The sequence below is a fragment of the Peptoclostridium sp. genome (genome assembly GCF_009881055.1).
In the GTDB taxonomy this organism is placed as follows: Bacteria; Bacillota; Clostridia; order Peptostreptococcales; family Peptostreptococcaceae; genus Peptoclostridium_A.
The window spans coordinates 1-57,671 of sequence record NZ_WXFG01000004.1 but is presented as its reverse complement, the minus strand read 5'-3'; the positions used below and the strand labels follow the sequence as shown (position 1 = coordinate 57,671).

The following is a 57,671-nucleotide window of genomic DNA, read 5'->3' as shown; positions in this document are numbered from 1 at the left end:
TCCTTGAATCCCTTTTTAAGTTGCTCGATTTCTAATATGAGCTTATCCTTTTTCTTCTTGTCGATGACAGTGTTGGACGATAGTATTGAATGCAGCTCATCCAGAACAGCTTGTATTTCAGTTGTCGTCATTAATGTCACTCCTTATAAGTGTGTGTGTTGAAGTTGTGCTGTATCAATTATACTATATATTATACAAAAACCTCACCTAAAAGGTGAGGTTTTTTTGGTATTTCAAATTTATTTTTGTGCCTTTTTCATAGCCTCTGCACTTGTAAGCCTTCTGAGGCTGGCAAATATTGTTATGAATACTATGGACCATACTGTTACAAGAAAACCTATTGCTGCTCCTGTCATATCAATCCCTCCTCATTAGTCTACGTATACTGATACTTTGCCTGACTCAAGCTCCTTGCCGTACTTAGTCTTGATAGACCTGTAGGACTGTAGGAATCCTACTATAACAACAGCAAGCATGACTACTCTAGCCGCCTGAACCCAAGGAACCAGTACAGGAGTCTCTGCCACGAAGCTTGGCACTATTTTGAAGTATCCTGCTTCCATATACGTCTTAGTCGAGAAGAATAGCACTATAGCTAGTGTAAGCGGAGTAAGTCCTCTTACAAATAGATTGTAGAACCAGCCAGGCACTCTCCAAAGAGCCCCCTTGTTTATCTCTGTAAGCGCCTTCTCCTTCATGAAGAATGCAACAACAAGCACTTCCACAAGACCAAGAACTATAAGCAGGTATGAACCTACCCAGTTGTCAATCTCAGTAAAGTAAGCAAGGTCTGCAGTCTTAGTAAGTATTGGCTCAAGACCAACTGGAAGACCAACTATTATATAAGCAAAGAAGATGTATAGTGCACCTTTCTTTCTTTCAACTCCAAGGTCTTCTTCAAGAAGAGCAACAAGGTAGTTGTACATCGCTATAGCTGAAGTGAATCCTGCGAAGAACAGAAGGAAGAACCATAGTGATCCAAATACCTGTCCAGCAGGCATTACCCTGAATACGTTAGGTAGTGCTATGAACGAAAGTCCAACACCTGCAGATATTCCATCTGGTCCAAGGAATGAGTAAGCTATAGGTATAACTATCGATCCTCCAAGAACTATCTCTGCAAATTCATTTAGAGATATCATAGCTACCGAAGAAACTACTACGTCATCTTCAGGCTTAAGATACGATGCATAGTTACATACTATACCCATACCAATTGAAAGTGTGAAGAATATCTGTCCTGCAGCAGCAAGCGCTGATGTCCAGTTAAGTGTTGAGAAATCAGGGTTCCAAACAAAGTTAAGACCCTTAAGAGCCGACCAGTCCGGGTTAACAGGGGCTCCAAGTGTAAGCGCTCTTATTGCAAGTATTATACCGAATACGTACAGTACTGGCATCATGAGCTTCGCCCATGCCTCTATACCCTCCTGCACTCCTCTCATAACCGCCCACGCAAGACCCGCTAGAGCTATTACCCAGAAAGTAAATACCTGAGCTGGGTTTTGTATGTAGCCTACGAATATATCTCCAGTAGCTTTCGCTGTGTCCATATATCCGCCAGTCATCGACATCACCGCGTATCCGAGTGTCCAACCTATTAGATGGTTGTAGTACGAGTTAACAAGCAGTGTAACTGCAAATGCAAATGCACCTGCTATAGAACCAATAATTGCTGCAGACTTAGGGTTGATACCCTCTCTAGCCTGTAGGTATATCATCGGTCCAAGAGTACCGTGACCATACTTACCGCCGTAACGTCCAAGTTGCCATTCGCAAAGCATAAGAGGTAAACCTAAAAGAATAAGTGCTCCGAAATAAGGAATCATGAATGCGCCGCCGCCATTTTTAGCAGCCTGATATGGGAATCTCCAGAAGTTACCTAGACCTACTGCGTTACCTGCCATGGCAAGAATAAGTCCAATCTTCGACCCCCACTCTTCTCTTTGTTGCTGTTCTGCCATAATGTGTCCCTCCTTTTTGTGATTGAGTTTTGCTGAATCGATTGTTTTTTTAAAATTCATACTTTGCTATATTGATTATACTATCGATATACCAAAATATCAATTTTTTTTTATACAATTCAGAACTTTTGGAACCTTGTGAAAAATAAGTCAGCTCAAAGTTTTCAGAAAATTCAAAATGTTCATACTTGTTTGACTTATGATTCAAAAAAACAATAATTCCCAAGTGTTACTTTGCTTATTCCACCTCCTCGAGTAATTGTTTACCCAGTTTCATGTTCGTTAAAAACTTTTTTTGCAACTTTTTAAAATTATTATTAATTTAACAATGATTCGAATGTTTTTGAAACACATTCCCATATATTCCTACAAAACCCTTACACTTCCCCTGTATATTATTCCTCTTGGTGTATCAATTGTAACAATTTCGCAGTCATTTATGTTCGCCGTCGCATCTTTCGCAGACACTATTACAGGCTTTCCAAGATTGAGTCCCACTATCGCCGCATGGCTTGTGAGGCCTCCTTCCTCGGTTACTATTGCCGACGCAAGCTCCATGTACTTGTTCATGTCGGCATCTGTAGAAACGCATACAAGCACATCGCCCTCTTTGAATTTGCTGGCGCACTCCTCCGCCGTAGTGGCTACGCAAGCCCTGCCCTCGGCCACGGTTTTTCCAATGCCTATCCCTTTTGCGAGCACTTCTCCAACTACGTGTACCTTCATCAAGTTCGTTCCTCCTGCTATCCCAACCGGAACGCCAGCAGTTATTATCACAAGTTCACCTGATTTGATGTACTCCTTCTCAAGCGATCGGCTAATTGCATCTTCTATAAGTATGTCCGTTGAATCAAATTTTTCTGACAATATGGGGCTGACTCCCCATACCAGCGAAAGGCTTCTCTGCACACTTTCAGACGATGTCACAGCTATTATACGGCATTTCGGCCTGAATCTTGACACCATTCTCGCCGTGAGACCTGAAGATGTCGCAGTTATTATGCCACTTGCCCCGAGCTCCCATGCGCTGGAGCATGTAGCGCGACTCACCGCATTTGTGACCCCGGAATTTCCGCTGTCAGCCACTCTTTTATAGAGCTTTTCGTGGTTGATTGATTTTTCTATTGTCAGGGCTATATTGCTCATTGTCCTTACAGCCTCCAGTGGATATCTCCCGGCAGCCGTCTCACCCGAAAGCATTATAGCGTCAGTGCCATCAAATATCGCATTGGCCACATCAGCAACCTCCGCTCTTGTAGGCCTTGGATTCCTTATCATCGAGTCGAGCATCTGTGTTGCTGTAATTACCGGTTTGCCGGCCAGATTGCATTTTTTTATCAGTCTCTTTTGTACAAGAGGCACTTCCTCTGCCGGTATTTCAACTCCAAGATCCCCTCTAGCCACCATTAATCCATCTGCCACTTTCATAATCTCGTCTGCGTTAGCCACGCCTTCTGCATTTTCAATTTTTGCTATTATCTTGACGCTTTCCCCACCATTTTGTTCAAGCACTCTTCTTATGTCGAGCACATCAGCCGCTTTTCGGGTGAATGATGCAGCAATGAAATCTATCCCATTTTCGATTCCAAAAATTACGTCCTCAACGTCTTTTTGCGTAACGGCTGGCAGATTTATTTTGGCTCCTGGAATATTTACACCTTTTCGGTCGGATATTTCACCTGGATTTTCGACTATGCATGTCAAACTGTCATTATGTACCTGTTCTACGACCAGTGCTATGTTTCCATCGTCTATGAGTATCCTGTCACCAACCGAAACATCCCTTGTTATGCCTTCGTAGCTGACGCTGCACATCGTCTCGTCTCCAAGCACTTCATATGTTGTAATTACAAAGCGGCTGTTTTGCTCCAGCCTGGCCCTGCCATTTTTGAATTTTCCCGTTCTTATTTCAGGACCCTTCGTGTCAAGCATTATAGCCACAGGGATGTCAAGTTTAGTCCTTATTCTTTTTATTGTTTCTATCCTGGTTTTATGCTCCTTGTGGCTTCCATGAGAAAAATTGAGTCTGCAAACATCAAGACCTGATTCTATAAGCTTTTCAAGCACTGACTCCTCTTCGCTTGCAGGACCTATTGTGGCAACAATCTTTGTTTTTTTCAATTGCATAAAAAATTCACCCCTGTCATAATCAGTTTGCAAGTATGTCTATAAGCTCATACGTCTCGCTGTCAAATGTCTTTTCAATACTTAGCGCCTCATCGACATCCATGTCGAAAATCCTGTTGTTCTTTATGCCTATAACTCGTGCTGTCTTCCCCTGCACTAGCAGTTCAACTGCGCTTGCACCCATCTTGGTGGCAAGTATCCTGTCGAATGCCGAAGGCGAGCCGCCTCTTTGTATGTGACCAAGCACCGTCGAGCGCGAATCCATCCTGGTTTTTTCTTTTATCTGCTGTTCGAGTTCGTGCGCCTTTCCTATGCCTTCTGAAAGAATTATAATGCTTTGCTTCTTACCCCTATTCTTGCTCTCGAGGAGTTCTCTGAATATTTTTTCCATGTCCTGCCCCTTTTCAGGTATCACCACTTCTTCTGCTCCGCCGGCGAGGCCTGCATAAAGGGCTATGTCCCCGCAGTTTCTCCCCATTACTTCTATTATGCTTATCCTCTCATGCGACGACGAGGTATCCCTTATCTTTCCTACGGCATCAAGCACGGTGTTTATGGCTGTGTCAAAGCCTATTGTATAGTCGGTATATGGCAGATCATTGTCTATTGTGCCTGGTATTCCCACAACATTCACTCCAAGCTTTGCAAGTTCACTGGCTCCCTTGAACGTACCGTCTCCGCCTATCACAACAAGCCCGTCGACTGCGAATACCTTCAGCACAGTTGCCGCCTGCCTTCTGCCTTCCTCAGTCATGAATTCCTCGCACCTGGCTGTCCTGAGTATTGTGCCCCCCCTGTGTATTATGTCACACGCCGAGCGCAAGTCCACCTCAGCAAGATCGCCTTCTATAAGGCCCTTGTAGCCCCTGCTTATTCCATATACCTTGCATCCCTTGTGAATTCCATATCTTATAACCGCCCTTATGGCGGCATTCATTCCCGGCGCATCTCCACCGCTTGTAAGTACTGCTATAGTCTTCATAAATTCCTCCCGATTATATTTATCCCTTATTTTTGTCTCCATATTAAAATTGACAATCCATACGGATTGCCAATTTTATAGCTCATATGTTATTTTACCCTTACATTGTCAAAACCTATCAACATTCCAAGCTCATTTTGCAGTTTTTCGGTTATATTTACCTTGATTCCGCTTTTGGGCTTGTACAGTCTGTTGTCAGCCTCCGAATATATCACTACAGGAGAGCTGCCTTCGTGATTTTTAAGAAGCCTGTCTATGCCGTATATCGTTTCAGATTCAGATATGCTTCCCACCTTTATATAGACTGATTTTTCAATCTTGTCCTCAGCTTTGCCATTTTCCTCGGAAAGCCTTGTAATTTCATTGAAGCTTTCCGCTATAAGCTTAATATCCTCATCTTCCTTGACGCTTATTCTTCCCTCAACATATACTATCGAGTCTTCCCTTATAAGCTCTGGAAACTTTTCGAGCACTTTCGGAAAAATAATCACCTCTATGCTTGCGAACAAATCCTCAAGCTGCACAAAAGCCATTATATTGTTGTTCTTTGTTGTCTTCACAGTTTTGGAGGCTATCATGCCGCCTATCCTTACCTTCTTGTTGTCCAGCGCATACGCCCTTTCAGAGTCCTCAGCGGCCTCTCGCAGCTCTGCTGTAGAAGTTATTCCATACTGCGAAAGCTCCCGTGAAAATTCTGCGAGCGGATGGCCGCTCACATACATACCAAGGACTTCCTTTTCCATCATGAGCCTGTCCTTGTCCTTGAAGTCAGAGACATCCGGAAGCTTGTAGGTATCCTCGCTCCTCCTGCTTACATTGCTCGTTATCATGTCAAAGAGCGATATCTGACCCGACACATTCTTTTTCCTGTCAGTCACTATGCTCTCGAGTATGGCCTCGTAACCCGCCATAAGCTGTGCCCTGTTGCCGTTTATGGCATCGAATGCCCCGCACTTTACAAGCGATTCAATTACTCTTTTGTTCAGGTCCTTCGAGTCCACCCGCTTGAGGAAATCAACAACATCTGCAAAAGGACCGTTTTTTTGCCTTTCCTCGACAATCGAGCTTATGACTTTTTCTCCTACATTTTTGACAGCAGCAAGTCCGAATCTTATATCTCCGTTTTCGACTCCAAACTTTTCATAACTTGCATTTATGTCTGGTTTAAGCGTCTTTATGCCCATATCAGCACAGTCCCTTATATACTGCACCACCTTGTCGGTGCTGCTCATGACGCTGGTGATTAGTGCAGCCATGAACTCTACAGGATAGTGAGCCTTCAGGTATGCCGTCTGGTATGCGAGCACTCCGTATGCAGCCGCATGGGACTTATTGAATGCGTATTTGGCAAAATCAATCATATCGTCATATATTTTGTTGGCCGCTTCCTCTGGTATTCCGTTTCTGACACAGCCCGGAAGTTCCACGTTGCCGCTTTCATCAGTTTTTCCATATATGAAGTATTGCCTTTCCCGCTCCATCTCCTCCATCTTTTTCTTGCTCATGGCGCGTCTTACAAGGTCGCTTCGCCCATACGAATATCCGGCCAGATCCCTCACCGTCTGCATTACCTGTTCCTGGTAAACAAGGCAGCCGTACGTCACATTAAGTATTGACTCCATACTTTCATGCACATACCTTATTTCATCCGGATTGTTCTTGTTCCTTATATACATTGGGATTGAATCCATCGGTCCCGGCCTGTAGAGCGATATTCCCGCCACTATATCCTCGAAACTGGATGGCCTTAGCTCTTTCATGAACTGCCTCATTCCCTTGCCCTCCAGCTGAAAAACCCCAAGCGTATTTCCCGAGGAGAGCAGCTCGTAGACCTTCGGGTCGTCGTACTCAATGCAGGAGAAATCTATTTTCACTCCCTTGTTTCTTTCGACAAGCTCAATGGCATCCCTTATTACAGTAAGTGTTCTAAGGCCCAAAAAGTCCATTTTGAGGAGCCCCAGCTCTTCAAGAGTTGTCATAGGAAACTGTGTTGTGACGGAGTTTTCATGCATGTAGAGCGGCACATAGCTGTCCACTGATTTTTGGGATATCACAACGCCGGCCGCATGAGTCGAGGCATGCCTTGGCAGGCCCTCCAGCTCCCTTGATACGTCTATTATCCTCTTTGTCACGGCATCCGTGTCATAGCTTTTTTTAAGCTCAGGGTTGACCTCAAGCGCCTTTTCTATGTTCATACCAATGGCGAAAGGCACCTGTTTGGCTATCCTGTCCACATCCGAATATGGTATGTCCATGACCCGTCCGACGTCCCTTATGGCAGCCTTGGCCCCGAGCGTTCCAAAAGTTATTATCTGAGCCACATGGTCTTCGCCGTATTTTTGTTTTACATATTCGATTACTTCTTCTCGCCTTTCATAGCAAAAATCTATATCTATATCGGGCATCGATATTCTCTCGGGATTGAGGAATCTTTCGAATATAAGCCCGTATTTTATAGGATCTATGTCTGTTATGCCCAACACGTACGATACAAGCGAGCCTGCGGCAGATCCCCTTCCGGGTCCTACCATTATGTTCCTGCTCCTTGCATAATTTATGAAATCCCATACAATCAGAAAATACTCAACATAGCCCATCTGATTTATTACGTCGATTTCATATTTTAGTCTTTCGTTATATTCAACCGACTCAAACTTCCTTCGCTCTTTTAGGCCCTCAAGGCACAGTTCCTGGAAATACGCCTGCTTCGTATAGCCCTCTGGCACCTCGTAATTTGGCAGGTGCACTTGATTGAAGTCAAACTCCAGTTCGCACATTTGCGCTATCTTCACCGAGTTTTCAACAGCGCCCTCATACTTTTCAAACAATTCCTGCATCTCGTTGCCTGACTTCAGATAGAATTCATTAGTCATGAACTTCATTCTGGTCTCGTCCTTGAGCGTCTTGCCCGTCTGTATGCAAAGCAGTATATCGTGGTTGTCGGCATCGCCCTTGTTTACGTAGTGTACGTCATTTGTCGCCACAAGCGGTATCCCTGTCTCCCTGGACATTCTAAGAAGCGCCATGTTGACCTGCTTTTCTTCCCTTATTCCATGATCTTGTATCTCAAGATAAAAATTGCCTTGCCCAAATATTGAATTGAGCCTTTCAGCAACTCTTTTTGCCTTGTAGTAGTTACCCTTTAGTATCAGCTGCTGTATGTCTCCGGCAAGACATGCACTCAGGCATATAAGGCCTTCGCTGTATCTTTCGAGCTCGTCAAAATCTATTCTGGGCTTGTAGTAGAACCCTCTCGTATATCCCATGGATACAAGCTTTATGAGATTCTGATATCCCTTCATGTTCTTTGCAAGCAACACCAGGTGGCCAGGAAATCTGTCGTAATATGGTTCCTTGTCATCCATTCCTCTTGAGGCATTATAGACTTCGCAGCCTATTATCGGCTTTATTCCCGCCTTCACTGCCTTCTTGTAAAAATCTATGACTCCGAACATGCAGCCATGGTCTGTTATAGCCAGAGACTTCATGCCCAGTTCCTTCGCCCTGTCCACCATTCTGTCTATCCTTGAAAAGCCGTCCAGCAGGCTGTACTGGCTATGCACATGCAAGTGGACAAAATCTACACTGTCTTTCAAAAAAACTGCTCCTCTCTAATGTCAAGACTGCATGCTCCTCACTTTGGCATATTAATCTGCAGTCCTGCTGCAACAAAAACCTAATCAAAACTTTTACTTTCATTATTATATATTATATCAACACTTCAACCTATTTTGCCATACTTGCTATAAGTTTCAAAAATAATTTTGCAAAAGACTCGCTTAGCCTCTAAAAAAATTAAGGCTGTCTGAATTTCAGGCAGCCCGTTTCATGTTAAATCCATAATTCATTTATCTGTCTATCATTGGTATTTCAGCTTCGTCTACAGCATCAAGATTGTCTTCCCATAGATACTTTCTGGTTTCGGCAACTATTACACCGCTAAGTCCCAGTATCGATATAAGGTTCGGAAGTGCCATCATTCCGTTCATAAGGTCAGCCATGTTCCATACAAGATCCAGAGGGAACACTGAACCGATGTATACTGCAATTACCCAAGCTATTCTGTAAGGCATGTTGGAGGCTTTGCCAAAAAGATATTCCGTAGCTTTTTCACCATAATAAGACCAGCCAAGAATTGTCGAGAATACGAAGGTGAGAAGTCCAACCGTGAGAACCAGCGGTCCTACAACCGGTATTGTTGCAAACGCCTCTCTTGAAAGTTCCGCTCCCTTAAGCCCTTGCTGCCAAACGCCTGTGTTGACAAGCACCAGCCCGGTCATAGCACATATTATGACAGTATCCCAGAATGTTCCTGTTGAAGATACCATTGCCTGCCTTACGGAGTTCCTAGTCTTAGCAGCCGCTGCTACTATAGGAGCCGATCCAAGACCTGATTCGTTCGAGAAAAGTCCTCTTGCCACTCCATAACGCATGGCCATCATTATTGTGGATCCTGCAAATCCTCCGACTGCGGCATGACCGGTGAAAGCTGACTTGAAAATAAGAGCTACTGTAGCCGGAAGTGTCGAAGCTGTCATTGTTAATATTATTATGCATCCCAGTATATAAAATCCAGCCATGAAAGGCACCAGCTTGTCGCACACAGAAGCTATACTCTTTATTCCTCCTATAATAACTACCGCTGTGAGCGCTGCAATTATAAGTCCGGTTATGTGAACTGATACGTTGAAACTGGACTGTACAAGCGTAGAAATCGAATTTGCCTGAACCATGCAACCTATTCCAAATGCTGCTATGGACGTAAATATGGCAAATAAAATTCCAAGCCATTTAGCTTTCATGCCGTATTCAAGAGCGTACATAGGTCCGCCGGCCATCGTGCCGTCTTTAGTCCTTACTCTGTACTTGACTGCAAGAAGACCCTCTGCATATTTGGTGGATATCCCAAAAACACCTGTCAGCCAGGTCCAAAGCACAGCTCCCGGACCCCCTAGGGAAACAGCCGTAGCAACACCTACTATGTTACCCGTTCCTATAGTTGCTGCAAGAGCTGTAGCAAGGGCTGAGAATTGCGAAACGTCGCCCGTTGAATATTCGTCTTTAGTCACCGATAACTTTATCGCCTTTAATATGTGTCTTTGCGGAAACCTGAGCACAATGGTCATCCATAAATGTGTTCCCAAGAGCATAATCAAGAGAGGCCAGCCCCACAATCAACTCGCCGCAGCTGCGACCATATTGCCAAAACTCATAATAATCCCTCCCTTTAAAAGATAATGGATAATCGTCGGTTTAAACAGTGTTTAATTAGTTGATTATTTACCCTTGTCTGCTTATGTATAACAAAAAAATAAAAATCCCCGTTGTTTTGAGGATTTTTATGGTAAAACATCATAATTATTCATATTTTGGATTTAATCTCTACATGTTAATTATTCTTTCTTTTATGAGTTTTTCTATCGCTTCCATAACCTCTTGTTCGTCAGGACCGTCGGCTATGATTTTTATATTTTCACCTTTTCCTATTCCAAGAGACATTACTCCCATTATCGACTTTCCATCCACCTTTTTGTTGCCTTTCTGTATGAATACATCTGAAAGGAATCTATTTGTGCACTGTACAAACAATGCCGCAGGCCTTGCATGCAATCCAAGTTCATTATCTATCTGATACTCAATCTCTATCAATACTTTCCCCTCCTCTTATCCTCTCTGCCACCTGTTCTATTTTTCTGAGCCTGTGATTAACACCCGATTTGCCCAATGGAACTGAAAGCATCTGTCCAAGCTCCTTGAGACTCAGATTTTCATTTTCCAGCCTCAGGTTGGCAATTTCCCGCAGGTTTGGCGGAAGTGCAGAGAGTCCTACTGTGTCCTTTATGAATCTGATATTCTCTATCTGCCTTATTGATGCATCTATTGTCTTGCTCAAATTTGCCGTCTCGCAGTTCACTATCCTGTTTATATCATTTCTCATCTGCTTTACAATCTTCGTGTTTTCAAGGCTAAGCAAAGCCTTGTGCGCCCCCATTATGTTGAGTATATCAGAAATTTGTTCACTTTCCTTTATATAAACCACATAACTGTTCTTGCGCATTGCAATCTTGGAGTTGAGGCCATAGGAGTTGATCAGCTCTTTGAACTGTTCTCCGAATTCGTTGCTGCTTACTACGAATTCTATATGGTACGTCTTTTCCGGATCAGATATAGAACCTGCCCCCAAAAATGCTCCCCTTATATAAGCACGCCTGGCCTCATCATCTTTCAGCAGCTTTTGAGGCACTGAATTTTCAATGAAAAAGCTTCCATCTTCTCTCCTGAGTATCTCAAGCTGCTCGAGGATATCGTTTGCCCCCATCTCGTAGGTGATGAGCATGACGTACATATTATTCTTTTTCAGGTTGTTGCTTTTTTGAACTGTAACTTCGGTGTTTATCCCAAACAGCCCTTTCAGAAGCTTGAAGTGCTTTCTTGCTATAGCGGCATTTTCTGTGGAAATTTTGAAATTCAATTTCTTAAATCCCGCCAGCTGTATGGTACCGCTCATCCTTATTAACGCTGCAAGCTCGGCTAGCTTTGTTCCTTTACTTTCCGGAAAAACTCTGGCCAACTCGTTTTTTGTCTGTGTTGAAAAAGACATATCTATCACCTTTTATTTATATGTTGTCTTCCGTATCGCATTTTTTAAGCTCTGCAAGAGCAACTTTTATTATTTCCTTTTCATCGTCATACTTGGCAAGCTCGAGCACCCGGTCCATATGTATGAATTTTGCGTCTATGAAACCTTCTTCCTTCTGTGGCTGCGTACTCATGTTCTTTGCACTCATCAGATACCAATATACAGTCTTATGCACTATCTTCGTCTCGTCCCAGTTCTTTTTGAAAGTATAGTGAATTTCTCCAAGATATTTGATTATCTCGGCCCTGAGTCCCGCTTCTTCGCGCACTTCTCTAAGCGCTGCGTTTTCTCTGCTTTCCCCCAGCTCAATCTTGCCCTTTGGAAGGACCCAGTCTCCGTTATATTTTCTAAGCAGCAATATTGCATTTCCAAATACTACGACTCCTCCCGAGCTAGATTCCTTTTTCACCTTGATTTCACTCCTTGGAATAAATCTATTATGAGACTTGCAAGCCTGTATGCGTCATGTCTTATATACCCTTTTTTTACTTTTACAAAATCACCAGTAATAACTTGAATGTTTTTATCACCTAAAATCATTTCCTGCCTTTTGTCAATCCGAACAACACTTGCAGCATCATGCTCATATTTTTCAATTAGTTCGGATGGTATGCAGCCGCTGTTAGCTATTACATAATCGAAAAGTCCTGGACATGAGTGCGAGAATATTGCCTCAACATGCTCTAGAACGTCAAATCCGTCTGTCTCTCCCGGCTGCGTCATTATGTTGCATACGTAAACCTTAAGTGCGTTTGACTGTAGTATAGCATTCTTAAGCTGTGGAATCAAAACATTTGGTATGATGCTGGTATAGAGACTCCCTGGACCTATGACTATTATGTCAGCACAGCTTATTGCTTCAACAACCTCATGCAGTGCTTGCGGCTCCTGCGTGTCAAGGAATACTCTTTTTATCCTGCTCTTTTGCTTTATGCTCTCTTGAGGTATACGAGCCTCACCCTTTACAACGTTTCCGTTCTCAAGCTCCGCATAAAGCCTTAGATTGTCAACCGATACAGGCAGCACCCTGCCCTTTACTGCGAGTATCTGCGATATCTTTGTTATGGCTTTTTCGAAGCTTCCGTATACTCCGTTGAGCGCTGCAATAAACAGGTTACCAAAGCTCTGTCCCTTAAATTCTCCTTCCGGGAACCTGTACTGCATAACCCTTTTCATATCAGGCTCTATGTCCGCAAGAGCTATTATGCAATTTCTTATGTCTCCCGGCGGCAGCATCCCAAGATCTTCTCTGAGCTTGCCTGAGCCTCCTCCGTCATCTGTAACCGCGACTACAGCCGTTATGTTTTCAGTGAGCTGCTTTAGACCTCTCAGGAATATGGACTGCCCTGTGCCGCCTCCTATAACTACAACCTTCGGCCCGTTTATTATATCCATAACCGCCTCCTATCTATTTGAGCCTTATGTCTCTGTGCTTTTTTATTGCTCTGTAACCGCCTTCAAGCAGATGGTCATATACCATATTTGTAAAAGTCACTGATCTGTGCTTGCCGCCTGTGCAGCCTATTGCTATTACCAGATGGTGCTTGCCTTCTTCCATATAGTTTGGCACGAGGAAATCTATGAAGTCTTTGAGCCTGCCTAAAAACTCCCAGCTTACGCTTGAATTCATGACATATGACTGTACTTCCTCCTCATCTCCCGTTTTTTCCTTAAGTTCTTCAATATAGTATGGATTCGGAAGGAAGCGAACGTCGAATACCAGGTCCGCATCCAGAGGTATTCCGTGCTTATAACCAAAAGACGTCACCGATATTACAAGGTTGGAACCTTCAGATTCTCCAATATATATGTCTCTTATTTGCTTCCTCAGGTCTTTGGGCTTTAAATTCGATGTATCTATGACAACATTTGCCCTTATTTTCAGCTCCTTGAGCAGCTCCCTTTCCCTTACTATGCCCTCGAGTATGTTGGTGTCGAATGAGAGCGGGTGGTTTCTCCTTGTCATTTTATACCTTTTGACAAGCACCTCGTCTTCACAGTCAAGAAATACTATTTCATATTCATATCCAAGCTTTTTCATTTCGTCAAGGCTTGTGTATACATTTCGGAAAAATTGCCTGCCTCTTATGTCCACTCCAAGGGCTACCTTTTTCATACTTTCGTTTGAGTTGCTGCATAGCTGCGCGAATTTGACTATAAGAGCAGGAGGTATGTTGTCAATGCAATAATAGCCGCTGTCTTCAAGCCCCCTCATGGCTTCACTCTTGCCGGCGCCTGAAAGACCTGTTATTATTATGAACTTCAACCCTCTCATCTCCTTGAATTTATAATTTGCTGCTGGCTTATACCGGCCTTTTCGACTCTTTGCAGCGCATCAGTAAAATCCCCTACATCAGAAGGCCTGTGGGCATCAGAGCCTATGGCGAATTTTACACCGGTATCCTTTATTTGGAGAAGTTCTTCAAGGCTAAGGTGCCCATGGCTTGAATTTATCTCAAGTGCAGTGTCTGTTTCAATTGCCGCCTTCGCCACTCTATCCAAGTCTATGCTTGCCTTTGCTCCAGGATGGGATATTATGAATATTTCGTTTCTTTTCATGGCATTTACAAGCGCCCTGGTATTGTATTCTTTTGATAGGTGATTTAAGGGCTTGATATAGTTAAGAGCGTGGTTCATGCTGCCTCTTACCATGTGCGTTGGCCTGGAACCAAAGTGGTAGCCGGCCATCACGTAATCTACAATATCACGGATATGCTCATCTACATCTATTCTGCCTTCGATATCAAGTATGTTGGCCTCCACTCCAAGGAGAATCTCTATTTCCCTATATTCGGTCTTAAGCCTTTCTATTTCATTTCTCATCAAGTCAAAATTTTCGTATCTTACACCGAAGCCCAGATGCATGTAGCCGTGATCGGCTATTCCTATTTTTTCAAGCCCTGCTTCGATGGCCGCCTCGACATTTTCTCTTATGCTTCCCATGCCGTGGCTGTATACTGTATGTGTATGGTAATCCGCAAACACCCTTATTTCATGCACTCTATTCCTCTCCTATTATCCTAACCTCTTCTTCAAGCCATACCCCGTGTTTTTCGAATACTCTTTCCTTTACGGCTTCTATTAGTTTTATTACATCGTCTGCAGTAGCAGTTCCATCGCTTATCACAAATCCTGCATGCTTTTCCGAAACCCTGGCTCCCCCCACGGAAAAACCCTTGAGGCCGGCTTCATCAATCAGCTGCGCCGCAAAATGCCCGTGCGGTCTTTTGAAGGTGCTCCCAGCACTTGGGAAGCTTAGAGGCTGCTTGTCGACTCTCCTGCCCGTGTAGTCTTGCATGAGCGTCCGTATGTCCTCGCTGTTGGCTTTCTTGAGCTCCAGCTCGGCCTTCAATACTATAAGCCCCTTCTTGCCGGCAATGCTGCTCCTGTATCCAAACTCCATCTGCTCGTTGTCGAGCACAATGCTGTTGCCTTCAAAGTCAAGCAGATGGACTCTTTTGACAACATCCTTCATTTCTCCGCCGTATGCTCCTGCGTTCATGGCTAGAGCTCCACCAAGGGTTCCGGGAATCCCTGATGCAAACTCAAGTCCTGACAGGCCGTTTTCCAGCATCATATTCGAAAGCTTGGAAAGCAATATTCCCGCGTGAGCCTGTACACTGCATCCACTTATGCTTACGGATTCAAAGCCGCCATTAATTTTGACTACTACCCCTCTTATGCCCTTGTCGCTCACAAGCAGATTTGAACCATTCCCTATTATATAGGTCTTGGCACCCGCTTTGCTTGTCAGCTCCAATACCTTTTTTAGAATCTCCTCAGAGTCAATGCTGACTAGTATGTCCGCAGGGCCTCCTATCTTGAAACTCGTATGGCTTTTCATCGGCTCATCTATATATACGCAGTCTCTTCCCGCTATTATGCACATATCGTCGTAAAGCATATTTTTGTCCATGAATTCCTCCAAATTGCTATAAACTCTAACTCTTTCCACATTACAATTTTACATCATAACCGTTCCTTTTGATAGGCTTATTATGGAAAATAAAAAGATAGCCCTGCTGCGGCTACCTTTACTGAGTCTATTCAGATATGACTTTGAGTTCACCCGTATCCGGACACATCAGAAGACCGTACACCCTCACATCCTTTGGCATATATGGAGAGTTCTTTATCTTCTCAACAGCATCCCTGACGTTATCCTCTTCGTCGTCAATTATTCCGGCCCACTTTTTTATGTCTGTATTTTTAACTATTTCAGGATCTATGCCTCTTTGTATCATCATCTTGGCAATTTCTTCGGCCGTTAGCTTTTTCATGCCGCAGTCAAGGTGGCCTACTACATACACCTCTTCTATTCCCATCATCAGGGCTGCTATGGCAATAGATCTTATAACGTCGCCGCAGTCCTCTCTTATGACGTTGCCCGGGTTCTTTATGACCTTGACATCGCCTCTTTTGAATCCCATGGCCTTTTCAAGAAAATTTACAAGCCTCGTGTCTATGCATGTAAATATAAGCGCCTTTCTTTGCGCATTCGAATCGACAATACTTTGAGTCTCTCCGTTTTTTACAGCCTCGACAAATTCCCTGTTTGCCTCAATCACCTTTTCTAGCATCAATACCTCCTAAAACTTCAACCAACTCAACATTCATTGACAATACTTATGATATCACCCTGTTTTATCTCTCCAGATTTTAAAATCCTTGCAAACGCGCACGCCCTTAGCATGACGCAATCATGGGTGAATTTTCTTAGAGGACACCCTTCATGACAGTCCTTGCCTGCCTTTGTTATCTCTATTTCTGCAGAGCCAATCGCAAGCCTTGAGCCTTTTTCAAGCAGACTAAAATCAAGTCCCCTTGTTGTTATGTTTGCCTCGAATTTTTTTGTGCAAAATCCGTCAACTCCGTACTTTACATGTACTTCATCCTTTTCCTTCTGGCACTCGTCCAGGAAAAGGCTCACTTGAAAATCTCCTTGGTGAGAGTGATAATCATTCATTATACCATTTTTACAGCTTAGCTGCAACTGATTTACATATTCTGCCGGTTGTTTTTTATCTGGCCTGATGCACAGCTTTTTTACATAAGGGCTCATATGCCCTCCCTTTCATAATCTCCTGACTTGCCGCCTGTCTTTTTAATGAGCATTATATCGCTTATTACCATTTCCTTGTCAACAGCCTTGCACATGTCGTATATTGTAAGGGCTGCCACTGACACGGCTGTCAGCGCCTCCATCTCGATTCCGGTCTTGCCCCTGGTCTTTGCTAGCGCACAAATTTCTATTTCGTCCTCATGCAGCTTGAAGTCTATGTCGACTCCGCTTATGAATATATTGTGGCACATTGGTATTATATCCGATGTCCTCTTGGCGCCCATTATGCCGCCTACCTGCGCAACAGAAAGCACATCTCCTTTTTTCATCTGGCCGTCTCTTATCATGGCTATTGTTTCCTTCTTCATCTTTATACGCGCAGAGGCTGTTGCCTCTCTGTTTGTGTCATCCTTGCTCCCCACGTCGACCATCCTGGCTCTGCCGCTTTCATTCAAATGTGTAAATTCCATGCTATCCCCCTATCTTGAACATGTCACGTTTTATATACTCGCCGTCCTCGAGGTTGTGCTCCTTGGGCTTATTTTTGATTTCCTTGAGAATTATGCTTTTTATGTCATCGCCACGCCTCTGAGACTCTGCCAAGTCTATTTCTCGGTCCGAATGCAGGCAAAGCTTGAGCTTACCGTCGCTTGTGAGCCTTATCCTGTTGCAGTTTTCACAGAACTTGCAGGTTATCGGATTTATAAGACCTACCTTGCCTAAGGCACCCGGAAGCCTGTAGTATTCCGCAGGTGATGAAATATCCTCGCTTTCAATTCTCTCAAGCCCGGGGATCTTTCTAACTACAGAATTACTCGGTATGAACTTTTCAAGCGACCAGTCCGAAGCCTGCCCTATCGGCATTAGCTCTATGAACCTCACGTCAATTTTATTGTCGACTGTCAGCTCTACGAATTTCTCTATCTCGTCATCGTTGAAGCCGCCTATTAGTACGGTGTTGAGCTTTATCGGCCCAAGCCCCACTCTCTGCGCCTCTTTTATGCCCTCTAGAACGCTTTCAAGGCTTCCGCCCCTTGTTATTTTTTCGTACTTTTCGGGGTTCAGCGTGTCCAGGCTTATGTTGACGCGCTTTAGCCCTGCAGCCTTGAGCTCCTTTGCATACTGACTCAACAAAAGACCGTTTGTTGTCATTGCAATGTCCCTGAGCCCATCGTATTGTGAAAGTTTCTTTACCAGACTTACTATGCCTTTCCTGACAAGAGGCTCTCCGCCTGTTATTCTTATCTTATCTATTCCGAGCTCCACAAGGGCTCCTGCAATATCCTCCAGCTCCTCAAGTGTCATTATGTCATTATGCGCCAACTTTTGTATGCCTTCCTGCGGCATGCAGTACATGCATCTCAGGTTGCACAGGTCAGTCACTGATATCCTCAGGTAGTTTATCCTTCTGCCATAGTCATCAAGCAACAGGCTTTTTTCAATGTCATTTTTTTCGCATATCATAATCACTCAACCCTTATTACCTTTCCAGGCTCGACAAGCCTGTATCCACCCAGTTTGCTGAGCCTGCCCTCAAATTCTTCCGACTTCAGTAAATTTATAAACAGTCTAACCCTATCATCTTCAAGATAGTCGGTATTCACCAAAAAATCGTACTCCTCATATCCAAGAGGTATGAATTCAAGATCTAGAGCCTTTGCAGCTGAAAACACTCCAAGTCCCACGTCCGCAGAGCCTGTCTTCACTGCTATGGCGACAGCCATATGCGTGTTCATCTCCCTTTCATATCCTTTTACAGCATCTGAGTCAATCCCAAGCTTTTTAAGATTGTAGTCGAGAAGTATCCTTGTACCTGCACCTCTTTGCCTGTTTACAAAGACTACATCTTCCCTTGCAAGATCTCCAAAATCATTTATATTCTTGGGATTCCCATTTTGAAGCATAAGACCCTGAAGTCTTTGTACTCCTTTTATTAGAGCCATGCTCCCGGCGCCGAATAACTTTTTTACATACGGCCGGTTGTACTCCCCGCTCTCTTCGTCAAGCAGGTGTATTGGAGCTATATGGCATTCCCTTCTCATCATGGACATTATGCCGCCCATGCTTCCGACATGGCCCGATGTAAGCTTCATCATGTCAGAAATTTCATCCATTATGATATCATGGCTTCCTATCGAAACTAGTGTCTTTCTCAATTCTTGCAGCGGCTTTAACAGTGTAATGTTTGCAGTAGCTCCCGCATCCAAGCCCTCGCTGCTCCTTGGTATTTCAAGCAGCCCGTCGGCCTTTACAAGGCTCATCGTTACTCCCGCTCCGCGTGTCAGCGGCGTCGCTACAAATCTTCCGCTGACATGGCCTACGTTCACCCTCACCAGTTCCTTATGCTTTAAGGACGATGGTATTCTCATTGTAACAACCGCATCAATACTCTCCTCACCACATTCCTCAAGCCTCTGCATTGACAGGAGAATTGGCTTTACAAAGCTTTCGAAAGCCACATATGTGGATACCGGATATCCCGGCAACCCAATGACTGGCTTGTCATCTATAACGCCTAATATAGTAGGCTTGCCCGGTTTTATTGCAATCCCATGAATAACTACTTCCCCGAGCTCTTCAATTAATTTTGCAGTATAGTCCCTTGTACCGGCTGAAGAGCCTGCGTTTATTACCACAATATCGCATTCCGACACAGCCTGTTTTATTCTGGCCTTGAGCAGGTCATATTCGTCCGGACAGGCTTTATACCTCAATGCCTGTGCTCCAAGCTCTCTTGCCCTAGCCTCAAAAACCCTCGAGTTAGATTCTATAACCTTGCCCTCACATAGTTCACCTCGTGAGTCTACAAGTTCTGATCCCGTAGGGATTATTCCAAGCAGAGGCTTTTTATATACTTCTATCGATTCTAAACCGCCGGCAAGCAGAGCTCCTATGTCGACAGGTCTTACAATATGGCCTGATGGTATTATCATTTCACCCTTGACTATATCCTCTCCTATCGGTCTCACGTGCTGCCAAGGATGAGAAGGCGTAATAATCCTCACCTTGCCTTCTCCAAGCTCCATTACATCTTCTATCATTATAACACTGTCATAGGGCTCGTTTATCGGATTCCCTGTATTCACGTATAAAAAGTCCGTATTCTCATTAAGCTCTAATGGACTTGTCTCTGACGCTCCATGTGTTGACTTCGAATTGACAGCTATTCCGTCCATCGCAGAAGCGTTGTAGCAAGGTGATGATTCCAAAGCATAAACCGGCTCGCAGGTGACTCTGCCCATGCTGGCTGTGACAGCAATGTGCTCCTTGTCCAGCTTCAGTTTACAGCTTACTCTATCACCATAGATTCTTTTTGCATCTTCAAAATCCGTGTTTGATATATATTTTTTTCTGGCCTCCATAGCAATCACCTCTAGTTTTATATAAGTCGAACTTTCACCTGCTCGCCTTTTTCAATACCCTCACGGTAGTCTGGTATTTCAACATAGCCCTCAGCCCTTGAGAGCAGGCTTATCATGCCTGACTTTCCAAATACAGGCTCCGCAAAAATTTTCCCGTCCGCCTCATGCATCCTGACCATCTGATATGTAGTCCTTCCTGGAGAAGAGTGCACATTCATGTCCATTGTGGCCGTGATAAAATTCTCAGCTGCTTCCGATTCACACATTCTTCTGACAAGTTTTTCAACTATAGCCTTGAAAACTATCATTGCCGACACCGGATGTCCCGGAAGACCGAATACTGCCCTGCCTTTGGCTTTGCCCACTATTGTCGGCTTACCTGGCTTTATGGCTATGCCGTGTATGAATGTGCCTTCGCCCTCGTATGAGTTCATGGCCTTTTCCGTATAATCGCGCTCCCCAACGGAGCTCCCTCCGGATATCAGGATTATGTCCGATATTTCAAGCGCTCTGTCAAGCTCGGCCTTGAGCTCCTCAAGCGAATCGCGAACAAGCGCTCTTCCCGCTATAGTGCAGCCCGCCTCGGCAGCCAGAGCTTCCAGCGCGTAGCCGTTTATATCTCTTATCTGTCCGGAAAGCAGTTGCTCATGCACATCTACAATCTCATCTCCTGTGGATATTATATAAATTCTAGGCTTTCCAAACACCTTGACGCTCGATTTTCCAAGTGCGGCAAGCACTCCTATCTCCTGTGGCCTTAAAGTCTTTCCTCTTTTCAGCACATGCTGGCCTTCCTTTATGTCATCTCCCCTTCTTATTACGTTTTCAAGCGGGGCAGCTGGCCTGTGGAGTGTAAGCATGCTTTCGCCGGCCTTCTGGACATATTCTATCATGACGACACAGTCCGCTCCCTCGGGCAGCATTCCACCCGTAGGCACATATACCGCCTGGCCGCTTCTTACGCTCAGGTCAGCGCTCTCTCCCATGCGCACGCTGCCTGTACACTCCAGGAACGACGGCATGAAATCGCTGCTGCCGTGGCTGTCGCTGCTTTTTATTGCATAGCCGTCCACAGTCGAGCGGTCAAATCCTGGCACATCCTCCGGGGCTATTATGTCCCCGTACAGGATTCTTCCAATTGCCTGCGCCAGCGGGCACTCTTCAAAGCCCAGTTCATATCCTTTGAACTCTTCATGAATCCTTTCAACTGCCTCATGCACAGTAACCACATTAAAAAAATCCATCTGCTTCACCTACTCTTCCGCGCTCAATGAGCACGATATTGTCGCATAGCCTTCTTGCCTGGTCCATGCTGTGGGTTATTATAATTATTGTAGCCTTGCTGTTTCTATTGTAATCAACTATGCACCTTTCTATAGTCTCCATATATTCGGGGTCAATGCTCGCCGTGGGTTCATCCAGAAGAAGCGCCTTTGGCTTTATTGCAAGCGCCCTTGCCAGGACTACTCTTTGCGTCTCTCCGCCGGAAATCTTGTGAGCCTTCTTGCCGCTTAGCTCCTCTATTCCAAGGAACTTCATAAGCTCGCTTGCTGTTTGCTGTATCTCATTTTTGTTTATCCCCCTTAGCTTGAGAGGGTAGCTTATGTTTTCAAACACGCTTCTTTTCAAAAGACCTCCCTTTTGAAAAACCATAGTTATCTCCCTTTTGACTGTCGAGTACTCCTCCCCGGAGTATTCTACCTCTCCTTCAAAATCCATATCTATTCCCGCAATTATATTGAGCAGGGTTGTTTTGCCGGCCCCGTTTGGCCCTATTATCCCTGTGATCTTGCCCGATTCAAAAGTCAGGCTCTCTATGTCGAGTACGGTCCTGCCACCGAAACTTTTTTTCAGATTTGACACTGTGATTTGCATTCTATTCCTCCTGCAGTGAATATATTACCGCATTGATGGCGAATGATATGATAAGCAGCACAAGTCCTAGGGCTATTGCCATGGGATAGTCCCCCATGGAGTTGAGCATTGCTATTGACGTGGTTATTACCCTTGTATGGCCTTTTATGTTTCCTCCGACTATCATCACGGCCCCAACCTCTGATATGGCCCTTGAAAATGTGGTCACAACGTTTATGAAAAGCTCGGCCTTGAGCTCTCTTATTATAAGTACTATTCCTTGCAGCTTGCCGGCTCCAAGCGTCTTGCCTATTCGCTCTATGTCGCTCCCCCTGTTTTTTGCAAGGCTGTATGTAAGCCCCAGGCACAGCGGAAACACTAGCAGAGCCTGGGCTATTATCATAGCTGCCGGCGTGTAAAGCAGTTGCATAAAACCAAGCGGGCCTCTTCGCGAAAGCCCTATTGCAACAACCAGGCCCACTATGACAGACGGCACGCTCATCATAGAATACAGCACTTTTGAAAAAAGCCTCTTCAGCCTGAAATTGCTTATTCCGGCAAAAATGCCAAGCGGTATGCTAACGGTAGCTGCAATTGCAGTGGCTGTTGAAGACACAAATACAGAAAGAATTATTATCTTGTATACCTGAGGGTCAAACGAAATCAAAAGCTCTATTGCCGTCTTGAATCCTTCCGCTATGTAATCCATTCCATTCTCCCGTTTCCTATATTTAATCCGGACATTACTTCAAAGGCGAAAACACAAGCCCTCTGTCTTGTGTTTTCGCCTGATTTTAATTCCTGTCTTACCTTTTAATTATACACAATCATGCTTATTAAAACTATATCTGAGTGAATTGCTTCAGTTTGCTTATTTAGCAGCGTTAGGAGTGAACAGCGGAGCGCCGTATTTTTCCTTGCCGTATTCACCTATAAGCTTCTGAGCTTTTTCTGAAAGTATCCACTCTTCAAATGCTTTGGCGCCTTCAGCATTTATATTCTCGTTCTTGTCCGGATTTACAGGTATTACGCCGTACTGGTTGAAAAGGTTCTTGTCATTTTCTACTGCTATTCCAAGCCCCAAATCCGCCTTCACGCTAAGGTATGTGCCCCTGTCTGTAAGGGTGTATGCCTGCATCTCATCAGCCATCTTTAGCACGTCTCCCATCCCCCTGCCGGCAGACACGTAGTAGTCTCCCTCCGGAGTTATGCCGGCTTCAGTCCACAGCGCAAGCTCCTTCTTGTGGGTTCCCGAGTCGTCGCCCCTTGATATGAACTTGAATTTTTGCTCGCTTATCTTCTTGAGCGCTCCGACTATGTCATTTGGCAGCTCCTGCTTAAGCTTTAGTGGGTCGCTTTCAGGTCCGACTAGTATGAAGTCGTTGTACATAACATCTTTTCTTTCAAGCCCGTCTCCTGCAGCCACGAACTCTTCCTCAGCGGCCTTGGAGTGTACAAGCAGCACGTCAGCCTCTCCGTCCTTGCCCATCTGGAGCGCCTGTCCTGTGCCTACAGCAACAACCTTTGCTTCTATCCCTGTGTCCTTTGTAAACTCCGGCAGCAGATAGTCAAGCAGTCCGCTGTCGCTGGTGCTCGTTGTAGTTGCAAGTATTATGCTCTGCTTGGCTTCCTGTGCCTTGCCAGCTTCGCCTTCGCTTGCCGGCTTTGCGGCGCAGCCAGTAAGTGCAACCGCCAGCATCATAACTGCTGTGATTATTGATAGTAACCTTTTCATGAATTTGTTGCCTCCTTTTAATTTAGATTTATTATGTAAAATAAAAAAGCAGCCCCAAAAGGACTGCATCTTAAAGCCGCTATAAAGCAGGCCTATTCAACTGCTATAATCAGCAAAATCAAACAAGCCCGCTAAGCTCCATTTTTCAGCTTTGTATGCAAAGTATTGCCATACCAAATTAGCTGTGTAGAGCCAGTGGTTTAAGATTCTCCTTTCCAAATACGGGAGGCCTTCCGATTTCTCAAAAGACCCAATGGTCGTCATTTCATGGCCTTGGCTTTAGAAATGACGACTCGGAAAATCTGTATATATATTCATTTTTCTACCACGGGCAAAGCCGCAGAGTATTATTCCCTTCTCCCTTGCTATATCTATGGCCGCGTCTGTAGGCGCCGCCCTCGAAATAACCGCATAGAACCCGGCATTAATGGCCTTTAGCAGCATCTCTGAAGAGACTCTGCCGCTGAGTATTAGCAGCTTGTCTGATGTGTCTATCCCTCGGAGCATGCAGTTGCCGACAATCTTGTCGACAGCGTTGTGCCTGCCTATGTCCTCTTTGAAGTCAAGCAGCCGCTGACCGTCAGATATGGCGCAGCTGTGAGCGCCGCCAGTTGCAGAGAAAAGGCCTGACCTTGACGAAAAATCGCCTACTATATCGAGTATCCTGTCTATGTCTAGTTCTAGATTAGGCCTGTCTTTTGGAGCAATCGCTTCATAGAGCGAGTCCGAAACAATCCCCTTGCTCGTGCCCACTATGCTGACTTTCTTTCCTGCAAGCTTCTCTCTTGTAGCTTCCGGGCTGAGTGTCGTTACAAAAACAGCCTTGTTTTGCGTATCGACTCCTACATCCTTTACATCCTGCATTGAGGATATTACCCCGTCTGACTTTAAAAAACCTACCGCCAGGCTTTCAAGCGATTCAGGAGTGCAAAGCAGCCTGACAAATTTAACTCCGTCGACGAAAAGATCCATCCAAAATTCGGCTACAACCTCGTCTTTCTCCTCTGTTAATTTTCCATCACTATATTTTATTATATCATAAAATCTGGATTTTTCCATTTGGCTTTCCTTCTTGTGTGACTTGAGAATACCGTCGGAGCTCCTCCATGGTGTTCATGTTGAAAAACATGCTCCAGTCCGGGCTGAACCTTCTTGCCTCCAGCTCGCTGATGTAAACTGTATTCAATCTCTTCAGTAGCGAATACACCGCTCTCTTGTCGCTTTCCAGATGCTCCTCGATTCTCTTGTTGAGGTTTTTTCTGTAGAACGCGTTGAAGGGCTCAATCCATTCTCCCTTTAGCGTTATGCAGGCATCTGCACCTTCCACTGCCTCAAGCCTTCTCTCTATGACACCTTCCATATGCTTGATGTACTCTATGTTTATATATGGCATGTCGCATGCTATGACATACACAAATTCGCTCTCAGCGGCAAGGAGGCCGGCGTGTATGCCTCCTAGGGGACCCTTGCCCTTTATTATGTCTGAAGTGAGCTTGCATTTACAACAGCTGTACATTTCCGGCCTGTTTGTAACTATTATTATGTCGTCGAAAGCCTCAGAAAGTCTGGCGGCCATAATTTCAATCAGCCTTTTTTCATTTATCTCTATGAACTGCTTGTCAAAACCCATGCGGGAGCTTCTGCCTCCCGCAAGTATTATTGCACTTCCAAATAATTTTTGTCCTTTTATTTCCTTGCACACTCGACAGCAACCCCTTTTAGTATCTGCACGCCGTGTTCAATTGAGTCTAGTGCAAATTCAAGCGATTCCCTGACTGCCTTTGGGCTTCCTGGAAGATTGACGATTAGGGTTTCACCCCTTATTCCTGATACTGCCCTCGAGAGCATGGCCCGCCTTGTTATTGCAAGGCTGTTTTGCCTTATGGCCTCGCATATTCCGGGCGCATTCCTCGTTATGGCCCTTAGCGTGGCCTCAGGCGTTACATCGCGCTTTGAAAAGCCTGTCCCTCCTGTTGTCAATACAAGCTCGAGCCTTAGCTCGTCGGACATTCTTAATATCTGGGAATATATAATATCCTCTTCGTCCGGAACTATGACATACTCAGACACTATATGGCCGCTCCCGCTCAGTATGCGCTTTATTTCCGCACCGCTCTCGTCAGCTCTTTGTCCTGCATAGCCCTTGTCACTGACTGTTATTATCCCTGCGTTCACAATCTAACCTCCCCAAGGAGCGTTCATGTACTCTTCCATTCTCCTTTTATATTCCTTCCTGAACATCTCCTCGTGGGCATCCTCCCACTTGGCAAGGGAATTGAATACTTCTACAGCTTCGGCGTCCTGAGTGCTGCTGGCTGCATCTCTGTAAAACTCAGCTGCATCTCTTTCTATTAGATATGCCATTCTGAGTATTGCCATGTCCGGCACATCCGATTCCGACACAACCGCCTCAAGATGCTCGCTCCTTCCTCTGTTGTGGAATATGTCTATTTCTGACTCCATATGCTGCTTCATATCATCATCCATTGGCATTACAGTACTTGTTGCCTTGAACTTTTCTAGTTCGCGTTTAAGGAAATCATAGTGTTCAAGCTCAGTGTTGTAGAGCTTTTCAAATATGGCTTTAGTCACGGGATTTGTTATTTTCTGGGCGCTTTCCTTGTAGAAGTTAGCTCCTTGTATCTCAAGGTCCATCGCAAATTTGAATATGTGTTCCAGACTTTTCATCAGCTCACCCCCATTATCAGCTATTGTGTTATCTTCTCAATCCTCACCGCACAAACCTTGAGCTCGGGAATCTTCGCCTTAGGATCGAGCTTCGAGTTTGTTATCATGTTGGCTGCGCCCTTTGCAAAGTGGAAAGGCATGAATACCACATCTTCCTCCACAATCTCGGTGACTCTCACATTTGTCTCAACGCTGCCCCTTCTTGACACCACCCTTACTATCTCTCCGTCTTCTATTCCAAGCTTGTTTGCAGTAGAAGGATTGACCTCTATAAACGAGTCAGAGTAATTTTTGCTAATACCCTCAGTCTTTCCGGTCATTGTAGTAGTGTGATACTGGTAGAGTATCCTGCCTGTTGTAAGCACAAGAGGATATGTGCTGTCTGGCATCTCAGCGCTTTGCGAATACTCGCAAGGTACGAACAGCGCTCTGCCCCTTGCGCATCCCTTGGAGTGCAGATATTTTGTTCCCGGATGGTCTTTTGTAGGGCAAGGCCACTGAAGTCCATTTATGTCCTCTAGCCTTTTATAGTCTATACCCGCATATTGTGGAGTTACGCTTGCTATCTCATCGAATATTTCAGATGCGTTTTCGTACGACGCCTTGTATCCCAGCCTGTTCATTATATCAGAGAGTATCTCATAATCAGGCTTTGAATCACCCACTGGACTTACGGCCTTTCTCACTCTCTGCACCCTTCTTTCTGTGTTCGAGAATGTGCCGTCCTTTTCGGCAAATGACGCTGCTGGCAGTACTACGTCTGCAAGCTCAGCTGTCTCAGTCAGGAAAATGTCCTGCACAACGAGGAAATCAAGATGCTCTAGTGCGTGCTTTACGTGGGTTATGTCAGGGTCTGAGACCATAGGGTTTTCTCCCATTATATATATCATCTTTACATTTCCGCTGGAGGCTTCCGTAAGCATCTCAGGGACAGTGAGTCCCACCTTGCCGGAAAGCTTTGCATTCCAAGCAGCTTCAAATTTTTCTATGACCTCGGGTTTGAACACCTTCTGGTATCCCGGAAGGTCTCCCGGAAGGCCTCCCATGTCGCAGGCGCCCTGCACGTTGTTTTGGCCTCTCAGAGGGTTGACGCCCGCAGCTTCCTTGCCTATATTGCCGCAAAGCAGCGCCAGATTGGATATTGACATTACATTGTCCGTACCACTCGTATGCTGCGTTATTCCCATGGCATAGTATATACCAGCCTTTTCAGCCTCCGCGTAAATCCTTGCAGCCTTCCTGATGTCCTCCGCGTCTACGCCGCATATCCTGGCAGCTTCTTCTGGAGTGTAGCGTTTTACAAGCTCTGCTAGCTCCTCGTAGTTTTCTGTCATATCTTCGATATACGTCTTGTCCTGGAGTCCCTCGCTTATTATAACGTTCATCATCGCATTCAGAAGCGCTATGTTTGTACCCGGAGTTATCTGCAGGAATACGTCCGCATAGTCAGCCAGCTCAATTCTTCTTGGATCGGCAACTATAAGCTTGGCTCCATTCTTGACTGCCTGCTTCATTTTCGTGGCTATGACCGGGTGGTTTTCAGTTGTGTTGGAGCCTGTGACAAACAACACATCGTTGTATCTCGTCTCAGCTATGCTGTTTGTCATTGCGCCGCTCCCAAGTGTTGTTGCAAGACCTGCAACAGTGGAGGCGTGTCAGAGCCTTGCGCAGTGATCCACGTTATTTGTGCCCACAACAGCCCGTAGTAGCTTCTGGAACAGGTAGTTCTCCTCGTTAGTACATCTTGCCGAAGTCAGCCCTGCTATCGAATCGGCTCCATACTTGCTTTTTATGTCACTTATCTTATTTGCCACAAGTGAGAGCGCCTCTTCCCATGTTGACTCGACAAGAACGCCGTCCTTTCTTATCATCGGCTTCTTGAGTCTGTCTGGGTGGTTTATAAAACCGTAGGCGAACTTACCCTTGACGCAGAGCAGCCCTTCATTCCCTGCTCCCATTGCCGGCTGTACTCCGACAACCTCATTGCCTTTAACTATGAGCTCAAGCTGGCATCCCACTCCGCAGTATGAGCATGTAGTCATGACCTTCTTAGTGTCCCATACCCTGTAGCCAGTCTTGCTCTTTGGCAGCAATGCTCCCACGGGGCAGTACGAAACGCAGTTTCCGCATGATACGCATGGCGAATTTTCAAGACCCTCATCGAACGGAGCCGATACCTTGGCTACAGGACCTCTCTCTGATATGACTATAGCTCTAGTTCCCTGCAGCTCTTCGCAAACACGTACGCACTTGCCGCAGAGTATGCACTTGTCTGGATCGAACTTGTAGAACGGATTGCTGTCGTCTACAGGCAGCACACGCTCTTCTAGGCCTTTTATGCCCGTCACATCATACTCGTAGCAGTAGTCCTGCAGCTTGCAGTCTCCCGACTTTTCGCATGTGAGGCAGTCGAGGGGATGGTTTTGAACCATAAGCTCGAGTATTCCCTTTCTTTCCTTTATAACCCTCTCACTCTTTGTAAATACGGACATGCCTTCCCATACCTTCTCGGTACATGATGGCATTAGGTTTCTTTGTCCCTCAACTTCTATAAGGCATATTCTGCACGCCCCGGCTCCATGTCTTGAAAGCCTCTCATCGTAACAGAAGGTGGGTATTTGTGCTCCGGCCGCCTGGCATGCCTTCAGTATAGTATAGTCCTTGGGAACCTCGAGTTCCCTGCCGTCTATCTTGACTAACACCATTTTTAGTCCTCCCTTTGAAAACGCATCTATCTTTCTTCCAGCTTTTCAATCCTGTTTATCAGTCTGTGAAGCGCAAGCGCCTCAACCCAGCTTGCCTGGACGTACTCCTCGCCCTTTTTCATGTAGACAGGGGCTAGCTCGCTCATGTCTACATAATTAAGTTCATTTGTAAGCCTTCCCTTTAGACACAGAGGTCTTCCTCCGCCAGGAGCCATCGACCTTACGCCTACAATCCTACTGCCTTTTTTAAGCAGCTCAAAGTCGCAGCCATACTGGCACACGCTGCATTTTATGTGCTCCTTTTCGCACTCCCAGCTCCTGTGTCTACCCATAAGCCTGCCGTCCATAAGGGCTCCAACAGGACAAACGCTCACACATCTTTGACACGCCACGCAGCTTGAGCTGCCCATGGTCTTGTCATAGTCGGCCGCTATCTTCATTTCAGTGCCTCTGTTTGCAAAGCAAAGCACAGATCTTTCTGGAATCTGGGCGCATATTCTCACACATCTGCCACAGAGTATGCACTTGCTCTCATCCCTGTATACGTATGGATTGCTCTTGTCAATCTTGAGGCTTACCTGCGAGCTCTCATCACCGAACTTGACGTCGTATTCGTATGCATACTTTTGAAGCAGGCACTCGCCCGCCTTCTGGCATGTAAGACAGTCGTTAGGATGGTTGTCAAGCAGCAGCTGGAGTATCTGCCTTCTCTCCTTGATAACCCTTTCGGACCTGGTTTGAACATTCATCCCTTCCCATACTTTTGTTGAGCATGCGGTCTCCAATTTGCGAGAACCTTCAATCTCGACAACGCATATCCTGCAGGATGCCACTATTTCAAGCGATGGCTCATAGCAAAACGCAGGGATTTCTATTCCCAGTTCCTTTGCAGCCATTATTACAGTATAACTTTCAGGCACGTTGATGCTTTTCCCGTCTATTACAACATTTACTTTTTTCAATTTGACCCTCCTATGCAGATTTCATGCTATATACTGCTCCTTATATTGACTATGCAAACTCTTGCATCTAGTTATTGCAACTATTGCTACTATTATAAATTTTTATAGAAACTATTGCAAATATTATAAATTTGACAAACTTTGCCGCTTTTATTCATAATCAAAATCATATTTTTTCATGAAATATTTATACCCTGTTAATTTTTCTTGTACGCAAACAAAATAAGAGGGGACGCGCCATGTATGTCGCTCCCCCGGTTATCTGCCAATAATTTTCTCGTGCTGCCTAAAAAGCTTTCGCAATATGATATTTTTTTAATAATCTTGCAATTTTCTGATTTTTTATCATCCTAAATCTGCTTTACATTATGTATTCCTAATAATTTTTTTTAAAAAGTTTGTATACAAGCAGCGCGAGCATGCCGCCCACCAAGGCCGTGTACAGCTGAGGCAAAGAGAATGCAGCCACTATCTGCGGCGGTACCTTAGGCATGAAAAGCACAAGCAGCTTTCTAACCGCAAACGCCAGAAAAGCGTATTTCACTCCAGATGCTATTACCACCCCCGCAATCTCGCCGTATCTTGCCATGGGTTTTCTTACTGCTTCAAATATTAAAACGTATAGAGTGTTGCCAATCATTATAACAGGCACAAGCGGGAAAAGCGGCATAATCCCCAATAAGAATGCTATAAGCGGAGTAAAGCAGCCCACTATCACACCTGATGCTGGCCCTACAGTAAGCGCGCCAAGTATAAGCACCATGTTAACAAGCGGCCCTACGGCCGGTTGCGCAAAACTCTGAAAGCCCAGCTGAAACAGCAGTGCAAGCGCAAGCAGTATGCCCGTCCTGGCTATGTATGATGCCGACATCTTCTTTTTCATGTTTACCACCCCTCTTCTGTTAAATGCAATATGTAAATATGTGATTCGTTTATAATAGAATGCTAACATTTTTATCCATAGTTAGTAAAGAAATATCTCTCATTGAAAAAATAAAGGCAGGAGCTACTTTCACTCCTGCCTTTATTTAATGGCATTGATCAGATATTGTATTAGAATAGATCTCTCTTCTTGTAGTGAGTGTGTAGAAGCTCATGAGCCTTGTGGCTGTTTGGAGTTCCAAGGTATTCTGCATAAAGTCTCTTAACAGACTCGTTGTGGTGAGACTTTCTCTTGTCCTTGAGCTTGTCTTCTGTATATAGAGCCTTTGCTCTTTCAGACTTAACATCAATCTTTTCTTTAGTTCTTGAGTCAACGTGTGGTTGTCCGCCGCCTGTTACGCAGCCTCCTGAGCAACCCATTATTTCTATGAAGTGGTAGTCAGCTTTGCCTTCTTTAACTAGCTCCATAAGCTTTCCGGCGTTGCCAGTTCCGTGAGCAACTGCAACCTTAACTTCAAGATCTCCTATTTTAACGGCAGCTTCCTTAATGCCTTCAAGGCCTCTTACTGCAGTATACTCTATGTCTTCAAGCTCTTGTCCGCTTACTATGTCTGCAACTGTTCTTATAGCAGCTTCCATAACTCCGCCTGTAGCTCCGAATATTACCGCAGCTCCAGTGTAGTCTCCGAAGAACTCGTCTGGATTGCTGTCTGGAAGGTCATTGAACTCGATTCTTGCCTCTTTTATCATCTTGCCAAGCTCTCTAGTAGTAAGAACTACGTCAACGTCCCTTGTTCCGTGAACATTTTTCATTTCTTTCTTGGCTGCCTCAGTCTTCTTAGATATACATGGCATTACAGAAACGACTATCATGTCCTCAGGTGCTATGTTGTTCATTTCTGCATAGTATGACTTAAGCACTGCGCCCATCATCTGCTGAGGCGACTTGCATGAAGATACGTGGTCAAGCAGCTCTGGGTAGTTGTACTCTACGTATCTTATCCAGCCAGGTGAGCATGAAGTTATCATTGGAAGAGTCCCGCCGTTTTTGATTCTTCCAAGAAGCTCTGTTCCTTCTTCCATTATTGTAAGGTCCGCTGCAAAGTTAGTGTCGAATACCTTCTGGAATCCAAGCATCTTAAGCGCAGTGAACATTTTGCCTGTAACTCTTGTGCCTATTGGGTTGCCAAACATTTCTCCTAGGCCCGCCCTTACAGCCGGAGCAACCTGAACTACAACATGCTTAGTTTCGTCTTCTAGCGCTTCCCATACTTTTTCAATGTCTGTTTTTTCTCTAAGAGCTGCAACTGGACATACATTCACACACTGTCCGCAATAGATACATGGAGCATCTGCCATGCTTGTTGCAAACGCAGGAGCAACCTCAGTTTCAACACCTCTGTTTGTAAATGAAAGTATGCCTATTTCCTGAACATTGTTACATACAGCTATACATCTTCCGCAAAGTATGCACTTGTTTGGATCTCTTACTATCGAATGAGAAAGCATGTCTACAGGTTTAAGCTCTTTTGGTGCCTCGAAGTCAAGCTCTGCAAGACCCATGTCATCGCAAAGAGTTTGAAGCTCGCAGCTTCCGTTTCTAAAGCATGATAGACACTCTCTGTTGTGATTTGAAAGTATTAGCTGAAGGTTGTCTCTTCTTGCATCTCTTACCTTTTTTGTATTAGTCTTTACCACAAGTCCGTCTCTAACTGGGAATGTACAAGCAGTCTGAAGATTTCTTATTCCTTCCACTTCAACAAGACACATTCTGCAAGCTCCAGTTTTGTTTATGTCTTTAAGGAAGCAAAGAGTTGGAATGTTTATACCCATATCTCTGGCAGCATCTAGCACAGTAGAATTAGCTGGAACTGTCACCTGTCTGCCGTCTATAGTAATATTCACCATATTATTTACACCTCTTTCTGTATTTACTAGAATAAGTTATTTCTTGATTATAGCATTTACAGGACATGCATCCATACAAGCGCCGCACTTGATGCACTTATCTGTATCTATTATATGCTTTTCTTTAACCTTGCCGCTTATAGCTGTCACAGGACATACTCTTGAACACTTAGTACAGCCTATGCACTTATCTGTGATGAAGAACTCAAGAAGCGCAGTACATACTCCAGCCGGACATTTCTTGTCAACAACGTGCGCCACATACTCATCTCTGAAATATTTAAGAGTCGAAAGTACTGGGTTTGGAGCCGTTTGTCCAAGTCCGCAAAGAGCTGTTGACTTTATTGTGCCTGCAAGTCTTTCAAGCTTGTCAAGATCTTCTAGTGTTCCATGTCCATCTGAAATCTTTTCTAGCATTTCAAGCATTCTCTTTGTACCTTCTCTACAAGGAGTACACTTTCCGCATGACTCTTCAACTGTGAAGTCAAGGAAGAATTTGGCTATGTCAACCATGCAGTTGTCTTCGTCCATAACTACCATACCGCCTGAGCCCATCATCGAGCCAAGAGCTGTAAGAGAGTCAAAGTCTATTTGAGTATCAAGGTAGTCAGCAGTTATGCATCCGCCTGATGGTCCTCCAGTTTGAACGGCTTTGAAGGCCTTTCCATTTGGAATTCCGCCGCCTACTTCGTATATTATCTCTTTAAGAGTAGTTCCCATTGGAACCTCAACTAGTCCAACGTTGTTTATTTTTCCGCCAAGTGCGAAAACCTTAGTTCCTTTTGATTTTTCAGTTCCTATTGAAGCGAACCAGTCTGCTCCCTTAAGTATTATCTTTGGAACGTTTGCCAATGTCTCAACATTGTTTATTATTGTAGGTTTTTTCCATACACCTTCATTAGCTGGGAACGGTGGCTTTGGATTTGCCATTCCACGCTTTCCTTCTATAGAGTTGATAAGAGCAGTCTCTTCGCCGCATACGAAAGCTCCGGCTCCAAGCTTTAGCTCAATATCAAATTCAAAATCTGTTCCCATTATATTCTTGCCTAGGTATCCGCCTTCTCTAGCCTGCGCTATAGCTATTTCAAGTCTCTTTATGGCAACTGGATACTCTGCTCTTATATATATATATCCGTGGTTAGCTCCTATGGCGTAACCAGTTATCATCATGGCCTCGATAACCGCGTGAGGGTCTCCTTCAAGTACAGATCTGTCCATGAATGCTCCTGGGTCACCTTCGTCAGCGTTACATATAACGTATTTTTGATCTCCAGGCGCATTGTATGCGAACTGCCACTTAAGTCCTGTAGGGAAGCCGCCGCCGCCTCTTCCTCTAAGGCCTGATCTTTTAATCTCTTCTATAACATCTTCTCTTGACATTTCAGTTATAGCTTTTTTAATTGCCTTGTAACCTTCTGCCGTTTCTATATAGTCATTTATGTCTTCAGCCTGTATACGTCCGCAATGCTCAAGCGCTATCCTCTCCTGCTTGCTGTAGAAAGGAACCTCTTCGAAAGGTCTGATTTCGCCGTTTTCAAGCACAGCTTCCTTGTAAAGAAGGTCTTTTACTATTTTGCCTCCTATTAGGTGCTCGTTAACTATTCTGTCGGCATCTTCTTCTTGAACATGCGCGTAGAATGCTCCCTCTGGATACACTATTACTATAGGTCCTACAGAGCAAAGTCCGAAGCAGCCAGTTTTTACAAGCTTTGTCTGCTCAAGGATACCTTTTTCAGCCATAAGGTCCTCAAGTCTTTTAAGTATTTTAAGTGAAGCAGAAGACATACATCCAGTTCCTGCACATACCAAGATAGTGTTTTTATAAGCCATCACATAATACCTCCAATCATAAACTTGTCTTTTGCGAAAATTTATATACTATTAATATTTTGCAAGTATTCCAGGAACATCATCTGCAACTATCTTGCCATATACGTCCTCGTTTATTGTCATAACCGGCGCAAGTCCGCATGCTCCAACGCATCTTGTAGCAACTATTGTAAACTTTCCGTCAGTTGAAGTCTTTCCAACCTCAAGGTCAAGGTCCCTGCAAACTCTGTCAATAACTGACTGTGAACCTTTAACATAACATGCTGTTCCAAGGCAAACACCTATTACGTAGTCTCCCTTTGGCTCTAGTGAGAACTGAGAATAGAATGTTGCAACCCCATAGATTTCTGCCAAAGGTATGTTTAGACCTTCAGATATTTTCTTTTGAACTTCAAGAGCTACGCAGCCAAATATTTTCTGAGCTTCGTGAAGAACCGGCATAAGTGCGCCTGGCTTTCCCTTATAGTCAGCTATTACTTGGTCAAGCTTTTTGAAATTCTCTTCTGTGAAAACATTTTTAGCCATTAAAATCCCACTCCTTTTTTTAAAAAAATAGAAAAATAAACAAAAAAAATTTAAAATTAATGAATTTGCGATGTATTGAGTTTTGCACTTTGGAAATACATGTTTAAAAAGCATTTTAACAAGGTACATTTAGTTATGAAATGTTTGTGTAGCAAATATGAACTTTATGAAAAGCTTTTCCTAAATTATATCAAACATATAACAATAAAACAACATCGAAACGACATTTTTATTAATTTTTTAACATGATTTTCGCCTAATAATTGCCGTTTTTTTACATCCGTCGCTCTCACCGCGATTAATTTGTCTGAATTTTCAAAATAAAACAGCGCCTGTTTTTTTCTCCATACATATTGAAAAAACTTATAGTCAGAAAAAAGACCCTTGCAAAAGGGTCTTTTTTCTGCGCATTTTTTGTTTTTTTACATCTGCCTTTTTGTGAATTTAATAATTATGCAGCGTCGCCATAATGTGAATTTAATAACAACTTACTGTTTCTAGCTATTCTAGTCTGATTGACGGTAATATTTATTCATCAGTATTACTCGTTTATTCATATCAGTCACTGAGCTTTTTTAGCAGTTTTTCGTTGAATATTTTTGCTGCATTATAGCCCATGTTTTTCTGCCTGTAATTTTTGGCTGCAACCTCTATTATCATAGCAAGGTTCCTTCCTGGTTTTACAGGTATCACAATCTTTTCAACCGGCACATCAAGCAGCGTCATATACTCCTCATCAATTCCCAGCCTGTCGTAATACTTGCCTTCCTCCCAGTATTCGAGCTCCGCTATCATCTCCACAACCTTGTTTGTCCTTATGGCTCCCACACCATAAAGGTTTTTGATGTCGAGTATTCCAACTCCTCTTATCTCCATGAGGTACTTTAAAATATCGGGCGCCTCACCTACAAGCATATCATCCTCTATCCTCCTGATTTCAACCGCATCATCCGCCACAAGCCTGTGGCCCCGCTTTACAAGCTCAAGCGCTGTCTCGGACTTCCCAACACCGCTTTTGCCAATCAGCAGCACGCCTATGCCGTATATGTCAACGAGCACACCGTGGACTGTTTTTGAAGGTGCCAGCCTCTCGCTGAGGTAGCCTGAAGCCTTGTTTATGAATTTCGTCGTAGACATTTGTGACCTTATTATTATCCTGTTGTACTTTTTCGCCATATTGATGGTATCGTCGCTGAAATCCAGTCCCCTGGCAAGCACGAGCACTGGAATCTCGTAGGAAAACAGCTTCTCCAGGCGCCTTAGCCTGGTGTCCCTGTCCAGAGTGCTGAAATAGTCGTGCTCCCCCTTGCCTATGACCTGAACCCTGTCGTATGCAAAATGCTCAAAGAAGCCTGCAAACTGAAGCGCAGGCCTGTTGATGTCTGATAAAATTATTTCATAGTCGGTATCCTCACCCTTGTGAACAACCTCCAGCTCGAGCTCTTCTATGAACCTGCTTACGCTTACTTTTTTATCCTCTACCAATTTGTTTCCCCTCCCTGAAAAACATATATATCCTCTCGGCAACCTCCGGACTTATCCCTGAAACCGTCTTCAAATCCTCAAGCTTGGCATTTCTAATATTCTCTACCGACTTGAAGTGTGAGATCAGCAGCAGCTTTCGTTTTTCTCCTACTCCGGCTATCTCGTCGAGCACTGACTTTTTAAGCTTGCTGTGCCTTAGAGATCTGTGATAGTCAATTGCAAATCTGTGCGCTTCATCCTGTATGGCGCATATGAACCTGTAGAGCTGTGATGAACGCTTGAGCTCTATTTCTCTTTCGAGGCTGACAAGTCCCTTCGTCCTGTGCTTGTCGTCCTTGTACATCCCCCACACAGGGATATCCTCTCCAAGCTCCAGCAGCAGCCTGCTGACAGCTCCCACCTGTCCTTTTCCTCCGTCGATTAGCATGAGCTCCGGGCGGACGCTCCACTTTTTGAGCCGCCTTAAGACTATCTCGTAGAGTGACGAGTAGTCGTCAGCCCCTTGTACCGTCTTTATCCTGAAGCGCCTGTACTCCTTGGCATCTTTTCTCCCTTGGGTGAATACGACCATGGATCCGACTGAATCCACACCCTGTATGTTGGATATGTCAAACGCCTCTATTCTTTTTGGTGTTTTATCGAGCCCCAATAGTCTTTTCAGATCATCCAGCAATTCACTTGAATCCTTGAGTTTGCTTATATTCGAGAACTTTTCAGCAGATTCCCTGGCATTTTTCTTTACCATTTCAATCATTTCACGCTTTTCGCCTTTTTGTGGGACCTTTATGTGGACCTTCTGCCCCCTTATTCCCTCTAGCCAGCTTTCCAGCACCTCATCCTCGCCCGTCTCGCTCTCTAGCAATAGCTCCCTTGGAATGAAGCCCTGGTAGGAGTAGAAGTGCTTGATGAAGGAGGAGAGAACCTCCCCCTTTTGCGCCTCAAGGACATCCTCCACAATGAAGTGCTCCCTGCCCATTATTCTGCCTTCTCTCACGAAAAACACCTGTATGCATGCATTGCCCTCATAGAAATAGGTTGCAATGAAATCCTGGTCCACCGAGCTCTTCGACACTATCTTCTGCCTCTGTGTCAGTATCCTTATGCTGCCAATCTTGTCACGGAAGTATGCCGCCTTTTCAAAATCGAGCCTTTCCGCAGCAGCCTGCATCTGCTCCTCTATGGATTCTATGAGCGCCTCGCTCTTCCCCGACAGGAACATGACTATCTCGTCTATCATCTGCATGTATTGCTCTTTTGCATCTATTCCCCTGCAGGGCCCGGTGCATTTGCCTATGTCATAGTTGAGGCAGGGCCGATCTCCTCGCTGGATCATGCGTTTTATGTCGTTCTTGCACTTCCTTATGGGATATATCCTCCTTATGAGGCTTATTACATCGTTGACGGCTCCTTCGCTTGTGTAAGGACCGAAATACTTCGCTCCGTCATCTCTCATGCTCCTAACCTTCAGCACCCTTGGGTATTCCTCGTTGACGCTCACCTTTATGAAAGGATATGTCTTGTCGTCGCGGAATATTATATTGTATTTAGGCCTGTGCTTTTTTATGAGGTTGCACTCGAGTATGAGAGCCTCGAGTTCTGAATCCGTCATGATATACTCGAATTCACTTATGTTGCCCACCATGGCCTCGACCTTGGGGCTGCTCTTTCCGTGCGAGCCAAAATACTGCCTCACCCTGTTTTTGAGCGACTTGGCCTTGCCTATATATATTATGTGTCCCGCTGAATCCTTCATGATGTATACTCCCGGAGAATCCGGAAGCATGGAAAGCTGTTTTTTTATGTCGAACATCCGCCACACCTCTTGCAACGCTTTTTCTATTTTTTAGTAAGGGCACTTTTCACCATGACGCCTTCAAGCTTGCCCAGCTTGCCCGCCATTGCGCCTATCTCGTCTGTCGTCCCGTCCACTATTATCGATATTACATTGACGTGCTTTTCCTTATATGGTATCCCCATCCTGCCTACTATCACATCTGAATATTCGCTTAGTATTGCATTGGCTCTTTGCACGCTGTCCTTGTTTTCAATTATTATGGCCACTGCCCCAATTCTCTTTTCAAGTTCCATGTATATCACCCTTTTGCTTTACATAATTAATTTATACTTATATTGTCAGCCTTATATGTCCATAAATCAACATTTTTTTGCTTGTTCGTATTTGATAAATTTTTGATAAAATTGTAGACACGTCATATCTTTTTTTGTATAATTTCATTAATCACAAAAACAAGCTCTGCCGGTTTGGCGATGACAGCCCGGGAGACCTTTCTAAAAAGAATACCTGATTGCAAGGATTTTCCGAGCAAAAGGGGAAGTCGCATAAAGTATGATTTTTCTGTATCATGATGCCATCCACATTGACGCCTATGCGCTTTTGTGAAAAATGTATCATGTGCAGAGTGATGATTTACATACTCGGCTTTCTCCTTGGAGAAAGCTTTTTTTATTGTTTATTTCCGGACAGGAGGCGCTTATGGATACAAGGGCTATTATAGACCTAATAACAGAGACTTCAAGTGCAACTCAGGAACAACTGGTTACCATTCTCGGTTCTTCTGAAGACGAATATCTCTTTGAAAGAGCCAACGAAATAAGAAAGCAGTATTTCGGAAATGAGGTCCACCTGCGCGGCATAATAGAATTCTCCAACTACTGTCGCTGCGGCTGCCTCTACTGCGGCCTGCAGGTGCAAAACAACTCCGTTGAAAGATACCGGATGGAACCCGACGAAATAATCGAAAATGCAAGACAGGCATACGAAGTCGGCTACAGAAGCCTCGTACTTCAGTCCGGGGAGGACCCATACTACACAGCCGATATGATATCCTACATCGTAAAGGAAATAAAGAAAATCGGCGACATAGCTATAACACTTAGCGCCGGCGAGAGGGAATACAGCGAATACGCCCAGTGGATCAAGGATGGCGCCGACAGATATCTTTTAAAGCACGAGACAGCCGACGAGAAAATTTACGACAGGCTCCACCCTCACTCGAGCTTCAATACGCGGCTGCAGTGCCTCCAATGGCTCAAAGAGCTTGGATATCAAACTGGAAGCGGCTTTATGATAGGACTTCCCGGCCAGACCCTGGAGACAATAGCAAAGGACATACTCCTGCTCAAGGAGCTTGATATTGAAATGGCCGGAATAGGGCCTTTCATCCCTCACCCCAGCACAGAACTGAGGGATGCGCAGACGGGAAGCAGCCTGCTTACGCTCAAGGCTGTAGCCCTGACAAGGATACTCTTAAAGCGCCCACACCTTCCCACAACCACGGCTCTTGAAGTATCTACAGGCACAAACGCATTTAACGCTGGGGCAAACGTTATAATGAGAAAAATAGAGCCCCACAAATACAGAAGGCTTTACGACATATATCCAAAACCTCTAAAAAATGAAAAAAGCCTCCTCGAAGAACGCCACGAGGTGGAAACCTACATTGAAAGCTTCGGGCGCTACGTTTCAGACACCAGAGGCGATGCTGTTGAGCATAAGGCTTAATGTAAGGAGTTAAAAAAAGCAAGTTTACAATTCATATGCAGTTAACTTTAGTATGGGAGGAATTTATAATGATGAAAGAATTTAAAGAGTTCAAGGCCGAAGAATTCATAGTAGATTCGGAAATAAGAGAATCCATGGATTTTGGAAAAGAGATGTCAAAGGACAAGACTTATGTTGATGAGCTTCTTAAAAAGGCGAAAGAAGCCAAAGGCCTTACACACAAAGAAGCAGCTGTGCTTCTAAATGTGACTGATCCTGAAATACTAGATGATATGTTCAAGACTGCAAAACACATCAAAGAGACTATATATGGAAAAAGAATAGTGCTTTTTGCTCCTCTGTATGTCAGCAACTACTGCGTAAACAACTGCGCATACTGCGGCTACAGCCACAAAAACTGCCAGCTTCAAAGAAGAAAGCTCAGCATGGATGAGATCGAGGAAGAGGTAAGAATACTAGAATCACTCGGCCACAAAAGAATAGTACTCGAGGCGGGCGAGGATGATGTAAACTGTCCTCTTGACTACGTCCTTGACAGCATCAAGAAGATATACTCACTAAAATTCGACAACGGAGCCATAAGAAGAATCAACATAAACATTGCAGCTACAACAGTTGAAAACTACAGAAAGCTCATGGAGGCTGAGATAGGAACTTATACTCTCTTCCAGGAGACATACCACAAGCCGACATACGAAAGGCTTCATCCGCAGGGACCTAAGCATGACTACAACTGGCATACTACTGCTATGGACAGGGCCATGCAGGGAGGAGTTGAGGATGTAGGAGTAGGTGTTCTTTACGGACTTTACGATCACGTATATGACACAATAGCAATGATAATGCATGCCGAGCACCTTGACTCGACTTACGGAGTGGGCCCTCACACAGTATCAGTGCCAAGACTTAAGCCTGCTGCAGGAATGAGCATCGAGGACTACCCTCATATGGTTTCCGACAATGACTTCAAGAAAATAATCGCCGTACTAAGGCTTTCAGTACCATACACTGGCATGATACTTTCAACAAGAGAAACTGCGGCCTTCAGGAAAGAAGCCATGGATCTTGGAATATCACAGATAAGTGCCGGCTCTTGCACAGGTGTTGGCGGCTACAGGGAAGAATATTCTGATGACGGAAAGAGGGATACTCCTCAGTTCGAGGTTGGAGACCACAGATCACCAGCAGAAGTGCTGAAGGACCTCTGCAAGGACGGCTACATCCCAAGCTACTGCACCGCATGCTACAGGGAAGGCAGAACGGGCGAACGCTTCATGCCCCTTGCAAAATCAGGCCAGATACACAACGTATGCCTGCCAAATGCACTGCTCACATTCAAGGAATACCTGCTTGACTATGCTGACGAAGAGCTAATAGAGCTTGGCGAAGCACTTATCGAAAAATCAATCGAGGACATTCCTAATCCGGCAGCAAAGGACGCAGCAAAGAGATACCTAGAAAGACTCAAAGCAGGAGAAAGAGACCTGAGATTCTAATAATGGGGAAGGGAGATACAAATGCAAAGCACTCCTAAAGCTAACAGACTCCATATAGCAATATTCGGCAAGCGAAACGCCGGCAAGTCAAGCCTGATAAACGCTCTCACAGGCCAGGACATGGCGCTCGTCTCTGACCACGCCGGTACAACAACCGACCCGGTATACAAGGCCATGGAGCTTCTTCCGCTAGGTCCTGTCATGATAATAGACACAGCGGGTCTTGACGATGTCGGGGATGTCGGAAAGCTCAGAATCAAGAAGACCCACGAGATAATGGACAAGACAGACCTTGCTCTGCTGGTTTTCGATGCTGCCGAAACTGACTTTTCCTTTGAAAAAGGCATACACGAGGAACTGTCCAGACGCAATCTCCCTGTCATAGGGGTTGTAAACAAGATTGACCTGGCTGACGTGGATATATTCAAATATGAAAAGGAACTTGGCATACCCTTTGTCAAGGTCAGCTCAAAGCTTGGCGAAAATATAGATATACTCAAAAGAGCCATACAGATAAATGCTCCTTCGGACTACGAACGCGAGTCGATTGTGGGTGACATACTCCCACCAAAGGCTCTGGTGCTGCTTGTTGCTCCTCAGGACATACAGGCTCCCAAGGGAAGGCTAATACTGCCACAGGTTCAGACCATAAGGGACCTGCTCGACCATGACGCCATGACTGTGACAGTAAAAGGCAGCGAGCTTGAAGATGTCCTGGCCTGCCTCGGGCGAAAACCCGACCTTGTAATAACCGACTCGCAGATATTTGCAAGCGTAAGCAAAATTATACCTGATGAGGTTCCCTTGACTTCCTTTTCAATACTAATGGCAAGATACAAGGGCGACCTCGAGATGCTCGTTAGCGGAGCCCGGGCTATAGACACCCTCAAGGCGGGCGACAAGGTGCTCATAGCAGAGGCCTGCACCCACCATGCCCTCGAAGGCGACATTGGCAAGGAAAAGCTGCCAAGATGGCTCAGAGAGAAAACAGGCGTCGACCTTGACATCGTTCACAAGGCCGGTGTGGATTTTGGAGAAGATCTTAAGCAGTACGCTCTAATACTCCACTGCGGCGCCTGCATGTTCAACAGGAAGCAGATGCTTACACGGACACTCAAGGCCCAGTCGCAGAGCGTGCCTATAACAAACTACGGAGTTGCCATTGCCCATTTGAACGGAATACTAGAAAGGGTAACGAGGATGTTTCTGTAGAAGTATGTGTTTATAAACTCCTTTATGTGGTATAATGAGATATAATAGCCTGAGCTATTATTACATCTAAGGAGTGTGGTTTTTAGCTATGTCTAGTAGCGACAAGTCGGTCCCGCGGCGAATTAATGATTTTTCAGAGCTCAAAGGAATATCGGCATGTGTTTCACTTTTGATGGTAATGTACATCATATCAAGCTTCATAACTAAAGTCGTGTAAAAAGTCGCCTTAAGCTTTAAGGCGACTTCTTTATTTTACAAGAGCATTATTTTACAAGAGCTTTTTGAGGAATGCTCCCGTGTATGATTTTTTGTTTTTTGCAATTTCCTCGGGTGTTCCCTGCCCTATTATATAGCCTCCCTTGTCTCCTCCGTCAGGTCCTAGGTCTATTATGTGGTCGGCAGTCTTTATTACGTCCAGGTTGTGCTCTATTACGAGCACACTATTGCCTGCATCCACGAGCTTTTGGAGCATGTCTATCAGCCTGTCGACATCTGCCATGTGCAAGCCAGTTGTAGGCTCATCAAGGATGTAGAGCGTCTTTCCTGTTGATCTCTTGCTGAGCTCTGTGGCGAGCTTTATCCTTTGCGCCTCTCCGCCGGAGAGTTGCGTGGACGGCTGTCCCAGCTTGATATAGCCGAGTCCCACGTCCATCAACGTTTGCATCTTTCTACTTATCGACGGTATGCTCGAGAAGAATTCAAGCGCTTCCTCGACGTTCATGTCTAGCACGTCGGCTATGCTCTTGCCCTTGTACTTGACCTGAATCGTCTCCCTATTGTATCTGCTGCCCTTGCAGATCTCACACGGAATATATACATCCGGCAGGAAGTGCATTTCGATTTTTATTATGCCGTCACCTTTGCAGGCTTCGCATCTTCCACCTTTGATATTGAAGCTGAACCTGCCCTTGCCGTAGCCTCTTGCCTTGGATTCCTGCGTGGATGCAAATACGTCACGTATGCTGTCGAATACACCCGTGTAGGTGGCCGGATTCGACCGTGGCGTTCTCCCTATAGGCGACTGGTCTATGTCTATGACCTTGTCAATGTGCTCAAGCCCAGCTATTGAATCGTGGTCTCCCGGCCTTGCCTTGAGCCTCTGAGTCTTTGCAGCTACGCCCTTGAAGAGTATCTCGTTTATGAGCGAGCTTTTCCCCGAACCAGAGACGCCAGTGACGCAAGTGAACACGCCAAGGGGTATGTCGACATCTATGTCCTTGAGGTTGTTTTCCCTCGCACCTTTGATTGTTATCGACTTATCTCCCGGCTGCCTTCTGCTCTGCGGGACTGGTATAGCCCTTTTTCCACTGAGGTATTGTCCTGTTATCGACCTTTCACAGGCCATTATGTCTTCTATTGTTCCAGCGGCTACAATCTCGCCCCCGTGAACTCCTGCACCCGGACCTATGTCAACGATGTAATCCGCCGCGTGAATTGTGTCCTCATCGTGCTCCACGACTATGAGCGTGTTCCCAAGATCCGTAAGGTCCCTGAGAGTAGCAAGCAGCCTGTCGTTGTCCCTCTGGTGAAGTCCTATGCTGGGCTCGTCAAGCACATAAAGCACCCCCATAAGCGAAGCTCCTATCTGCGTTGCAAGCCTTATCCTCTGCGATTCTCCACCAGAAAGCGTTCCCGAAGTCCTCGAAAGCGTCAGGTATTCGAGTCCCACGTCCTTTAAAAATTTCAGTCTGGCTTTTATCTCTTTGAGTATGTCTCTGCCAATGAATTTTTGCTTGTCTGTAAGCGGCGCGCTTTCCAGATAGTCGTACAGAGCATTTACCGACATGCTGGTCAGCTGTGATATATTCCTGCCGTCTATTAGCACCGAGAGACTCTCTTCCTTGAGCCTTGTTCCGCCACACTTTTGGCACGGAGTTTCACTCATATACTCCTCAATTTTTTCCCTCATGTAGTCGGAATTTGTCTCACGATATCTCCTCTCGAGGTTGTTTATGACCCCCTCGAACCTCGCGCTGTATGTCCTGTAGCCTCCGAACTTACTTTCATATTCGAAGGATACATTCTTGTCGTCTCCATAGAGCAATTTTTCCACAAAATCGGAATCGAGCTCTTTAAACGGCACATCCAGAGACTGACCGTGATTTTTTGCCAAGCCGTCTATCATCTTGAAGTAGTAGGTATCCTCTGAACCGGCGCCGCTTGATGCCCATGCCGCAACAGCCCCTTCTCGTATGGTAAGATCCTCGTTGGGAACTACCAGCTTAGGGTCCACACTTTTGAGGGAACCGAGCCCGTTGCAATCTGGGCAGGCCCCAAACGGGGAGTTGAAAGAGAACATCCTAGGTGAAAGCTCCTCTATTCCTATACCGTGCTCTATGCATGCAAATCTGGTTGAAAACATTTGGGGCTGAGAGTCTATGATGTCAATTAGCACAAGCCCGTCTGCGAGCTTGAGTGACGTCTCTGCCGATTCGTAGAGCCTGCTTTCTATGCCCGGCTTTACAACCAGCCTGTCAACGACTACATCTATGCTATGCTTTTTGTTCTTGTCCAGCTCTATTTCATCGTCTACTTGGTACACCTCTCCGTTCACTCTTATCCTTACAAACCCGTCCTTTTTGATGCTTTCAATGAGCTTCTCATGTCTTCCCTTCTTGCCGCGTATTACAGGGGCCATTACCTGTATCTTCGTTCCCTCTGGAAGCTCCATTAACTTGTCTACTATCTGCTCTATCGTCATCTGGCTAATCTTCTTTTTGCACACCGGGCAGTGCGGCTCACCTATTCGCGCATAGAGAAGCCTCATGTAGTCGTATATCTCTGTTACCGTTCCCACTGTCGATCTTGGATTTTTCGACGTAGTCTTCTGGTCTATCGATATCGCAGGCGAGAGCCCTTCTATATACTCGACATCCGGCTTTTCCATCTGTCCAAGAAACTGCCTCGCATACGCCGAGAGACTCTCCACGTAGCGCCTCTGGCCTTCAGCGTATATTGTGTCAAAAGCAAGAGATGACTTTCCCGAGCCCGAAAGTCCCGTGAACACTACCAGCTTGTTTCTTGGTATCTCGAGGTCAACGTTCTTGAGATTGTGCTCCTTTGCTCCCTTTATTATGATTTTTCTCTCGTCCATATTATCTCCTTTTTATCTTCTTCTCTATGGCGGCTATCTTGTCTCTGAGCTGGGCTGCAATCTCAAACTCCAGCAGCTTTGCTGCTTCTGCCATCTGCAGTCTTAGCTGTTCTAGCATTGCTTCATCATCCAGCGGCTGCGCAGCATTATATTCCTGCTCCTCCTCAGCAGCCTTCGTAGCCTCTATGACGTCCCTTATTCCCTTCTTGATGCTCCTTGGGACTATTCCATGCTCCTGGTTGTACCTTTCCTGTATGCCCCTTCTCCTGTAGGTCTCCTCTATCGCCCTTTTCATGGAATCGGTCATCTTGTCGGCATACATTATAACCTTTCCGTTCTCATGCCTGGCTGCCCTTCCTATTGTCTGTATGAGCGAGGTTTCAGACCTCAGGAAGCCTTCCTTGTCTGCATCCAGTATGGTAACAAGGGACACTTCCGGGAGGTCCAGCCCCTCTCTGAGGAGGTTTATGCCCACAAGCACGTCGTACTTGCCTGTTCTAAGGTCATGTATTATCTGAGTTCGCTCCAATGTATCCACATCGGAATGCATGTAGGTCACCTTTACGCCCGCGCTCTTCATGTAGTCCGTCAGATCCTCGGCCATCTTCTTGGTGAGCGTCGTTACTAGCACCCGCTCCTCTTTCTTCACCCTAAGGTCTATTTCGTGAAGGATGTCGTCTATCTGGCCGCTTGTAGGCCTTATCTCAATCTGTGGGTCAAGGAGTCCCGTAGGCCTTATTATCTGCTGGGCCTTAACAGTTGACCTTTCGAGCTCATAGCTCGCCGGAGTGGCGGATACAAACACCATCTGCCTGGCCATATTCTCGAATTCATCGAATGATAGAGGCCTGTTATCATAAGCAGACGGCAGTCTGAAACCATAGTCAACGAGCGCTGCCTTTCTCGCCCTGTCACCGCCGTACATAGCCCTTATCTGAGGCATCATTACGTGCGACTCGTCCGCAATTATCATAAAATCATCCGGGAAGAAGTCCATGAGCGTATAGGGACGCTCGCCCTCCTTCCTTCCTGTCAGGTGCCTCGAGTAGTTTTCTATACCCTTACAGGTGCCTATCTCTCTTAGCATCTCTATATCGTACCTGGTCCTTTGTTCTATCCTCTGTGCCTCAAGCAGCATACCGCGTTCCGTGAAGTAGCTTATGCGCTCTTCGAGTTCCTCTTCTATTGCTCCGATTGCCCTTTCGAGCTTCTGCCTGCTTGTTACGTGGTGCGACGCCGGAAATATCGATACGTGACTGCGCTTGCCCAGCACCTCGCCTGTTAGATAGTTTATTTCAGTTATCCGGTCTATCTCATCTCCGAAAAATTCTATACGTACAGCCTTCTCGTCACTGCCTGCCGGATATACCTCCAGCACATCTCCTCTGACTCTGAAAGTGCCCCTGGTAAAGCTTATGTCGTTTCTTTCATACTGTATCTGAACCAGCTTCCTAATGACCTCGTCCCTGTCCCTGTTCATGCCCGGTCTGAGCGATATCATCTGCTCCCTGTACTCCTCGGGGTCTCCAAGGCCATATATGCACGAAACAGACGCCACTATTATAACGTCTCTGCGTTCAAACAGGGCCGATGTGGCCGAGTGCCTCAGCTTGTCAATTTCGTCATTAATGGAGGAGTCCTTTTCAATGTACATGTCCGACTGTACCACGTATGCCTCCGGCTGGTAGTAGTCGTAGTAGCTCACAAAATACTCCACCGCATTCTCAGGAAAGAACTCCTTGAACTCGCCGTATAGCTGTGCCGCCAGCGTCTTGTTGTGGGCTATCACAAGCGTCGGCTTTTGAACCCGCTCTATTATGTTGGCCATTGTGAAGGTCTTGCCTGAGCCTGTGGCTCCAATTAGGGTGGAATACTTCTCACCGTCTTCTATTCCCTTTGATATCTTTTCTATAGCCTCAGGCTGATCTCCCGTGGGCTTGAAATCCGAAACAATCTTGAAATCCATTCGGCACCTCCGTCCGCTCAAACAAATGTTCTTATAAATAAAATTATATCGCTAAGGACTTCCGAGCGCAACAAAAAAGGAAGCGCCTTTGCGCTCCCCTTGAGATTACTTTATTTTGCTTTTCAGATATTCAAGCGCCCTGTCAAGCTGCTTGGTCTCGTCCTTTTCCTCTATGTCAGGCTGTATGCCCTTCTTGTTTATATATGCTCCACTAGGAGTGAAATACTGCGAAACCGTAAGCTTGTATCCTGAGCCGTCCTCAAGCGGGAACACCTGCTGTACAAGTCCCTTGCCGTATGTCTTTGTTCCAACAAGTATGCCGGCCTTGTTGTCCTTTATTGCGCCGCTTAGTATCTCTGAGGCCGATGCAGAGCCTCCGTTTACAAGCACCGCAATAGGCAGTCCCAGCTTCCTCTCCTCGTCAGATTTGAGGTACTCCTCGCTTCCGCTTCTGTCCCTTGTGTACACTATTGTGCCCTTGCCCAGCAGCTCATCAGATATCTCCTGGCACTGGTCGAGCAGCCCGCCCGGATTGTCGCGCAGGTCTATCACAAGAGCTTTGATTCCCTTGGATTTAAGGGCATTCAAATTGGTCTTGAAATCTGCGGCTGTCTTTTCATCGAATGTAGTAATCCTGATGTAGCCTATTCCGTCTTCCTTGACTTCTGACTTGACCGTCTGAATCCTTATCTCTTCTCTTGTTATGTGTACATCGAAAGGCTCCTGCTGTCCTTCCCTTGCTATCGTTATTGTGACCTTGCTCCCGGGTTCGCCCTTCATCTTGGAGACAGCCTTGTCTATATCCTTGGAGCTTACATTCTCGCCGTCAACCTTCAATATCTTGTCTCCGGCCTTGAGTCCTGCCCTGGCTCCAGGAGTGTCCTCAATAGGAGAGACTATTGTTATAAAGCCGTCGTCCTCGGCAGACACATATACGCCTATGCCGCCGAAGCTTCCTTTGGTGTATTCCAAAAGCGCGTCAAACTCTTTTTTTGTCATGTAAGTCGAGTATGGGTCATTTAGACCTTCGAACATGCCCTTTATTGCTCCCTCCACAAGCGCGCTTTCGCTAGGATTCTTGTAGTATTCCTGCTCTATGGAGCTCTTGAGTGAGTACATCTTTTCGAACTCTTTGTACTGCTTGTATTCGTTCATTGGAACTATAGCTATCTTTCCAAACAAAGCCCCGACGTTGAGTGTCAAAAGCGAACTTACAAGTGCTATGACTAGTGCTCCGACTATTGCCTTCTTATTTGATATCATTATTTTCTCCCCTCATTATGGATGGGCGCTTCAGCTGCATTATCTATCTGACCCAACCCATTGGATCTACTGGACTTCCGTTCTTTCTTACTTCAAAGTGTATGTGAGGGCCCGTGGAAAGTCCGGTGGAGCCGCACTTTGCAATAACCTGTCCTCTTGTAACCTTGTCTCCTGTTCCTACAAGGAGTCTCGAGTTGTGACCATAGAGAGTCACTATCTTGCCGCCATGGTCAATCATTACCGTATTGCCGTATCCTCCCTGCCAGCCCGCGAAAATGACTGTTCCATCATTGGCGGCAAGCACGTTGCTGCCCGAAGGAGCACCTATGTCTATGCCGCTGTGGAATTTCTGCTTTTTGAGTATCGGATGGTTCCTGTAGCCAAAAGGCGACGTCACCCTGGTGCTCCCAGCTGAAGGCCATGCCATGGCTCCGCCTCCGTAGCTCGCCGAAGACGATTGGAGCTTTGCTATCTGTGACTGTATGCTCCTTGCGTATTCGTTGAACTTGTCTATCTCTGCCTCAATCTCTTCAGCGCTCTGTTCAAGCTCCTGCTTGTATTCCACCTGCTGTCCCCTGGAGACAGCGAGCTTAGTCTTTTCTGATTCAGCCTTGCGCTGCAGGTCAGCCAGCATTTTTTCCTTCTGCTCGAGCCCCTGCTTAACCTTCTCAACCTTCTCCCTGTCCTTCTTGAACTGCTCTATAAGCTCCTTGTCATGCTCTGCTATTCGCTTTATCATGTCCAGGTTCGACATGAACTCGCTAATGTCAGTTGAGCTAAGGAGAACCTCCATATAGTCTATGTCAGATGTCTTATACATGACCCTGAGCCTTTTTTTGAGAAGCTCCTTTTGCGCTTCAATAAGCTCCTGCAGTCTTTTCATCTCTTTTTGCTGTATGCTTATCTCGCCCTTTGTCTGCATTATCTGCGAAAAGAGCCTGTCTATCTCCTGCTCTGTCCTGTTTATCTCGTTGTTGAGCGATTCTATCTTGTCAGCGACTTTGCCCTGCTCCTTCTTGTTTGCATTCAGCTGCTGCTGCGCATTTTTCATGCTGCCCTTGGTGTCATTTAACTTCTTTTTAAGATCGTCAACCTGAGCTCCAAAAGATGTCATACTAGACATCAAAAGCATAATCGAAATGACTATGGCTATCCTTCTCAAATCGTTCCCTCCCTATACCTCAAGATGCTTTTTGAGTGATATGAGACTTCCGAGCATACCTATGCCTACACCCATAACTGCGAATATTATAACCAGGCTTGAGAATATATCGTCCAGCGACAGTACGTTGCTCATCATCGCCCAGTAGGAATTACTGTTTAGCTTGATGTAGATGTATTTGTAGCAGACGCTTATTAAGCCAAGAGAGCCAAGTGCTCCAAGGCCTCCAAGCACCATGCCCTCGACCAGGAAAGGTCCTCTTATAAACCAGTTGGTAGCCCCGATATATTTCATTATGTTTATCTCCCTGCGCCTTGCATAGAGAGCTATCTTTATTGTGTTCGATATGACAAAAAGCGATACCGACGAAAGCAGCACTATGAGCGCCAGGCCTATGTTCCTTATCCATGCTGATATCTTTATAAGCTTGTTTATTACATCCTTGTAGTACTTTATGTCCTCTACTCCCTCCAGAGACTTGAGCTGTGCAAAAACAGCGTCTGCCGATTCAAGGCTTTCGAGATTGACTATGAATGAATTCTGAAGCGAGGTTTCCATTCCCTCAAGCAGATATGCGTCCTTGCCCCATCTCTGCTGCAGCTTTACAAACGCATCCTTGCTCGATTCGAATTCTACTCCGTCAACGCCGTCAACGGCTTCAATCTCTTCCTTGACGTCATAAATCTCCTGGGTGTCCAGACCGTCCACAAGATACACCTGCATCTTGTCAAACTTGCTTTGCATCGTCATAGTGAACGAATTTATGTTGAGCACAAGTATAATTATTATGCCCAGTATGAAAAGGGATGCCGCCACAGAGCTTACCGAAGCCAGCGCCATAGGCCTGTTTCTCCATATCCCCTTTAGGCCCTCCTTGATGTTGTAAAATATGCTGCTAAACATTTTCGTAACTTCCCCTTTCTTCGTCCCTTACTATCCTGCCGCCATCGAGCTCTATTACCCTTTGCCTCATCTCATCGACCAGCTCCTTGGCGTGAGTTGCTATAAGCACTGTGGTTCCCCTTCTGTTGATGTCCTTTAGAAGTCTCATTATCTCCCAGGAGTTCTGGGGATCCAGGTTACCTGTAGGCTCGTCCGCAATCAGGAGCGCAGGCTGGTTAATTATGGCCCTGGCTATGCTTACCCTCTGCTGCTCTCCTCCGGAGAGCTCTCCCGGATATGATTTGGACTTAGAGCTAAGACCAACCATGCCGAGCACGAAAGGGACCTTTCTTCTTATCTCCTTGCCGCTATGGCCTGTTATCTCCATGGCGAATGATACGTTCTCGTATACAGTCTTGTTTGGCAGCAGCCTGAAATCCTGGAACACTACTCCCATGTTTCTCCTTAGCATCGGTATTTTTCGCTTTGAAAGTGATGTCGTCTCACGGCCGTCGATGATTATGCTGCCGCTGCTGGGCTCCTGTTCCTTGAGCAGGAGCTTTATGAATGTCGATTTGCCGGCTCCTGAAGAGCCCACGATGAACACAAACTCGCCCTTGCCTATCTCTATGTTGGCGTCTATGAGCGCCTTTTTTCCATTCTTATATTCCATGTTTACGTTTTCGAATTTAATCAATATTACCACTCCTAAAAGTTCTTTTGGCTTGACGCCATTTGATAATATATGTAGAATTTTCTGTATATTGAACTGTTTTCCTTGAAAATAGAATTAATTCGATAAATAGTGTTTTAAAATCGTTTTATTGGCAACAATTTTATTATAACAGTAAAACATGCAATTCTTCAATCTGTATAGACTGCATAGACCACTATTATTTCCGGAGGTATAATCATGATGAGCAAGTCGGAGTTCAGAAATAAAGCGATTTCAGACAGGGAAAGCCAAAGTGGCGATGAAGTGAAACTAAAGTCTCAAAAAATATTTGAAAGGCTAATATCGCTCGACAGCGTCAAAAACGCAAGGAGCATTATGACCTATATAGACTTTAGAAATGAAGTGCAGACGAGGCTGCTTATAGACTACTGCCTTTCAAACGGCAAGAATGTTGTCATACCCATTTCGGTGTTCAAAGGCAGGCAGCTGATACCTTCTCAGCTTATGGATCCAGACAAGGAGCTTCAAATTTCAAAGTTCGGACTTCTTGAGCCCAAGCCTGAATATGTAAGAGTGTTTGACAAGGAGGAGCTCGACGTTATAATAGTGCCCGGCGTGGCCTTCGACAAGTACGGCTACAGAGTCGGCTACGGTGCAGGCTTCTATGACAGGTTCCTCGCGTCAATAGATAACGAGTCCGTAGTCAAGGTAGGAGTGGCCTTCGAGCTTCAGCTTCACGATTCAGTGCCGCACGACTCATTCGATGCAACAGTTGACATCATAGTAACCGAAGACAGGATTATAGAAATTTGCAAAAAAGACTAAAAAAAACAAAGGAGGGCTCGCTGTGAATATTCTCCTTCCGTTTGACGGCTCTACTTCGTCATACAAAGCTCTGGATTACGCCAAGAAATTCGTGGAGGGCATGGCCGAATACGAATTAATCATTGTGACTGTAGAAAAGACTTTCATGCCCACTCCGCCTGAAAGGCCCTACATTGAAATCAAACCGGAAGACTTTGTAGCCGAAAAAATAAGTCATCATGAATATGGCACCATCAATCTCACTCTGCTTTCGGACGCGCTCAAATATCTTGACGGCTTCAGCCATTCCAGAATCAGGACATACGTAGGCTTTGGACATGCCGCAGACATAATACTCGAAATGAGCGAGCTCGAAAATCTGGACCTTATCATAATGTGCACGCACGGCATGGGAGCCGCCAGAAGGTTCACTCTCGGCAGCGTCACAAACAAGGTTGTCCATTACTCTGCCGCACCAATTCTTATACTCCGCTAAAACAACATGACAATGGGACGGCTATCATGAGTCAAGCTTTTCAGACTCGTGATGGCCGTCCCATTTATTTTTGTCACCTTTCCTGCTTAAAGCTTTCTTTCCTCATTCTCGTCTTCATCTTCTTCATTGTTATCGTCTTCATCCTCTCCGCCTTGCTCTATTCCCGTCTGCGGAGCCGGCTCCTGCTGCACCGTTCCCTCTGCGGCGGCTTTTTCACAAGCCTTTCCTTCCTCATCGTCTGACTCTCTGAGCCTCTTTGAAACCCTCTCGTCTATTTCTTCAATAGGAAGTCCTGTCAGTATCTCTAGTCCTTCGTCCACGTGCTCTATTGAGTATATGTGGAACACGCCCTCTCTGACTGCGTCTATTACATCCTGCCTAAGCATCAGGTTCTTGACATTTGTCTTTGGTATCAAGACTCCCTGCCTGCCTGTGAGACCTTTAATCTTGCAAACGTCAAAGAAGCCCTCTATCTTTTCATTCACACCGCCTATTGGCTGTATCTCGCCCTTCTGGCTTATGGAACCTGTGACTGCTATATACTGCTTTATCGGTATTTCTGCTATGCTGGAGATTATTACGTACAGCTCCGTACTCGAAGCGCTGTCCCCGTCTATGTGCGAGTAGGTCTGTTCGAAGGTAATGGATGTCGTGAGGGATATAGGCTTTTCCTTGCCGTACTTTTCGCCCAAATAGCCGCTGAGTATGAGTACGCCTTTATCGTGTATGCTGCCACTGTGCCTTACCTCCCTTTCTATATTTATTATGCCCGCCTTGCCCTTGTATGTGGAGGCTGTCATCCTTGCCGGTTTGCCGAAGCTGTACTCTCCGCTTCCCATAACCGTAAGTCCGTTTATCTGGCCTATCTTCTCGCCGTCTATGTCTATTAGCAGCGTGCCCTCCTCAAAGAGCTCGTTGAGCTTCTCCTCGTACTTGCTGTTTCTGTATTTCTTGCCCTCTATGGCCTTCATTACATCGGCCGCAGTCACGTATTCATTATTCTCGTCGCTGTAGGCTTCTGCCTCGTATAGTATCTCTACAACCTGGTTGAATCTGGCGCTTAGCTTCTGCTTGTCCTCGGCAATCCTGGAGCTGTACTCCACAACCATCTCAACGGCGCCCTTGTCAAAATGCTTGAGCCCGACTTCCTCGCAGTGGCTCCTTATGAATCTGGCAAGCTTTATGACGTTCTCCTCGTTTCTTTTGAACTCCACGTCAAAATCGGCCATTATCCTGAACTGCTTCCTGAACTCCTCATCGTACGCGTAAAGGAGGCTGTAGGTCATGTAGTCACCAATCAGTATTACCTTTATATCAAGCTCTATAGGGTCTGGCTTGAGAGTCGATGTGACAATATAGCCGTACTGCTTGTTGAGCGTCTCCATTGTTATGGAATCCGTCCTGAGTGCCCTTCTAAGAGCCTCCCACGCGAACGGATGAGAGAACAAATCCTTGACATCGAGTATAAGGAAACCTCCATTGGCCCTGTGCAGGGCGCCGGGCTTGAGCTGCATGAAGTTTGTGGTCATTAGGCCCATCTCGTTCTTGTACTCTATCATACCTGTGAGGTTGTAGTAGGTCGGATTGATTTCGTTGACTACAGGAAGATCCGTCTTGTCGCTGTTGTCTATGAACAGGTTCACCTGATACCTCATTAAGAATCTTCCGTCGTCCCTTTGCTGCATCATCAGGAACGGATTCGCAAGCTCCTGGCTCTTTGGCTCCTTGAACTTGTTGATGTTGTCAATTATGTCGTGCTTCATGTCATTCAGATATGAAAGCACCTTCTCGTCCTTGCCGTAATCCTCTACGAGCACCTCCATAAAGAAGCTGGCTATGCTGTCTCCCGTCCTCCTGTCCAGCTCATCCAGGCTTTCCCGGAACTGCTCCTCTAGGCTTTTTATCCTGTTGAGGTAGTCGTTAATCTCCTTGTTGAGCTGTATCGATTTTTTCTTAATTATTTCGTAGTCCTCTTCCGTCAGATTCTTGTATTCCTCGTCGGCCATAGGGGTTCCGTCTGGCCTTAGCGGTATGCTGAAAAGCCCCTGGTTTGTCTGCTGGAATACAAAGCCCTTTGTCCTGGCAAATTCGTTGAGCTCCATTAGTATGTTCTTGCTCAGCCTTTCATATCTTTGCACAATTTCCGCACTTCTGATCTCGTACTCCCTCGAAGAGAAAATCTTAGGCACTTCTTCCACAAGCTTTTCAACAGTCAGCTCCACATCTTTTTTAAAGTTCTTTCCTATGCCTGAGCTGAAAGAAAGAGCTATCGGCTCGTCCGGGGAATTGAAGTTGTATACATACACCCAATCCTTTATGCTCTTTTCCCTCTTGGCTGTGGCAACCTTCTGGACGAGTGACTTGGTGTAGCTTGTCCTGCCGGTTCCGCTAAGCCCCGCCACATACACGTTGTAGCCTTTCTTTTTTATGTTCAATCCGAAGCTCATGGCTTCAGCAGCTCTGTTTTGCCCAATTATTCCTCTAAGGGGATCCAGATCCTTTGTTGTATTGAAATTGTAATCCGAAAGGTCGCAACCGCTTTTCAAATCCTCCGGCCTGAGCTCCCATTTTTTTATGTCTATCATAAATACACCCCCATATTCAATAATTCCCGCTAGTTGTTCTTTTACCCAAAAACGACACCAGTAAAATGCATACTAGAAAAGAAAATCTTCTATTGCCTCTATGTCCATGACCTCTATATAGCCCTTGCCAAAATCAATCAGCCCTTCATCCCTCATGTTGATTAGTTCCCTTGAAAGTGACGGCCTGGGTATGCCGAAGTTTTCGGCCATGTCCCTCCTGCTTGTGGTGATTTTGAGCTTCAAGGCCTTCTGCCTTTTGTATTCCTCTATCAGGAATCTGCATATCTTCTGCCTTATTGTCTTAAGCGAGAGATTCTCCACCTTCCTGTTGAGCATTAATATCTTGTTTGAAAGCTGCGTCATGAAATTTTCAAGGAACCGCTCATCCTGCTTGCACAGGGTTATTATGTTTTCCCTGGATATGAAGAGCACTGTGGAGCTTTTCTGCGAAAGTATTGTCGCTGGATACTCCCTTTGGTTTGAAAATACAATCACCTCGCCGAATACGTCCCCTCTTGAGAGCTTCGCCAAATTGACAACCTTGCCCGATAAGTAGACCTTCTGGACAACCACGTCACCGCTCATGACTATGCCTATGCTGCTGCATTCATGCCCTTCAATGGCTATGAGCTCGCCCTTGGAGTATTTTTTCAACCTGTAATCCGACTTCGAAATCGCTTTTTCGACATCGTCTGGAGAAAACCCCCGAAAAAGCATGCTCTTTGACAGATACAGCGGAATCATCCTGTCCATAATTTCCTCCAATTTTTATTTTTGTAACTAAAGTTACTTTTTTTATACCCATTGTCCATTATAATTAAATCAAGTCAGCAGAAACTACTAAAATATAATTTTAGCCTATGTAATTTGGGAATCTATATAACAGTGTAATGGTGCAATATATGAACATATAATCGAAAGGACGGTATATTGATATGAAAAGAAAAATAATAAGCATAAACGAGGAACTTTGCAACGGGTGCGGGCTTTGCGCCTCTGCATGCCACGAGGGAGCTATACAGATGGTTGACGGCAAGGCCAGACTCATACACGACAAATACTGTGACGGGCTTGGTGACTGCCTCCCAGCATGCCCTACTAATGCAATAACAATGATAGAAAGGGATGCGGCTCCCTATGACGACGAAGCCGTAAAGGAGCTCCAGGCCAAAAAAGCAGCAGAAGCCGGTGTTAAGCCAATGCCTTGCGGCTGTCCGGGAACTATGGCCAAAAAACTTACTGTCGCCCCGGCAGCTCCAGCTGCAAAGCCGTCAGAACCTTCAGCCAGGGTTGCTTCAGAGCAAAAGTCACAGCTTTCACAGTGGCCTGTACAAATAAAGCTTGTAAACCCTGCAGCAGACTATTTCAACGGCGCCGATGTGCTAATAGCTGCTGACTGCACAGCATACGCTTACGCAGGCTTCCACAGCGATTTCATAAAGGGCAGAGTGACTCTCATAGGCTGCCCTAAGCTCGATGACAACAAATATTACGAAGACAAGCTCTCTGAGATATTCTCTATAAACGACATAAAGAGCATAACCGTTGTAAGGATGGAGGTTCCCTGCTGCTCCGGAATACTGTCCTCTGTAAAGCAGGCCATACTCAATTCCAAGAAGATAGTGCCCTACAGAGAAGTTACCGTGGCTCTCGACGGCACAATAGTATCCGACAAATAGAGTCTGTCAATAATTATGTGTATGATTCCTTAAAAAAGATATATTGTTCTATTGGATGCTTGCCTGGAAAGCTTTTAAACATGAGCCTTCCAGGCTTTTTATTACTTAAATTAAATATTTTGCCA

Annotated in this window: 50 protein-coding genes and 1 riboswitch (1 of these 51 running past the window's edge); of the genes, 7 read left to right on the top strand and 43 right to left on the bottom strand. The window is 45.4% G+C overall.

Features of this window, described 5'->3' with window-relative positions; genetic code table 11:
- The 35 genes from GT589_RS00680 to GT589_RS00510 form a co-directional block, all read right to left on the bottom strand.
- Positions 1–131 carry the 5' end (the start) of a hypothetical protein gene (locus GT589_RS00680; protein WP_293394430.1) on the bottom strand. It extends 577 nt beyond the left edge of the window, so the window shows 131 of its 708 coding nt (coding positions 1–131); it begins with the start codon at positions 129–131; the stop codon falls past the left edge of the window.
- Positions 132–371: 240 nt separating this feature from the next.
- Positions 372–1,961, bottom strand: a complete 1,590-nt coding sequence (locus GT589_RS00675; protein WP_293394427.1) for a sodium-dependent transporter — start codon at positions 1,959–1,961, stop codon at positions 372–374.
- Between the two features lie 366 nt (positions 1,962–2,327).
- Entirely contained in the window at positions 2,328–4,088 is a 1,761-nt protein-coding gene (pyk, locus tag GT589_RS00670) for a pyruvate kinase (protein WP_293394424.1), read from the bottom strand.
- A 22-nt stretch (positions 4,089–4,110) separates the two neighbouring features.
- Complete coding sequence (gene pfkA / locus GT589_RS00665) at positions 4,111–5,070, bottom strand: 6-phosphofructokinase (RefSeq protein WP_293394421.1); 960 nt, start codon at positions 5,068–5,070, stop codon at positions 4,111–4,113.
- An 89-nt stretch (positions 5,071–5,159) separates the two neighbouring features.
- Positions 5,160–8,666, bottom strand: a complete 3,507-nt coding sequence (locus GT589_RS00660) for a DNA polymerase III subunit alpha (protein ID WP_293394418.1) — start codon at positions 8,664–8,666, stop codon at positions 5,160–5,162.
- A gap of 252 nt (positions 8,667–8,918) precedes the next feature.
- A complete protein-coding gene (locus GT589_RS00655; RefSeq protein WP_293394415.1) occupies positions 8,919–10,244 on the bottom strand; it encodes an alanine/glycine:cation symporter family protein in 1,326 nt (441 codons plus the stop codon).
- A 208-nt stretch (positions 10,245–10,452) separates the two neighbouring features.
- Positions 10,453–10,719, bottom strand: coding sequence for an HPr family phosphocarrier protein (locus tag GT589_RS00650; RefSeq protein ID WP_293394412.1), 267 nt, complete (start codon positions 10,717–10,719; stop codon positions 10,453–10,455).
- Complete coding sequence (gene whiA / locus GT589_RS00645) at positions 10,706–11,671, bottom strand: DNA-binding protein WhiA (protein WP_293394409.1); 966 nt, start codon at positions 11,669–11,671, stop codon at positions 10,706–10,708. The genes GT589_RS00650 and whiA overlap by 14 nt, the downstream gene beginning before the upstream one ends.
- Positions 11,672–11,687: 16 nt before the next feature.
- Positions 11,688–12,119: an NUDIX hydrolase gene (locus GT589_RS00640; RefSeq protein WP_293394406.1), complete on the bottom strand. Its 432-nt coding sequence runs from the start codon at positions 12,117–12,119 to the stop codon at positions 11,688–11,690.
- Complete coding sequence (locus GT589_RS00635) at positions 12,116–13,105, bottom strand: gluconeogenesis factor YvcK family protein (protein ID WP_293394403.1); 990 nt, start codon at positions 13,103–13,105, stop codon at positions 12,116–12,118. Before GT589_RS00635 ends, GT589_RS00640 begins: the two co-directional genes overlap by 4 nt.
- A 13-nt stretch (positions 13,106–13,118) precedes the next feature.
- Positions 13,119–13,976: an RNase adapter RapZ gene (gene rapZ / locus GT589_RS00630; RefSeq protein WP_293394400.1), complete on the bottom strand. Its 858-nt coding sequence runs from the start codon at positions 13,974–13,976 to the stop codon at positions 13,119–13,121.
- A gap of 5 nt (positions 13,977–13,981) precedes the next feature.
- A complete protein-coding gene (locus GT589_RS00625) occupies positions 13,982–14,710 on the bottom strand; it encodes a PHP domain-containing protein (protein ID WP_330582824.1) in 729 nt (242 codons plus the stop codon).
- 1 nt (position 14,711) lies between these two features.
- Positions 14,712–15,626: a UDP-N-acetylmuramate dehydrogenase gene (gene murB / locus GT589_RS00620; protein ID WP_293394397.1), complete on the bottom strand. Its 915-nt coding sequence runs from the start codon at positions 15,624–15,626 to the stop codon at positions 14,712–14,714.
- Between the two features lie 127 nt (positions 15,627–15,753).
- On the bottom strand, positions 15,754–16,290 hold the full coding sequence (locus GT589_RS00615) for a beta-class carbonic anhydrase (protein WP_293394394.1): 537 nt from the start codon (positions 16,288–16,290) through the stop codon (positions 15,754–15,756).
- Between the two features lie 26 nt (positions 16,291–16,316).
- Entirely contained in the window at positions 16,317–16,640 is a 324-nt protein-coding gene (locus GT589_RS00610; RefSeq protein WP_293394391.1) for a hypothetical protein, read from the bottom strand.
- Between the two features lie 128 nt (positions 16,641–16,768).
- Entirely contained in the window at positions 16,769–17,242 is a 474-nt protein-coding gene (gene moaC, locus GT589_RS00605; RefSeq protein ID WP_293394388.1) for a cyclic pyranopterin monophosphate synthase MoaC, read from the bottom strand.
- Position 17,243: 1 nt separating this feature from the next.
- The gene (gene moaA, locus GT589_RS00600) at positions 17,244–18,236 is read right to left on the bottom strand and encodes a GTP 3',8-cyclase MoaA (RefSeq protein ID WP_330582823.1); all 993 of its coding nucleotides are present in this window, start codon (positions 18,234–18,236) and stop codon (positions 17,244–17,246) included.
- Between the two features lie 2 nt (positions 18,237–18,238).
- Complete coding sequence (locus GT589_RS00595; RefSeq protein WP_293394385.1) at positions 18,239–20,134, bottom strand: molybdopterin biosynthesis protein; 1,896 nt, start codon at positions 20,132–20,134, stop codon at positions 18,239–18,241.
- Positions 20,135–20,151: 17 nt separating this feature from the next.
- Positions 20,152–21,378 carry a molybdopterin molybdotransferase MoeA gene (locus GT589_RS00590; protein ID WP_293394382.1) on the bottom strand — a complete coding sequence of 409 codons (1,227 nt, stop codon included), beginning with the start codon at positions 21,376–21,378 and terminating at the stop codon, positions 20,152–20,154.
- Positions 21,365–22,009, bottom strand: coding sequence for an ATP-binding cassette domain-containing protein (locus GT589_RS00585; RefSeq protein WP_293394379.1), 645 nt, complete (start codon positions 22,007–22,009; stop codon positions 21,365–21,367). The genes GT589_RS00590 and GT589_RS00585 overlap by 14 nt, the downstream gene beginning before the upstream one ends.
- Before the next feature lies 1 nt (position 22,010).
- Entirely contained in the window at positions 22,011–22,697 is a 687-nt protein-coding gene (locus GT589_RS00580; RefSeq protein WP_293394375.1) for an ABC transporter permease, read from the bottom strand.
- A gap of 162 nt (positions 22,698–22,859) precedes the next feature.
- Entirely contained in the window at positions 22,860–23,723 is an 864-nt protein-coding gene (locus tag GT589_RS00575; RefSeq protein ID WP_293394372.1) for a substrate-binding domain-containing protein, read from the bottom strand.
- A gap of 192 nt (positions 23,724–23,915) precedes the next feature.
- Positions 23,916–24,034: riboswitch (molybdenum cofactor riboswitch) on the bottom strand.
- Positions 24,003–24,782, bottom strand: a complete 780-nt coding sequence (fdhD, locus tag GT589_RS00570) for a formate dehydrogenase accessory sulfurtransferase FdhD (protein ID WP_293394369.1) — start codon at positions 24,780–24,782, stop codon at positions 24,003–24,005. Its footprint overlaps the riboswitch before it by 32 nt.
- Positions 24,760–25,425: a molybdenum cofactor guanylyltransferase gene (gene mobA, locus GT589_RS00565; RefSeq protein ID WP_293394366.1), complete on the bottom strand. Its 666-nt coding sequence runs from the start codon at positions 25,423–25,425 to the stop codon at positions 24,760–24,762. The genes fdhD and mobA overlap by 23 nt, the downstream gene beginning before the upstream one ends.
- A complete protein-coding gene (locus GT589_RS00560; RefSeq protein WP_330582822.1) occupies positions 25,410–25,898 on the bottom strand; it encodes a MogA/MoaB family molybdenum cofactor biosynthesis protein in 489 nt (162 codons plus the stop codon). The genes mobA and GT589_RS00560 overlap by 16 nt, the downstream gene beginning before the upstream one ends.
- A 3-nt stretch (positions 25,899–25,901) precedes the next feature.
- Positions 25,902–26,411, bottom strand: coding sequence for a ferritin family protein (locus GT589_RS00555; RefSeq protein ID WP_293394363.1), 510 nt, complete (start codon positions 26,409–26,411; stop codon positions 25,902–25,904).
- Positions 26,412–26,431: 20 nt separating this feature from the next.
- Positions 26,432–29,116, bottom strand: a complete 2,685-nt coding sequence (fdhF, locus tag GT589_RS00550; protein WP_293394360.1) for a formate dehydrogenase subunit alpha — start codon at positions 29,114–29,116, stop codon at positions 26,432–26,434.
- A gap of 26 nt (positions 29,117–29,142) precedes the next feature.
- The gene (locus GT589_RS00545; RefSeq protein ID WP_293394357.1) at positions 29,143–30,078 is read right to left on the bottom strand and encodes a 2Fe-2S iron-sulfur cluster-binding protein; all 936 of its coding nucleotides are present in this window, start codon (positions 30,076–30,078) and stop codon (positions 29,143–29,145) included.
- Between the two features lie 376 nt (positions 30,079–30,454).
- Complete coding sequence (locus GT589_RS00540) at positions 30,455–30,961, bottom strand: ECF transporter S component (RefSeq protein ID WP_293394354.1); 507 nt, start codon at positions 30,959–30,961, stop codon at positions 30,455–30,457.
- 170 nt (positions 30,962–31,131) lie between these two features.
- Positions 31,132–32,868, bottom strand: a complete 1,737-nt coding sequence (locus tag GT589_RS00535) for an NADH-dependent [FeFe] hydrogenase, group A6 (protein WP_293394351.1) — start codon at positions 32,866–32,868, stop codon at positions 31,132–31,134.
- A 36-nt stretch (positions 32,869–32,904) separates the two neighbouring features.
- Complete coding sequence (gene nuoF / locus GT589_RS00530) at positions 32,905–34,698, bottom strand: NADH-quinone oxidoreductase subunit NuoF (protein ID WP_293394348.1); 1,794 nt, start codon at positions 34,696–34,698, stop codon at positions 32,905–32,907.
- A gap of 51 nt (positions 34,699–34,749) precedes the next feature.
- Positions 34,750–35,223: an NADH-quinone oxidoreductase subunit NuoE family protein gene (locus tag GT589_RS00525; protein WP_293394345.1), complete on the bottom strand. Its 474-nt coding sequence runs from the start codon at positions 35,221–35,223 to the stop codon at positions 34,750–34,752.
- Positions 35,224–35,781: 558 nt separating this feature from the next.
- The gene (gene hprK / locus GT589_RS00520) at positions 35,782–36,708 is read right to left on the bottom strand and encodes an HPr(Ser) kinase/phosphatase (RefSeq protein WP_293394342.1); all 927 of its coding nucleotides are present in this window, start codon (positions 36,706–36,708) and stop codon (positions 35,782–35,784) included.
- Complete coding sequence (uvrC, locus tag GT589_RS00515) at positions 36,695–38,518, bottom strand: excinuclease ABC subunit UvrC (protein WP_293394339.1); 1,824 nt, start codon at positions 38,516–38,518, stop codon at positions 36,695–36,697. Before uvrC ends, hprK begins: the two co-directional genes overlap by 14 nt.
- 26 nt (positions 38,519–38,544) lie before the next feature.
- On the bottom strand, positions 38,545–38,796 hold the full coding sequence (locus GT589_RS00510) for a TM1266 family iron-only hydrogenase system putative regulator (RefSeq protein WP_293394336.1): 252 nt from the start codon (positions 38,794–38,796) through the stop codon (positions 38,545–38,547).
- Between the two features lie 406 nt (positions 38,797–39,202).
- On the opposite strand from GT589_RS00510, the gene hydE reads away from it, so the two are divergent.
- The 4 genes from hydE to GT589_RS00490 all read left to right on the top strand — a co-directional run bounded on the left by hydE (position 39,203) and on the right by GT589_RS00490 (position 43,156).
- The gene (gene hydE, locus GT589_RS00505; protein WP_293394333.1) at positions 39,203–40,231 is read left to right on the top strand and encodes a [FeFe] hydrogenase H-cluster radical SAM maturase HydE; all 1,029 of its coding nucleotides are present in this window, start codon (positions 39,203–39,205) and stop codon (positions 40,229–40,231) included.
- A 71-nt stretch (positions 40,232–40,302) separates the two neighbouring features.
- The gene (gene hydG / locus GT589_RS00500) at positions 40,303–41,727 is read left to right on the top strand and encodes a [FeFe] hydrogenase H-cluster radical SAM maturase HydG (RefSeq protein WP_442952071.1); all 1,425 of its coding nucleotides are present in this window, start codon (positions 40,303–40,305) and stop codon (positions 41,725–41,727) included.
- Positions 41,728–41,748: 21 nt separating this feature from the next.
- Positions 41,749–42,939, top strand: coding sequence for a [FeFe] hydrogenase H-cluster maturation GTPase HydF (gene hydF / locus GT589_RS00495; RefSeq protein WP_293394327.1), 1,191 nt, complete (start codon positions 41,749–41,751; stop codon positions 42,937–42,939).
- A gap of 88 nt (positions 42,940–43,027) precedes the next feature.
- Complete coding sequence (locus GT589_RS00490) at positions 43,028–43,156, top strand: hypothetical protein (RefSeq protein WP_293394324.1); 129 nt, start codon at positions 43,028–43,030, stop codon at positions 43,154–43,156.
- Positions 43,157–43,207: 51 nt separating this feature from the next.
- Here GT589_RS00490 and uvrA read toward each other — a convergent pair whose 3' ends face one another.
- From uvrA to ftsE, 6 genes are all read right to left on the bottom strand, one after another.
- Positions 43,208–46,033 carry an excinuclease ABC subunit UvrA gene (uvrA, locus tag GT589_RS00485; protein ID WP_293394321.1) on the bottom strand — a complete coding sequence of 942 codons (2,826 nt, stop codon included), beginning with the start codon at positions 46,031–46,033 and terminating at the stop codon, positions 43,208–43,210.
- Position 46,034: 1 nt separating this feature from the next.
- Entirely contained in the window at positions 46,035–47,999 is a 1,965-nt protein-coding gene (gene uvrB, locus GT589_RS00480) for an excinuclease ABC subunit UvrB (RefSeq protein ID WP_293394318.1), read from the bottom strand.
- A 105-nt stretch (positions 48,000–48,104) separates the two neighbouring features.
- A complete protein-coding gene (locus GT589_RS00475; protein WP_293394316.1) occupies positions 48,105–49,262 on the bottom strand; it encodes a S41 family peptidase in 1,158 nt (385 codons plus the stop codon).
- Between the two features lie 43 nt (positions 49,263–49,305).
- On the bottom strand, positions 49,306–50,424 hold the full coding sequence (locus tag GT589_RS00470) for a murein hydrolase activator EnvC family protein (RefSeq protein WP_293394313.1): 1,119 nt from the start codon (positions 50,422–50,424) through the stop codon (positions 49,306–49,308).
- Between the two features lie 12 nt (positions 50,425–50,436).
- Positions 50,437–51,327 (bottom strand): permease-like cell division protein FtsX, encoded by an 891-nt coding sequence (gene ftsX / locus GT589_RS00465; RefSeq protein WP_293394310.1) that lies wholly within the window; start codon positions 51,325–51,327, stop codon positions 50,437–50,439.
- Positions 51,320–52,012 (bottom strand): cell division ATP-binding protein FtsE, encoded by a 693-nt coding sequence (gene ftsE / locus GT589_RS00460; RefSeq protein ID WP_442952070.1) that lies wholly within the window; start codon positions 52,010–52,012, stop codon positions 51,320–51,322. The genes ftsX and ftsE overlap by 8 nt, the downstream gene beginning before the upstream one ends.
- A gap of 207 nt (positions 52,013–52,219) precedes the next feature.
- Here ftsE and GT589_RS00455 point away from each other — a divergent pair, with 207 nt between their 5' ends.
- Positions 52,220–52,807: a 5-formyltetrahydrofolate cyclo-ligase gene (locus tag GT589_RS00455; RefSeq protein WP_293394305.1), complete on the top strand. Its 588-nt coding sequence runs from the start codon at positions 52,220–52,222 to the stop codon at positions 52,805–52,807.
- A gap of 22 nt (positions 52,808–52,829) precedes the next feature.
- A complete protein-coding gene (locus GT589_RS00450) occupies positions 52,830–53,282 on the top strand; it encodes a universal stress protein (RefSeq protein ID WP_293394302.1) in 453 nt (150 codons plus the stop codon).
- 86 nt (positions 53,283–53,368) lie between these two features.
- On the opposite strand, the gene GT589_RS00445 is transcribed toward GT589_RS00450, so the two are convergent.
- Positions 53,369–55,867 (bottom strand): Lon protease family protein, encoded by a 2,499-nt coding sequence (locus GT589_RS00445; RefSeq protein WP_293394299.1) that lies wholly within the window; start codon positions 55,865–55,867, stop codon positions 53,369–53,371.
- Between the two features lie 72 nt (positions 55,868–55,939).
- Positions 55,940–56,620 (bottom strand): Crp/Fnr family transcriptional regulator, encoded by a 681-nt coding sequence (locus tag GT589_RS00440; RefSeq protein WP_293394296.1) that lies wholly within the window; start codon positions 56,618–56,620, stop codon positions 55,940–55,942.
- Between the two features lie 182 nt (positions 56,621–56,802).
- Here GT589_RS00440 and GT589_RS00435 point away from each other — a divergent pair, with 182 nt between their 5' ends.
- Entirely contained in the window at positions 56,803–57,546 is a 744-nt protein-coding gene (locus GT589_RS00435) for an ATP-binding protein (RefSeq protein WP_293394293.1), read from the top strand.
- Positions 57,547–57,671: the final 125 nt, after the last annotated feature.

Excerpts from the sequence above, each read along its gene's own strand:
- GT589_RS00675 (WP_293394427.1), bottom strand. The coding sequence starts at position 1,961 with ATGGCAGAACAGCAACAAAGAGAAGAGTGGGGGTCGAAGATTGGACTT.
- pyk (WP_293394424.1), bottom strand. The coding sequence starts at position 4,088 with ATGCAATTGAAAAAAACAAAGATTGTTGCCACAATAGGTCCTGCAAGC.
- pfkA (WP_293394421.1), bottom strand. The coding sequence starts at position 5,070 with ATGAAGACTATAGCAGTACTTACAAGCGGTGGAGATGCGCCGGGAATG.
- whiA (WP_293394409.1), bottom strand. The coding sequence starts at position 11,671 with ATGTCTTTTTCAACACAGACAAAAAACGAGTTGGCCAGAGTTTTTCCG.
- GT589_RS00635 (WP_293394403.1), bottom strand. The coding sequence starts at position 13,105 with ATGGATATAATAAACGGGCCGAAGGTTGTAGTTATAGGAGGCGGCACA.
- murB (WP_293394397.1), bottom strand. The coding sequence starts at position 15,626 with ATGGACAAAAATATGCTTTACGACGATATGTGCATAATAGCGGGAAGA.
- GT589_RS00615 (WP_293394394.1), bottom strand. The coding sequence starts at position 16,290 with ATGCTAGAAAAGGTGATTGAGGCAAACAGGGAATTTGTCGAGGCTGTA.
- moaC (WP_293394388.1), bottom strand. The coding sequence starts at position 17,242 with ATGGAATTTACACATTTGAATGAAAGCGGCAGAGCCAGGATGGTCGAC.
- moaA (WP_330582823.1), bottom strand. The coding sequence starts at position 18,236 with ATGATATGCGAAAAAAATGACATTGAAAAAAGCCTGTTGCTTGATGAC.
- GT589_RS00595 (WP_293394385.1), bottom strand. The coding sequence starts at position 20,134 with ATGGAGGCCAGAAAAAAATATATATCAAACACGGATTTTGAAGATGCA.
- GT589_RS00590 (WP_293394382.1), bottom strand. The coding sequence starts at position 21,378 with ATGGATTTTTTTAATGTGGTTACTGTGCATGAGGCAGTTGAAAGGATT.
- GT589_RS00585 (WP_293394379.1), bottom strand. The coding sequence starts at position 22,009 with ATGCAAATCACAGTGTCAAATCTGAAAAAAAGTTTCGGTGGCAGGACC.
- GT589_RS00580 (WP_293394375.1), bottom strand. The coding sequence starts at position 22,697 with ATGGATTACATAGCGGAAGGATTCAAGACGGCAATAGAGCTTTTGATT.
- GT589_RS00575 (WP_293394372.1), bottom strand. The coding sequence starts at position 23,723 with ATGAAAAGGTTACTATCAATAATCACAGCAGTTATGATGCTGGCGGTT.
- fdhD (WP_293394369.1), bottom strand. The coding sequence starts at position 24,782 with ATGGAAAAATCCAGATTTTATGATATAATAAAATATAGTGATGGAAAA.
- GT589_RS00555 (WP_293394363.1), bottom strand. The coding sequence starts at position 26,411 with ATGAAAAGTCTGGAACACATATTCAAATTTGCGATGGACCTTGAGATA.
- GT589_RS00540 (WP_293394354.1), bottom strand. The coding sequence starts at position 30,961 with ATGAAAAAGAAGATGTCGGCATCATACATAGCCAGGACGGGCATACTG.
- GT589_RS00535 (WP_293394351.1), bottom strand. The coding sequence starts at position 32,868 with ATGGTGAATATTACTATAGACGGCAGACAGGTGACAGTTCCAGCTAAT.
- nuoF (WP_293394348.1), bottom strand. The coding sequence starts at position 34,698 with ATGGCTTATAAAAACACTATCTTGGTATGTGCAGGAACTGGATGTATG.
- GT589_RS00525 (WP_293394345.1), bottom strand. The coding sequence starts at position 35,223 with ATGGCTAAAAATGTTTTCACAGAAGAGAATTTCAAAAAGCTTGACCAA.
- uvrC (WP_293394339.1), bottom strand. The coding sequence starts at position 38,518 with ATGTTCGACATAAAAAAACAGCTTTCCATGCTTCCGGATTCTCCGGGA.
- GT589_RS00510 (WP_293394336.1), bottom strand. The coding sequence starts at position 38,796 with ATGGAACTTGAAAAGAGAATTGGGGCAGTGGCCATAATAATTGAAAAC.
- hydE (WP_293394333.1), top strand. The coding sequence starts at position 39,203 with ATGGATACAAGGGCTATTATAGACCTAATAACAGAGACTTCAAGTGCA.
- hydG (WP_442952071.1), top strand. The coding sequence starts at position 40,303 with ATGAAAGAATTTAAAGAGTTCAAGGCCGAAGAATTCATAGTAGATTCG.
- hydF (WP_293394327.1), top strand. The coding sequence starts at position 41,749 with ATGCAAAGCACTCCTAAAGCTAACAGACTCCATATAGCAATATTCGGC.
- GT589_RS00490 (WP_293394324.1), top strand. The coding sequence starts at position 43,028 with ATGTCTAGTAGCGACAAGTCGGTCCCGCGGCGAATTAATGATTTTTCA.
- uvrA (WP_293394321.1), bottom strand. The coding sequence starts at position 46,033 with ATGGACGAGAGAAAAATCATAATAAAGGGAGCAAAGGAGCACAATCTC.
- uvrB (WP_293394318.1), bottom strand. The coding sequence starts at position 47,999 with ATGGATTTCAAGATTGTTTCGGATTTCAAGCCCACGGGAGATCAGCCT.
- GT589_RS00475 (WP_293394316.1), bottom strand. The coding sequence starts at position 49,262 with ATGATATCAAATAAGAAGGCAATAGTCGGAGCACTAGTCATAGCACTT.
- ftsX (WP_293394310.1), bottom strand. The coding sequence starts at position 51,327 with ATGTTTAGCAGCATATTTTACAACATCAAGGAGGGCCTAAAGGGGATA.
- GT589_RS00455 (WP_293394305.1), top strand. The coding sequence starts at position 52,220 with ATGATGAGCAAGTCGGAGTTCAGAAATAAAGCGATTTCAGACAGGGAA.
- GT589_RS00445 (WP_293394299.1), bottom strand. The coding sequence starts at position 55,867 with ATGATAGACATAAAAAAATGGGAGCTCAGGCCGGAGGATTTGAAAAGC.
- GT589_RS00440 (WP_293394296.1), bottom strand. The coding sequence starts at position 56,620 with ATGGACAGGATGATTCCGCTGTATCTGTCAAAGAGCATGCTTTTTCGG.
- GT589_RS00435 (WP_293394293.1), top strand. The coding sequence starts at position 56,803 with ATGAAAAGAAAAATAATAAGCATAAACGAGGAACTTTGCAACGGGTGC.